At 60.6% G+C, this 57,671-nt stretch carries 41 protein-coding genes and 4 tRNA genes (2 of these 45 cut by a window edge); 38 read left to right on the top strand and 7 right to left on the bottom strand.

Annotation, left to right across the window (positions count from 1 at the left end; translation table 11 throughout):
• The 7 genes from glnA to RQ593_RS04895 all read left to right on the top strand — a co-directional run.
• Positions 1-750: the 3' portion of a type I glutamate--ammonia ligase gene (gene glnA, locus RQ593_RS04925; RefSeq protein WP_049354867.1), read on the top strand. The gene continues 591 nt to the left of window position 1, outside the view; only the last 750 of its 1,341 coding nucleotides appear in the window; its start codon lies off the left edge, out of view; its stop codon occupies positions 748-750.
• 171 nt (positions 751-921) lie between these two features.
• Positions 922-4,278 (top strand): bifunctional [glutamine synthetase] adenylyltransferase/[glutamine synthetase]-adenylyl-L-tyrosine phosphorylase, encoded by a 3,357-nt coding sequence (locus RQ593_RS04920; RefSeq protein ID WP_311449962.1) that lies wholly within the window; start codon positions 922-924, stop codon positions 4,276-4,278.
• A 413-nt stretch (positions 4,279-4,691) separates the two neighbouring features.
• Positions 4,692-4,764 (top strand) — tRNA-Gly (locus tag RQ593_RS04915).
• Between the two features lie 47 nt (positions 4,765-4,811).
• Positions 4,812-4,882 (top strand) — tRNA-Cys (locus tag RQ593_RS04910).
• Positions 4,883-4,906: 24 nt separating this feature from the next.
• Positions 4,907-4,978, top strand: a tRNA-Val gene (locus tag RQ593_RS04905).
• A gap of 546 nt (positions 4,979-5,524) precedes the next feature.
• The gene (locus RQ593_RS04900) at positions 5,525-6,517 is read left to right on the top strand and encodes an HNH endonuclease signature motif containing protein (RefSeq protein ID WP_311449961.1); all 993 of its coding nucleotides are present in this window, start codon (positions 5,525-5,527) and stop codon (positions 6,515-6,517) included.
• Positions 6,518-6,822: 305 nt separating this feature from the next.
• The gene (locus tag RQ593_RS04895; protein ID WP_311449960.1) at positions 6,823-8,184 is read left to right on the top strand and encodes a hypothetical protein; all 1,362 of its coding nucleotides are present in this window, start codon (positions 6,823-6,825) and stop codon (positions 8,182-8,184) included.
• Between the two features lie 377 nt (positions 8,185-8,561).
• Here the strand turns inward: RQ593_RS04895 and hrpA are convergent, their stop codons facing one another.
• On the bottom strand, positions 8,562-13,097 hold the full coding sequence (hrpA, locus tag RQ593_RS04890) for an ATP-dependent RNA helicase HrpA (protein WP_311449959.1): 4,536 nt from the start codon (positions 13,095-13,097) through the stop codon (positions 8,562-8,564).
• Between the two features lie 285 nt (positions 13,098-13,382).
• Between hrpA and RQ593_RS04885 the strand changes: the two genes are divergently transcribed.
• On the top strand, positions 13,383-13,844 hold the full coding sequence (locus RQ593_RS04885) for a helix-turn-helix domain-containing protein (protein ID WP_060823654.1): 462 nt from the start codon (positions 13,383-13,385) through the stop codon (positions 13,842-13,844).
• Positions 13,845-13,891: 47 nt separating this feature from the next.
• On the opposite strand, the gene RQ593_RS04880 is transcribed toward RQ593_RS04885, so the two are convergent.
• The 3 genes from RQ593_RS04880 to RQ593_RS04870 form a co-directional block, all read right to left on the bottom strand.
• Positions 13,892-15,124 carry an alpha/beta hydrolase gene (locus tag RQ593_RS04880; RefSeq protein WP_311449958.1) on the bottom strand — a complete coding sequence of 411 codons (1,233 nt, stop codon included), beginning with the start codon at positions 15,122-15,124 and terminating at the stop codon, positions 13,892-13,894.
• 14 nt (positions 15,125-15,138) lie between these two features.
• Complete coding sequence (locus RQ593_RS04875) at positions 15,139-16,077, bottom strand: NADP-dependent oxidoreductase (protein ID WP_311449992.1); 939 nt, start codon at positions 16,075-16,077, stop codon at positions 15,139-15,141.
• A gap of 230 nt (positions 16,078-16,307) precedes the next feature.
• Positions 16,308-16,381, bottom strand: a tRNA-Arg gene (locus tag RQ593_RS04870).
• A 74-nt stretch (positions 16,382-16,455) separates the two neighbouring features.
• Here RQ593_RS04870 and argS point away from each other — a divergent pair.
• From argS to RQ593_RS04825, 9 genes are all read left to right on the top strand, one after another.
• Complete coding sequence (gene argS, locus RQ593_RS04865) at positions 16,456-18,120, top strand: arginine--tRNA ligase (RefSeq protein ID WP_311449957.1); 1,665 nt, start codon at positions 16,456-16,458, stop codon at positions 18,118-18,120.
• A gap of 98 nt (positions 18,121-18,218) precedes the next feature.
• A complete protein-coding gene (locus RQ593_RS04860) occupies positions 18,219-19,739 on the top strand; it encodes a diaminopimelate decarboxylase (protein WP_311449956.1) in 1,521 nt (506 codons plus the stop codon).
• 315 nt (positions 19,740-20,054) lie between these two features.
• The gene (locus tag RQ593_RS04855; RefSeq protein ID WP_311449955.1) at positions 20,055-21,344 is read left to right on the top strand and encodes a homoserine dehydrogenase; all 1,290 of its coding nucleotides are present in this window, start codon (positions 20,055-20,057) and stop codon (positions 21,342-21,344) included.
• 167 nt (positions 21,345-21,511) lie between these two features.
• Positions 21,512-22,612, top strand: a complete 1,101-nt coding sequence (thrC, locus tag RQ593_RS04850) for a threonine synthase (RefSeq protein ID WP_044150573.1) — start codon at positions 21,512-21,514, stop codon at positions 22,610-22,612.
• A 123-nt stretch (positions 22,613-22,735) separates the two neighbouring features.
• Positions 22,736-23,704 (top strand): homoserine kinase, encoded by a 969-nt coding sequence (thrB, locus tag RQ593_RS04845; protein WP_311449954.1) that lies wholly within the window; start codon positions 22,736-22,738, stop codon positions 23,702-23,704.
• A gap of 514 nt (positions 23,705-24,218) precedes the next feature.
• Positions 24,219-26,375, top strand: a complete 2,157-nt coding sequence (gene rho, locus RQ593_RS04840) for a transcription termination factor Rho (protein WP_311449953.1) — start codon at positions 24,219-24,221, stop codon at positions 26,373-26,375.
• A 143-nt stretch (positions 26,376-26,518) separates the two neighbouring features.
• A complete protein-coding gene (prfA, locus tag RQ593_RS04835; RefSeq protein ID WP_049337341.1) occupies positions 26,519-27,601 on the top strand; it encodes a peptide chain release factor 1 in 1,083 nt (360 codons plus the stop codon).
• Positions 27,602-27,737: 136 nt separating this feature from the next.
• Entirely contained in the window at positions 27,738-28,664 is a 927-nt protein-coding gene (gene prmC, locus RQ593_RS04830) for a peptide chain release factor N(5)-glutamine methyltransferase (RefSeq protein WP_311449952.1), read from the top strand.
• 169 nt (positions 28,665-28,833) lie between these two features.
• On the top strand, positions 28,834-30,051 hold the full coding sequence (locus RQ593_RS04825) for an L-threonylcarbamoyladenylate synthase (protein ID WP_311449951.1): 1,218 nt from the start codon (positions 28,834-28,836) through the stop codon (positions 30,049-30,051).
• A 192-nt stretch (positions 30,052-30,243) separates the two neighbouring features.
• Here the strand turns inward: RQ593_RS04825 and RQ593_RS04820 are convergent, their stop codons facing one another.
• Positions 30,244-31,245, bottom strand: coding sequence for an NAD-dependent epimerase/dehydratase family protein (locus RQ593_RS04820; protein WP_311449950.1), 1,002 nt, complete (start codon positions 31,243-31,245; stop codon positions 30,244-30,246).
• Between the two features lie 429 nt (positions 31,246-31,674).
• On the opposite strand from RQ593_RS04820, the gene RQ593_RS04815 reads away from it, so the two are divergent.
• From RQ593_RS04815 to RQ593_RS04755, 13 genes are all read left to right on the top strand, one after another.
• On the top strand, positions 31,675-33,654 hold the full coding sequence (locus RQ593_RS04815; RefSeq protein ID WP_311449949.1) for a glycosyltransferase: 1,980 nt from the start codon (positions 31,675-31,677) through the stop codon (positions 33,652-33,654).
• Positions 33,654-35,612 carry a polysaccharide biosynthesis protein gene (locus tag RQ593_RS04810; protein WP_311449948.1) on the top strand — a complete coding sequence of 653 codons (1,959 nt, stop codon included), beginning with the start codon at positions 33,654-33,656 and terminating at the stop codon, positions 35,610-35,612. Before RQ593_RS04815 ends, RQ593_RS04810 begins: the two co-directional genes overlap by 1 nt.
• Before the next feature lie 254 nt (positions 35,613-35,866).
• On the top strand, positions 35,867-37,171 hold the full coding sequence (locus RQ593_RS04805; protein WP_311449947.1) for a glycosyltransferase family 4 protein: 1,305 nt from the start codon (positions 35,867-35,869) through the stop codon (positions 37,169-37,171).
• Positions 37,171-37,743 carry a hypothetical protein gene (locus RQ593_RS04800; protein ID WP_060823640.1) on the top strand — a complete coding sequence of 191 codons (573 nt, stop codon included), beginning with the start codon at positions 37,171-37,173 and terminating at the stop codon, positions 37,741-37,743. Before RQ593_RS04805 ends, RQ593_RS04800 begins: the two co-directional genes overlap by 1 nt.
• Positions 37,744-37,771: 28 nt before the next feature.
• Positions 37,772-38,032: a hypothetical protein gene (locus RQ593_RS04795; protein ID WP_311449946.1), complete on the top strand. Its 261-nt coding sequence runs from the start codon at positions 37,772-37,774 to the stop codon at positions 38,030-38,032.
• A gap of 112 nt (positions 38,033-38,144) precedes the next feature.
• Entirely contained in the window at positions 38,145-38,936 is a 792-nt protein-coding gene (gene atpB, locus RQ593_RS04790) for a F0F1 ATP synthase subunit A (RefSeq protein ID WP_005507804.1), read from the top strand.
• A 143-nt stretch (positions 38,937-39,079) separates the two neighbouring features.
• Positions 39,080-39,283: an ATP synthase F0 subunit C gene (gene atpE, locus RQ593_RS04785; protein ID WP_005506461.1), complete on the top strand. Its 204-nt coding sequence runs from the start codon at positions 39,080-39,082 to the stop codon at positions 39,281-39,283.
• 51 nt (positions 39,284-39,334) lie between these two features.
• A complete protein-coding gene (locus tag RQ593_RS04780; protein WP_049326923.1) occupies positions 39,335-39,892 on the top strand; it encodes a F0F1 ATP synthase subunit B in 558 nt (185 codons plus the stop codon).
• Positions 39,892-40,704: a F0F1 ATP synthase subunit delta gene (locus RQ593_RS04775; protein WP_311449945.1), complete on the top strand. Its 813-nt coding sequence runs from the start codon at positions 39,892-39,894 to the stop codon at positions 40,702-40,704. The genes RQ593_RS04780 and RQ593_RS04775 overlap by 1 nt, the downstream gene beginning before the upstream one ends.
• A 187-nt stretch (positions 40,705-40,891) precedes the next feature.
• On the top strand, positions 40,892-42,517 hold the full coding sequence (atpA, locus tag RQ593_RS04770) for a F0F1 ATP synthase subunit alpha (RefSeq protein WP_060823639.1): 1,626 nt from the start codon (positions 40,892-40,894) through the stop codon (positions 42,515-42,517).
• A gap of 75 nt (positions 42,518-42,592) precedes the next feature.
• Positions 42,593-43,534: a F0F1 ATP synthase subunit gamma gene (locus RQ593_RS04765; RefSeq protein WP_005506457.1), complete on the top strand. Its 942-nt coding sequence runs from the start codon at positions 42,593-42,595 to the stop codon at positions 43,532-43,534.
• A gap of 56 nt (positions 43,535-43,590) precedes the next feature.
• The gene (gene atpD, locus RQ593_RS04760) at positions 43,591-45,054 is read left to right on the top strand and encodes a F0F1 ATP synthase subunit beta (protein ID WP_005507810.1); all 1,464 of its coding nucleotides are present in this window, start codon (positions 43,591-43,593) and stop codon (positions 45,052-45,054) included.
• A 2-nt stretch (positions 45,055-45,056) separates the two neighbouring features.
• Entirely contained in the window at positions 45,057-45,314 is a 258-nt protein-coding gene (locus tag RQ593_RS04755; protein ID WP_070830509.1) for a F0F1 ATP synthase subunit epsilon, read from the top strand.
• Between the two features lie 243 nt (positions 45,315-45,557).
• On the opposite strand, the gene nucS is transcribed toward RQ593_RS04755, so the two are convergent.
• Positions 45,558-46,271 carry an endonuclease NucS gene (nucS, locus tag RQ593_RS04750; RefSeq protein ID WP_311449944.1) on the bottom strand — a complete coding sequence of 238 codons (714 nt, stop codon included), beginning with the start codon at positions 46,269-46,271 and terminating at the stop codon, positions 45,558-45,560.
• Positions 46,272-46,445: 174 nt separating this feature from the next.
• On the opposite strand from nucS, the gene RQ593_RS04745 reads away from it, so the two are divergent.
• Positions 46,446-46,772: an ATP/GTP-binding protein gene (locus RQ593_RS04745; RefSeq protein ID WP_080562540.1), complete on the top strand. Its 327-nt coding sequence runs from the start codon at positions 46,446-46,448 to the stop codon at positions 46,770-46,772.
• 87 nt (positions 46,773-46,859) lie between these two features.
• A complete protein-coding gene (locus RQ593_RS04740; protein ID WP_311449943.1) occupies positions 46,860-47,678 on the top strand; it encodes an alpha/beta fold hydrolase in 819 nt (272 codons plus the stop codon).
• A 123-nt stretch (positions 47,679-47,801) separates the two neighbouring features.
• On the opposite strand, the gene RQ593_RS04735 is transcribed toward RQ593_RS04740, so the two are convergent.
• Positions 47,802-49,088 carry an AI-2E family transporter gene (locus tag RQ593_RS04735; RefSeq protein ID WP_311449942.1) on the bottom strand — a complete coding sequence of 429 codons (1,287 nt, stop codon included), beginning with the start codon at positions 49,086-49,088 and terminating at the stop codon, positions 47,802-47,804.
• Between the two features lie 294 nt (positions 49,089-49,382).
• Between RQ593_RS04735 and RQ593_RS04730 the strand changes: the two genes are divergently transcribed.
• The 6 genes from RQ593_RS04730 to RQ593_RS04705 form a co-directional block, all read left to right on the top strand.
• Positions 49,383-50,381, top strand: a complete 999-nt coding sequence (locus RQ593_RS04730) for a tetratricopeptide repeat protein (protein WP_311449941.1) — start codon at positions 49,383-49,385, stop codon at positions 50,379-50,381.
• 293 nt (positions 50,382-50,674) lie between these two features.
• Positions 50,675-51,673 carry an ABC transporter ATP-binding protein gene (locus RQ593_RS04725; protein WP_311449940.1) on the top strand — a complete coding sequence of 333 codons (999 nt, stop codon included), beginning with the start codon at positions 50,675-50,677 and terminating at the stop codon, positions 51,671-51,673.
• Complete coding sequence (locus tag RQ593_RS04720) at positions 51,649-53,325, top strand: transporter (RefSeq protein ID WP_311449939.1); 1,677 nt, start codon at positions 51,649-51,651, stop codon at positions 53,323-53,325. The genes RQ593_RS04725 and RQ593_RS04720 overlap by 25 nt, the downstream gene beginning before the upstream one ends.
• Positions 53,326-53,620: 295 nt before the next feature.
• Positions 53,621-53,920, top strand: coding sequence for a DUF3039 domain-containing protein (locus RQ593_RS04715; protein ID WP_005506434.1), 300 nt, complete (start codon positions 53,621-53,623; stop codon positions 53,918-53,920).
• Between the two features lie 264 nt (positions 53,921-54,184).
• On the top strand, positions 54,185-55,972 hold the full coding sequence (locus RQ593_RS04710; RefSeq protein WP_311449938.1) for a DEAD/DEAH box helicase: 1,788 nt from the start codon (positions 54,185-54,187) through the stop codon (positions 55,970-55,972).
• 596 nt (positions 55,973-56,568) lie between these two features.
• A protein-coding gene (locus RQ593_RS04705) for a hypothetical protein (RefSeq protein WP_294626317.1) crosses the window boundary here: on the top strand, positions 56,569-57,671 show its 5' portion. The gene runs 253 nt beyond the window's last position; the window shows 1,103 of its 1,356 coding nt (coding positions 1-1,103); it begins with the start codon at positions 56,569-56,571; its stop codon lies off the right edge, out of view.

Here is a 57,671-nt window from a genome sequence, read left to right as displayed (position 1 = left end):
CTGCGCCACGCCGACGCCCTGCAGACCGCCGACAACGTCATGACCTTCCGCACCGTCATCAAGGAAGTCGCTTACTCGCTCGGCATGTACGCAACCTTCATGCCCAAGCCCTTCACCAAGTACGCCGGCAGCGGCATGCACACCCACTTCTCCCTCTTCGAAGGCGACACCAACGCATTCTTCGAAGCCGGCGCCGAATACCAGCTGTCCAAGACCGCACGCCACTTCATCGCCGGTGTGCTCAAGCACGCCCCCGAATTCACCTCGGTCACCAACCAGTTCATCAACTCCTACAAGCGCCTCTGGGGCGGCGGCGAGGCGCCCTCCTACGTCTCCTGGGGCCACAACAACCGCTCCGCACTCGTGCGCGTGCCCCTGTACAAGCCCAACAAGATGCAGTCCGCCCGCATCGAGTACCGCGGCCTGGACTCGGCATCGAACCCCTACCTTGCCTACGCGGTGATTCTTGCCGCCGGTCTGAAGGGCATCGAAAACGAGTACCCGCTCATGCCCGCCGTGACCGAGGACCTCGCCGCCATGACCAACGCCGAACGCCGCGCGATGGGCTACAACCCGCTACCCGCATCCCTGCGTGAAGCTATTAACATCACCGAGGAATCCGAGTTCATGGCGGAGGTTCTGGGCGAGCAGGTCTTCGAGCAGTTCCTGCGCAATAAGCGCGCCGACTGGGACCAGTATCAGGCTCAGGTGACCCCCTACGAGCTCAAGCACAACCTCGGAATCCTCTAATCGCTGGATTCTCTAGCCTCCTCGCATGATGAGTGACCGTTGACAGCCTCAGGGCGGTACCCGCAACCGGTAACACGCCGGCGGGTACCGCCCACAGGTGTATCAGCATCGCTTTTATCCCGCCGAAATTTATACTCTCCACCCCACGGTTCTACCCACAGTTCTCACGCTATGACTGACAGCTCTCACTACCCGGCCACCGGGCTCATCCGCATTGTTGACCCCGCCAAAGAACCCAAGCCACTGACCGACATCGCCCCCGATGCGCTCGACGACGAACAGCGCGCCGAAGCCGAACGCAAAGCACAGCTGCGCCTGCACACCCGCATGATTGCCACCGGTTTTCACGACCCGTCCAAGGCGGAACGCTGGCTTAATGCGCCCGAACTGCAGCCTGTCTCGCAGGATGCGCTCTTTGCCGGGCTGCGCCTCGCACCCTCACCGGACATTGCCCTACCCGCCCTCGTGCGCCTCATCGAGAAGCACCCCGCAGTCGCCGAGCGCGCCAACCGAGGCACGGAAGAATTCGGCATGTACCGACTGCTCGGTGCATCCCAGGCGATTGGTGATTTCCTCTACCGCCGCCCCGAGCTCATCGATCCGCTTTTCGACACGCAGGTGTACCCCGCCGAGAGCGCGCTGATCCGCTCCCAGCACCCGGCGTCGATTCTGCCGGAGACCGACGGGGAATTCCTGACCCCCATCGCACCGTTGGACACCCCCTACCGCCGCGATATCCTCACCGCCCTCGGCGCGGACCCCCACGCGGAGCGTCCGCGCGCTGCCGCCGAGCAGACCGGCAAGGACGGCTACGTGACCCTGCGTGTCGCCTACCGCGCCGCCCTGGCGCGCATCGCCCTGCTCGACGTGTGCTGCGAAGACCCGGTCGAAATGATGCCCACTATCGGTCGTCACCTCGCCGATTTGGCTGCCGCCGCGCTGGAGGGTGCGCTCGCCATTGCCCGCACCGAAGTTGCGGAGGGGCTGGGCCCCGGCCTGGCGGCCCCTCGCCGCGGCGAGGCTGTAGACGCCCTGGACTTGGCGATTATCGGCATGGGTAAGTGCGGTGCCCGCGAGCTGAACTACATCTCTGACGTTGACGTGGTGTACGTGGTCGCGCCGGTCGAACCCGCGCCCAGCACCGGGGCAGAGGGGGAGACCACCCCGCTCAAGCTCACCGAGAACGAATGTTCCACCATCGGCACGGAACTCGTGCACGCCCTCACCCGCGCCATTATGGGCCCCGCACCCGAACCCGCTCTCTGGGAGGTTGACGCGAACCTGCGCCCCGAGGGTAAGGACGGCCCGCTCGTGCGCACCGTCGAATCCTACGTTCAGTACTACAAGCGCTGGGCAGAAAACTGGGAGTTCCAGGCGCTGCTCAAGGCGCGCCCCATCGCCGGTTCGGCGCAGCTGGGTGCCCGCTACGCCCGCGCCATTGACCCCTTCGTGTGGGAGTCCGCCGCCCGTGAATCCTTTGTGGAATCCGTGCAGGCGATGCGCGCCCGAGTGACCGACAATATTCCCTCGAACCAGGTGGACCGCCAGATTAAGCTGGGCCCGGGTGGCCTGCGCGATATTGAGTTCACCGTGCAGCTGCTGCAGCTCGTGCACGGTCGAACCGACCCTGCAGTGCACACCAAATCCACCGTGGACTCCCTGGCGGCGCTGACCGCCGTCAGCTACATTAGTCGTACCGACGCCGAAGCGTTCAGCCGCGACTACAAGAAGCTGCGCGTGCTCGAGCACCGCATCCAGCTGCAGCAGCTGCGCCGCACCCACCTGATGCCCGAGAAGGATGCCGAACAGCGCGCCCTCGCCCGCTCGATCCTGTCCCCGGAACGCAACGGCACGCTCTCCGCCAAGCAGATGCTCAAGGCATGGCAGAAAATTAAACGGAACGTCCGTTCACTGCATGAGCGGATTTTCTTCCGCCCGCTGCTCGCTGCCGTCTCCACGCTCAGCCGCGACGAAGTGGTGCTCAGCGAACAGGCGGCACAGGACCGTCTTGCAGCCCTCGGCTACCGCGATCCGCGCGGTGCCATGCGCCACATCAAGGCACTCACCACGGGACTTTCCCGCAGTGCAGACATTCAGCGGCACCTCATGCCCGTGCTGCTGGGCTGGTTCGCCCGCGGCGTGGATGCGGACGCCGGCCTGCTTGGATTCCGCATCGTCTCCGAATCGCTCGGCAGCACCAGCTGGTACCTGCGCATGCTCCGCGACTCACCCGCAGCCGCAGAACGCCTCAGCCAGCTACTCTCCAGCTCGCGCCCCATGACCGACCTGCTCGAGGACGCATCCGCCTCCATCGCCTGGCTGGACAAGGTCGCCGACCTCAAACCGCTGGGGGAAGAAGCGCTCGCTTCCGAGATTTCCTCCCTGCTGGTACGCCACGCGGACGCCGCCGAGGCGATGCGTGCCGTGCGCTACCTGCGCCGCCGCGAAACCCTGCGCACCGCCATGGGCTGGACCCTGGGCATCGTCGACATTGAGGACACCTGCGCCGGTCTTGCCGCCATCGACGAGTGCACGATCGGTGCGGCGCTGCAGATTGCCCTGCGTGAACTCCAAGCGGCACCGGAAGGCGCTGAACCCGCCGAAGTAGCCGAGCCCGCCGAAGCTGAGGCGGTAGCGGGGGAGAAGCTGCTCACCCGCATCGCCGTCATCGGCATGGGCCGCCTCGGCGGCGCCGAGAACGGCTTCGGCTCCGACGCGGACGTCATGTTCGTCCACGAACCCCTCGACGGGGCCGACGAAGACGCCGCACAGGAACAGGCGGCACGCATCGTCAACCGCACCCTGGCGCTCCTCAAACAGCCCGTCAAACCCGCCATTCGCGCCGAACGGCCCCTCGAAGTGGACGCCGACCTGCGCCCCGAAGGCAAGCAGGGCGCTATCGTGCGCTCGCTGGACTCCTACCGCTCCTACTACGAACGCTGGGCGGAAACCTGGGAGTTCCAAGCGCTCACACGCGCTCGCCCCATCGCCGGCGACGAGGCGCTCGGCGAGGCTTTCGGGGAGCTCATCGACCCGTACCGCTACCCGGCAACTTTCACGCCCGAACAGGTGCAGCAGATTCGCCGCATGAAGGCGCGCGTTGAAAACGAACGCATGCCGCACGGTGCCGACCGCACCCGCCAGCTCAAGCTCGGCCGCGGCGGCCTCTCCGACGTGGAATGGCTAGTCCAGCTCGTACAGCTACGCCACGCGCACGCCGTGCCCGGGCTGCGCACCACCTCCACCCTGAAGGCGCTAAACGCCGCGGTTGAGGCGGGGCTGGTCGAAGCTGCGGACGCTGAAATCCTCAGTGGCGCCTGGCTACTCGCCACGAAGATCCGCGGCGGCAACGTACTGCGCGGCGTGCGCCAATCCGACACCCTACCCTCGGGACGCGCCGACTTGGAAGCAATCGCCCGCTGGTGCGGATACCCCGCCGGCAGCGCACGCGCCCTCGAAGAGGACTACCTGCGCCAAACCCGCAACGCCCGCAAGGTCTACGAACGCCTCTTCTTCGAAGAACTCTAGAAAGATTCCAGAAAAATATGAGCCTGGCGTTTTTGCCAGTGCGGATTTCTGATGCGGATTTCATAGGGGAGGGGCGGGGAACCAGGTTCCCCACCCCTCCTTTTCGTGTCCTTGCGAAAAATTTTGCGGACGTTCTGCAGACATCGTGGAGGACATCGTGTGCCCGCCGCTGCCCTCACGGGAACAGTAACCACCCCAAAACCCCAAAAATGTGACCGGCACCATGAAAATAAATTTTGCTCGTGCATCTCAAAAACGAGCCCAAATACCCCGTTCTGCCCCGGAAACACGCGGAACACAAGGTGTTCTGCAAAGGATTTGGCAAACACTCAAAAACCCCGTATAGTATTTACCTGTCAGCACGACGGAGCGAAAAACTCCAACGGAATGATTCAAATTGAATACGCTGATATGCGGTTGTAGCTCAGTTGGTAGAGCACCACCTTGCCAAGGTGGATGTCGCGAGTTCAAGTCTCGTCAACCGCTCGTAAGGACTCCAAGAGTTCGAACGCGTTCCCTTGTGGAGCGTATGCGGTGAGGTGGTCGAGTGGTTAGGCAGCGGCCTGCAAAGCCGTGTACGCGGGTTCGAATCCCGTCCTCACCTCGCAACAAAACAACTGTTTTGTGAGCGCGATTGGCGCAGCGGTAGCGCGCTTCCCTGACACGGAAGAGGTCACTGGTTCGATCCCAGTATCGCGCACAAAGGAAAACCCCTTAGCTTTACGGCTAAGGGGTTTTGTGTTTAAATTTTTATTTTCTTGGTTTGTGGAGGGAAGGTGCCCTCCTTGTTCCTACAGGGGACCCGCCCTCGCTTCGCTTCGGGCACCCTGATGTCACTGCGGAGGACACCATCCCTCTGCCCCGTAGGTAAAACACTCGACCCCGGTTCAGTAAGCGCAGGGCTTGTGCGCGCGATACCGGCATAACGAACTTAAGGGGGAGGGGCTGTCGCCCTCTCAATCTTTTGCTGGCTCCGCCAAATAGGTGGGTTGAAATTGCGGCTCAGCGCCGCACCTTCCGGAAGCGACATCAGGGTGCCCGCACGGGCGCTCTCCGCAGCGAAGCAAGGAAGAGCGGAGCGTCCGGGTGCGGCGGGTTCCCCTGCAGGAGCGCAGGAAGGGAGCGGTGCGGAAGCCTATACACCTCCAACGTGACCAAACGCTTTGCACGCCGCGAATACCTCCGATACCCTAATGGAGGAAATCTATCACTCACAGATACACCGCCGTATCACAAAGGAACACCCATGAAATTCCTCAAAGGGCTCGGCATCTTCTTCGCCGTATGCCTCGCCTTCTCCCTCTGGTACGTCATCCTCGGCGCCGCCATCATCGTGCTCATCGTGGGCATCATCCTGACCATCCGCAAAAACCGGTACTTCGCATCCCCCGAATTCCAGACGCACCGGCAACGCACCGCCACACTCGCCAGCGAATACAACGAAGTCGCCAGCTACGTGCACGACATCTACACCCACGGAATCTTCGAACTCGGCACCTCCACCAACGGCATGTATGGCCACCTCGCCACCGTCGAAGTTCAACAACCCAAAACCTGGCAGACGCTACTGCGGAAGAAACCCGAAGAACGCCACCCGCACGTCTATAACTCCTCCCAACAGGTCGTTCTCGAAGCCGAACGGGACCCCATCGGCAGCCTCACCAAATACTTCCACATCGAAGCCGACCTGCAAACCCTCAAAGACGTACAGCGCCTCTCCGACGATATCGCGCGCCTCGAAACCGCAATCGACAACGTGCGACGCCGCGAAGAGGACATGATTGCACATATCAGCCCGCCCCAATTTATCACCAAGAACTACGCCGACGAGTTCTGGAACAAACTCAACGTCTGCCACGTGGGGCTGACCGTGCCGTACCCCGTCTACCGCTTCGAATACACCTCGATCGGAGGCAAAGAAAACCGCGCTGTCACCGTCACCCTCGACACCCCAACCCTCGACGCGCTTTCCGAAACCCTCGAACGCAAAATACGCTGGGCATGGCCCGAAGGCGGCGAACGCACCCTCCTGACCGCGCAGCTACGCCAACGCATCAAAGAACGCGACAACTACACCTGCCAAAACCCCGGATGCAGCAACTCCATCATGCGTGAACGAATCCTCATCCTAGAGGTCGTCCACAAGGTGCCGCTCTCCGAAGGCGGCAACAACGAGTCCGAGAACTTGCAGACCCTCTGCTGGCGTTGCGTGCGCGGACGGAACCTGCGGCTCGCATAAAGCCGCACCTTCTGAAAGCGACATCAGGGTGCCACCCCGGGCGCTCTCCGCAGCGAAGCAAGGAAGAGCGGAGCGTCCGGGTGCGGCGGGTTCCCCTGCAGGAGCGAAGGAAGGAAGTGGCGCGAGGCAGCCAAGAGCTCCCATACCGTGCTCAAGCCAGGGATTTATGTTAAGGCTGAAGTTAAGGGTATTCTTTTGAGCGGCGCCGAATTTCTTTCCGCAGCAAGCAATTCGAGGCTTGCATGGATTCAGATACCGTCGCGCCGCACACCACCTAATATTTTCCTCATCCTAAAGGGCATACCATGTCTTCATCCCTGACCCGCCGCAAGCTTGTCGCGGGCGTAGCCTGGGCGGCACCGGTCGTCGCGGCATCGGCAACCATCCCCTCCTACGCAGCATCCGTCGCCGCAGACTGTACCCTGGCGGCCAGCCCTGCCTACAGCATCTCCGGCACCGACGAGGGCGCCAAGACCGTCAAGACATTCACCGTCCCCAACAACGTCTACAAGCTCCGCTTCGAACTGGTCGGCGGCGCGGGCGGCACCAACAACCGCATGACCCCCGCCGGCTCCGGCGCGAAGGTCACCGGCGTTGTTGCGGTTACCCCCGGATCCACCGTGCAAATCGTGGCCGCCGCGGGCGGTATCGGTGACGGCTCCCTTACCCCCACGGCCGGCGGTGAAGGCTACGGCAACGGCGGCTCCGTGCCCGCCTACACCATCCCCGCCAGCGTCACCGCGCAGGTGGACGCCAAGTACGCTAATCCGGCGAACTCCAAGAGCCAGGTCTACGCCGCATCCGGCGGCGGCTCCTCAGCACTGCTCATCGATGGCGTTGTTGTAGCTGTAGCAGGCGGCGGTGGCGGCGCGGGTATGACCAGCTCCGGCGTGTCCTACGCGGACCCCTGGTACTCCAACCTCGACGGCCAGATCGATGCCGGCGTGGCGGCCCTCGGCTCGGACGCATCCCCGCAGTTCGGCGCGGCGGGTAGCGCCTCCGCTGCGGCGGGCTCCAACGGCACCCCCGGCTACGAAATCTACAAGGCTGAACGTTCCAAGGTCCTGAGCTACAACTCCGGTTTCGGCGGCGCGGCGGGCGTGGGCGGTGCAGGCGGCGCGGCGGGCACCCTGCCGGTTAGCGGCCCCGTCATCGGCTTTGAAAGCACCAACAACCAGGTGCTGTTCAGCCAGTTCGTCGCAGGTAACGCGGGCACGAGCGGCTTCGCGGGCAACGGTGGCGACGGCGCGGGCGCGTACTCCTACCAGCTCGACGAGAACCCCGCCAGCGTGCACGAGAAGGGCACCTACGAGGACCGCAGCTGGGACCTGGACGTCTACAACGACGAGGGCGCATATGCGCAGAACTTCAACGGCTACCAGTCCGTGGTGTCCGGCGGCGGCGGCGCGGGCTACGGCGGTGGCGGTTCCGGAGCGGCCCAGTCCGTCTCCTCGATTGTGCTGACCCAGAAGTGGCTGAACAGCCCGACCGGCGTACGTCAGGGCCTGGGCTACACGATGCAGGGCGGCGCCGGTGGCGCGGGCGGCTCGTACCTCGCCCCGTCGGTGAGCGACGGCTCCATCGCCTCGGCCGAGAACGCGCCGCAGTGGATGCACGACCGCGGTAACGGCTCCGTGACGGTGACCTTCTGCGAGGCGGCAGCCTAACCTGTCTTGGTCGCTCTTGCCAATTCGCGGGTGGAGGCGGCTATGCCTTCCGGAAGCGACATCAGGGTGCCGCCCCGGGCGCTCTCCGCAGCGAAGCAAGGAAGAGCGGAGCGTCCGGGTGCGGCGGGTTCCCCTGCAGGAGCGGAGGAAGTGCATAGCTTGCCGACCCAACCGGGCACTGAAAAACCACAGATACGAAAGAGCCCCACACGAGGTAATCGTGTGGGGCTCTTTGCCGTTCACAGCACAAGCCGAGACGGGAACCTAGCGCGGGAAGGCGGTGTCGTCCGTAGCGACATCAGGGTGCCCGAGCTCTGCGAGGGCGGGTGCCCCTGTAGGAGCGAGGACGAACACCGCCGTCCGCACAACCTCACAAGCTAGCGCTTGATAGCGTCCAGCGCCTCACGCTGAGCCTTCGCAATGCGCTTCTCAGACACCGTGTAGGCGGTACCAAGCTCCTGGGCGAAGAAGCTGACGCGCAGCTCCTCAATCATCCAGTTCACGCGGCGGAGCGCATCCGGAACGATGGTGCCTGCAGGGAGCGACTTGACCGCGTTATCGTAGGAATCCTCAAGATCCTGCACGGTGAGCATGAGCTGGTTGTCGCGGTGCAGGTTCGGGCCGAGCTTCGTCAGGCGCACCTGGGCTGCCTTGAGGTAGCGCGGGATGTGAACCAGCTGGTCGTAGCCGGTCTGCGCCACGAACCCGGGGTAGACGAGGTTCTCCATCTGTGCCTTCACGTCGGAGACGGCGTGCATGGTCGTCAGCGAGGTGGCCTTCTTGATAGCCTTCTTCAGCGCGGTGGCTTCGGAGAGGATTTCGGCGACGAGCTTGGTCACGTCAAAGACCGTCTCGATGAGTTCGGCGCGCACGTGCTCGTAGAGTTCGCTGTATTCGGCGTACGTGAAGATGGGGGTGTGCGGCACGAGGTGGTCGAGCGCCGCGACGGTGCAGTCGCGAATGAGCTCGTCGATGGAGCCGTGCGGGTTCTGCGTGAAGACGATTTTCTCCTTGTGGGAGAGGTGTTCGCTCACGTAGCGTACGGGCGAGGGTACCTGCAGCTGGAGCAGACGGATGATGCCGCGACGCTGCGCGTGCAGCTGCTCTGCTTCGGTGGGGAAGATGCGCAGACCCACGCTAGAGCCTTCGTCCACGAGAGCGGGGTAGCCGTTAACCGCCTGGGTCGCGATGACACGCTGTACCTTGCGGGGGATTTCTCCGTTGGGGAAGAGGTCGGCGGGGAAGGCAGTGAGGCCGGTGACCTCGCGTACTCCGCCGGATGCACCCGCCTCGGCCTGGGCGCCCTTCGCCGGGCTCTTCGCGCCCTTCTTAGCAGAAGCCGCGGGGCCACTCGCGTTGCCAGAGCCGCCTGAGTTGCCTGATCCGCCCTGGGCGAGCGCCACCATTTTTGCCATGGTGTCGTCGGATGCGCCGAGCGAGTCGGCGAGGGCGCTGCGAATCTCCTTGTGGAGCTGCTGCTGCAGGGCGCGCAGGTCCTTGCCTTCGCCCAGGATTTTGTTGCGTGCGTTGCGCACCTGGAATCCCATTTTCAGGTGTTCGGGCACGGCGTCCCAGTTGAAGGCTTCGGGCTCGACAACGACGCCGCGCAGGCGGCGTAGTACGAGTGCCAGGGAGGGGATGAGTTCGTCGGTGGCGGGGGAGTAGTCCTCTTCCAGGGCGGCGCAGGCGGCGCGTGCTACGTCGGGTGCGGGCACGAAGTTGCGTCGAATCGCCTTGGGGAGCGATTTGATGAGTGCGGTGACGAGTTCGTGGCGCAGGCCGGGGATCTGCCAGCGGAACGGTTCGGGGCTCAGCTGGTTGAGGAACAGGATGGGTACCTGGACTGCTACGCCGTCGCGCTTGGCGGCGTCGGTGCGGGCGCCTCCGATGCCGGCGGTGGGGGCGTATTCGTAGCGCAGGTCGAGGGTCAGTTCGCCGCTGTCGGTGCGCTGCACCCACTGGCGCGGGAACTGGGAGTCGTCGTAGTCGGCGGCTTCCTCGTTGATGAGCTTTTCGGGGTTGAAGTCCAGGAAGTTGTCGTCTTCGAGACGTGCCTGCTTCCACCACTTGTCGAAGGCGCGCACATCCGTCACGTGGGCGGGGATGCGTGCGTCGTAGAAGGCGAAGAGTACGGAGTCGTCTACGCGCAGGTCGCGGCGGCGTAGGCGTGCTTCGAGTTCTTCGACTTCGGCGAGGGCGCGCTGGTTGCGCAGGTAGAACTTGTGCTGGGTGTGCCATTGGCCTTCGACGAGGGCGGACTGGATGAACAGTTCGCGGGCTGCGGCGGCGTCTACGCGGGCGTATTGCACGGGGCGGTCGGCGTAGATGGTCAGGCCGAAGAGGGTGCCCTTGGCGTAGGCGACTGCCGCGCCGGAGCTGAGCGACCAGTGCGGTTCGGAGTATTGCACGCTGATGAGGTGCTTGCCGATTTCTTCGATCCACTGCGGGTCGATGGAGGCGTTGGTGCGCGCCCACAGGCGGGAGGTTTCGACGAGTTCGGCGGAGAGCACCCAGTCGGGGCTCTTTTTGAACAGGCCGGAGCCGGGGAAGATCGCGAATTTGGTGCCGCGTGCGCCGAGGTATTCGCGGGGGCCGCGGTTGCGTCCCTTGGAGTCCTTTTCGCGTTCTTCCTTGACGCCCACGTGCGAGAGCAGGCCGGAGAGCAGGCTCTTGTGGATGTCGATTTCGTGGGCGGAGGCGTTGATGTCCCTGCCGCCGCTGGCGTGAATGTTGGCGGTGCGTCCCATTTCGCGTAGCTGGGCGAAGAGGTCCTGCCATTCGCGGATGCGCAGGTAGTTGATGTATTCGCGGTGGCACATTTTGCGCAGCTGCGAGGAGGACAGCGCCGCCTGCTGCTCGTTGATGTAGTCCCAGAGTCGCAGGAAGGAGGAGAAGTCGGAGGTGTCGTCGACGAAGCGGGCGTGCATGGCGTCTGCTTCGGCGCGCACGTCGGCGGGGCGTTCGCGCGGGTCCTGGATGGTCAGGGCGGCGGCGAGCACCATCATTTCCTTGGCGCAGTTGCGACGGCCGCCTTCGATGATCATGCGGGCGAGGCGCGGGTCCACGGGGAATGCCGCCATGGCTCGGCCGATGGCGGTGAGGGTTGCGCTGTTGCCGCGGCCCTTGCGGGGGCTGCGGGGGCGTTCGGTGAGCGCGCCGAGTTCGCGCAGCAGGTTCACGCCGTCGTTGATGGCGCGGGATGCGGGCGGCTGCACGAACGGGAAGCGGGAGATGTCGCCGGGTTCGCGGACCACGCCGATTGCGATCATCTGCAGGATGACGGCTGCGAGGTTGGTGCGCAGAATTTCGGGGTCGGTGAACTCGGGGCGTGAGTTGAAGTCTTCTTCGGAGTAGAGGCGGATTGCGATGCCGTCGCTGACGCGGCCGCATCGGCCGGAACGCTGGTTGGCGCTTGCCTGCGAGATGCGTTCGATGGGCAGGCGCTGAACCTTGGTGCGTGCCGAGTAGCGGGAGATGCGGGCGGTGCCGGTGTCGATGACGTACTTGATGCCGGGCACGGTCAGCGAGGTTTCGGCAACGTTCGTGGCGAGCACGATGCGCGGGCGGGTTCCGGGGGAGAACACGCGGTGCTGCTCGGCGAGCGAGAGGCGCGCGTACAGGGGCAGCACTTCGTAGTTCAGGCGCGGCGACTTGGCGACCATCGCCTCGATAGCGTCCTTGGCGTCGCGGATTTCGCGTTCACCGGAGAAGAAGATGAGGATGTCGCCGGGCGCTTCCTTGGAGAGCTCCTTGATGGCGTCGAGGATGCCGTCGGTGGGGTCGTGGTCGTCCTCGATTTCGTCGTCGCTGAGGTAGTCTTCCTCGTCGAGCGGGCGGTAACGGATTTCCACGGGGTAGGTTCGGCCGGACACCTCAATGATGGGCGGCGCGTCGTCGGGCAGGATCGCTTCGGCGATTTCGCGTTCTTCGGCGCTGAGGTTTTCGTCGACGATGCCCTTGCCCGGCACGTAGCTGGGGGAGAAGTGGCGCGCGAAACGCTCCGGGTCGATGGTTGCGGAGGTGATGATGACCTTCAAATCCGGGCGCTGCGGCAGGATGCGCTTGAGGTAGCCGAGGATGAAGTCAATGTTCAGGCTGCGTTCGTGCGCCTCGTCAATGATGAGGGTGGAGTAGCGGCGCAGCAGCTTGTCGTTCTGAATTTCGGCGAGCAGAATGCCGTCGGTCATGAGTTTGATGGCGCTGTGTTCGCCAACTTCGGAGGTGAATCGCACCTGGTAGCCGACGGTTTCGCCAATTTTCTGTCCGAGTTCTTCGGCGATGCGTTCGGCGACGGAGCGTGCGGCGAGTCGGCGCGGCTGGGTGTGGCCGATGAGGCCCTTAGCACCCAGGCCCAGGTCGAGGCACATTTTGGGGATCTGGGTGGTTTTACCGGAGCCGGTTTCACCCGCGATGATGACGACCTGGTTGTCGCGGATCGCGTTCATGATGTCTTCACGGCGTTCGCTGACGGGCAGCTCTTCGGGGTAGGTGATGACCTCGGGGATGAGCGGCTCGTAGCGGCGCGGTGCCGGGCGGTTCTGCTGGTTGCCCTGGTTGCTTTGGTTGCCACCCTGCTGGTTGCCCTGCTTAGGGGCGCGGTTGTTACCGCCTCCGTGTCGGGTAGAGCGGGAGGCGTTGGAGTTGCGTTCGGAGGCGCCGCGGGAGGAGTTCTTGCGGTCTGCGCTATTCTTCTGGGCGCTGTTCTTCTGTGTACCCTTCTTCGGGGCGCCGTTATTTACCGCGTTGTTCTCGGTAGTTTTATCTGCGGTCTTTTCGCCGGTTTTTGCACCGGTTTTTTCGGAGGATCGTACCTTTGCCGCGTGGATTGCGGCTGCCATGCTCGCCATGGTGGGGGCGGTGCGGGGGGCCTTAGAAGTATCTGCGTGTTTCTTCGTGGATTTCTGCTCAGACATATCCTATCCAGTGTACTCGCCTTGCCCGCGGTGGGCTTGGGGTGTGCTTTGTTTGTCATATTTGGGTTTGTTCGCGGGAACCCTGTGTGGGTAGCGGCGGAATGATGGCCCTCAAAAGGACAGTTAAGATACAATAAATGACATTAAATACTATCTATATAGCTAATAAATATTCATCTGAATTATATGCACTACAGATGCGAATTAACTGCGCCTCTTAACTTTCTTTCGATAGTTTCGTTCAACTGCTACAGTGGTGAATAACACAGTAACGAAGGAGTGACTATGCCATCACCAAAGACGTACCCGGCAACACGTGCTGCAGTGTTGGATTGCTGCGAAGATGGGCAGCAGGAAGAAATTCACCACCGCTGCGAAGAGCTCTTCCAAGCCCTCGTTCACGCGAGTCTGCGCACCCACTTCGACCGCCTCAGCGCCGAAGAAACCCTCTACCTGGTCACCGGCGACGGCGAGCGCGTACAGATTTCCCCCGAAATGTACGGACCCCTCACCTCCGTAGCGCGCGCATTCGCCGACCGCAAGGATGTCTGCGTGGTACGCCAGGACCGCCTGATGACCACGCAGGAGGCGGCAGACTACCTGGGCGTATCCCGCCCGACCGTTGTTCGCCTGCTGGAGCGCGGAGATATTCCGTTCGAGCGCATTAACACGCACCGTCGCGTTGCTTTTGATGACCTCGAACGGTACCGCCTTGAGCACGAATACGTGAACCGCCGCGTTCGCTAAACCCGCATCTGGTCAATCACCGTCTGAATCATTCACCGTCTGATCAATCACTCTGATGAGACAGTGCGGTTCAGAAATTGCAGCATCTGCTGAACAATCTCGGGGCTAAAACAGCGTGAATCCCCGTGTTCGGCATCCGGAACCAGCACCAAATCGGTAGGCACCTGCCGCGTGCGCAGCGCCTGATACACCCGCACCGATTGCTGGTACGGCACACACGAATCACTAATACCGTGCACGAGCATGAGGGGCGTGGCACCGCCGCTTGCACCCTGTGCTAAGGCACTTTCGAACTTATTCACTCGTTTCAGGTTCACTCTTTTCTGGGGGCGTACCGCATCAATAGGATGCGCACGCTCCCAGTTCTTTTGGGCACGCTCGATGCAGACACCCGGAACCACCCGCTCACCTTTGGAGATGTCGATAGTAGACGCGTCTGCGGGCACCGGGTAGGTGCTTCCCAGCAGTCGCCATTCGGCGCCATCGTCCTCGGGATGATTGAGGGCGTAGCCGGCCAGGGGACGATCGGTGAAGATGGTCCTCAAATCGCTGACCCCGTAAAACGAAGCCGCCGCCGCCACCTGCGAACTATGGGACGGGTAGGCGCTTGCCGCCCTGCCTTCAAAGTATTCCTCGTGCTCTGGTGCGCCCGCAGAGTCCCCATATGCAGGGTCCTCAAATGCAGGGTCACTGGCGGCGGAATCTCCCGTATGCGCAACCATCATGCTTAGGTGCCCGCCGGCGCTTCCGCCCGCTACCGCAATGCGCTGCGGGTCGATGCCGAACTCGTGCGCGTTGGCGCGGAAGAAACGCACCGCCTCCTTCACATCGTGCAGGGCACCCGGGAAGAGTGCCTGATGCGAATACCGGTAGTTGATGGACGCGACCGCCCAGCCTGCCTGCTGAAAAGCGGCGCGCATGAGCGCCTGGGTATTGGGCTGCTCCCCGTCAGGGGTGCGCAGGATGGTGTCGCGTAGGGCCTGGTTGGTGCCGAAGCGCCAGGCGCCACCGTGAACCCACACCAGCAGAGGCGCGGGAGAAGAATCAGCAGCCGCGGGGAAGAAATCGTAGGCGAACGCCTCGCGAGTTACGGGCGACTGCGCACCGTAGTCGGGTAGCGAGTGGGCATCGTAAAAGCCCGCCTCGCGGTAAAAACCGGAGCGGTACTCGGTACTCTCAATGGTCGGCACGCCCTCAGCGTGCGGTGCGCCCTTAACCTTCGGCACGCCCTCAGCGTTCAGTGCGCCCTCAATCTTCGGCGCGCTCTCAGAAGTCTGCATGAATCAGCACCTCGTTAGGGAACCAGTACGATCTTGCCGCGGGTGCGCCCGGCCGCCACCAGGGCGTGAGCCTGCGCAGCCTGCGAAAAATCAAGCACCTGATCCACGTGCACCTTCAACAGGCCCAGGGACATGAGGCGGGCAATCTCCTGCATCTGCACACGGTCCGGGTGAACCGTCAGCCACTGCGCCTGGAAGCCGCGCTCACGCGCCACATCCAGCGGGTCGGGGCTGGTCAGGGTGACAATACGACCGCCGGGAACCAGCACCTCCAGCGAATCGAGGAAGGTCTGCTGACCGGTGGAATTGAGCACCACATCCATGGTCTGACCCAGTACCGAACGGAAATCCTCGGTGCGGTAATCAATGGGCTGGGCGCCCAGCGAGCGCACAAACTCGTGGTTTGCCGCGGAGGCGGTCGCAAAAACCTGAGCTCCAGCCTGAGCCGCCAGCTGAACGGCGAGGTGACCGACGCCTCCGGCACCGGCGTGAATGAGCACGCGCTCGCCTTCCTTCAGCTGCGCCACCTCAAAGAGTGCCTGGTATGCGGTCAGTGCCGCCAGGGGAGCGCCGCCCAACTGGGCGCAGGGAACATCGGCGGGCACCTTCACCAGCTGATGCGCCGGGGCAAGCACATACTCGGCGTACGCACCTGCGGGGGAGGGGAAAGAAACCAGACCAAATACACCGTCGCCCACCTTGAAACCCGTGTAGTCGCCAGCGGTGGCAACCACGGTGCCGGCAACATCCCAACCGGGAACGAACGGCTTGTAGGAGGGATCGGCAAGCTGAGCGGCGGGGCCCAGACCCTTGCGGGTGGTCAGGTCGATGGGGTTCACGCCGGCGGCAACCGTCTTGATGAGCACGTGACCGCGCACCGGCGAGGGGATGGGCACGTTTGCTTCGTGCAGAACGCTTTCGTCGCCCCACTCGGTGAGCTGAATCTGGCGCATGGTGGTCACGGTTTACCTCCGCTGTCGTGGCTTAAAGTTCGGGTTGAGTTGAACAGTGTGCGCGTTCCCCATTCTCTCAAGGGTGCGAGCGTTGCCACAACAGGGCGGCAGGTAGTGTCCACGCTCTGACGTTGAAAAGTGGGCGGGGCAGCATGGCAGTTAAATAAAAAGGAGCCGACACCCGCTGTGCGAGTATCGGCTCCCATGTTCCCTCTCGAATAAGAACATCGTGCCCCTGAAAGGATTCGAACCTTCGACCCCCAGTACCGGAAACTGGTGCTCTAATCCGCTGAGCTACAGAGGCAACCCCACCATGGTATCAGATAAGCGCTAGATAAACGGTCAGTCGCCTGCCAATGCTTGCTAGAATAGTTTGTTATGACTCCTGAAGAACTCTCTGAAGCCATTGCGCTTGCCCTTGAAGAAACCATTTCCTCCGGCCAGCTGACCCTCGTGGAGGGCGCTGAACTGCCCGCCGTCCGAGTAGAGCGCCCCAAGTCCCGCGAACACGGTGACTGGGCAACCAACGTCGCTCTGCAGCTCGCCAAGAAGGTGGGCAAGAACCCGCGTGAGGCAGCAGCTCTTCTGGCAGAGAAGATTGGCGCCATCCCCGGTGTCGCATCCGTAGATATTGCTGGTCCCGGCTTCCTGAACATCACCCTGGACGCCGCAGCTGCTGGTGAGCTTGCCGCCACCATCGTTGAGGCTGGCGAAGCATACGGCCGCAGCGACAAGTTCGCCGGTAAGACCATCAACCTTGAGTTCGTCTCCGCGAACCCCACCGGCCCCATCCACCTGGGCGGCACCCGCTGGGCTGCCGTCGGTGATGCGCTCGCCCGCGTCCTTGAGGCTGAGGGCGCTAACGTCGTGCGCGAATACTACTTCAACGACCACGGCACCCAGATTGACCGTTTCGTGCGCTCCCTGATTGCCGCTGCCCGCGGTGAGGACACCCCCGAGGACGGCTACGCTGGCGCGTACATTGTGGACATTAAGGATCAGATTCTGGCTCAGCGCCCCGACGCGCTTGAGGCTGAGAACCCCGAAGAGATTTTCCGCGAAATCGGTACTCACCTGATGTTCGATCAGATTAAGGAGTCCCTGGCGGCATTCGGTACCTACTTTGACGTGTTCTTCCACGAGAACTCCGTGTTCGAGGGCGGCAAGGTGGATGCCCTGCTCGAGACCATGCGTGAGAACGGTCAGCTCTTCGAAGCTGACGGCGCATGGTGGATGCGCACCACCGACTACGGCGACGACAAGGACCGCGTGGTCATCAAGTCTGACGGCAACCACGCCTACGTGGCGGGCGATATCGCCTACTACCAGGACAAGATGACCCGTGCCGAGAACCCCGCCGACGTGGCGATTTACATGCTCGGTGCTGACCACAACGGCTACGTGGGCCGCCTGAAGGCTATCGCCCAGATTCTTGGCTACCGCGCCGACCAGATTGAGGTCATGATCGGTCAGCTGGTGAACCTGGTCAAGGACGGCAAGCCCGTCCGCATGTCCAAGCGCGCCGGCACCGTGGTCACCCTTGAGGACCTGGTTGAGGCCGTTGGTGTTGACGCGGCACGCTACGAGCTGACCCGCTACTCGGTGGACACCCCCATCGACATTGACCTGGGCCTGCTGACCTCCAAGAGCAACGAGAACCCGGTCTACTACGTGCAGTACGCTCACGCACGTACCGCCGCTGTGGCACGCAACGCCGCGGAGGCTGGCGTGAAGGTCGAGGACGGCGTGGACACCTCCCTGCTCGACTCCGCTGCTGACGGCGAGTTGCTGGCTGTGCTCGGTCAGTTCCCCGCTGCTGTGCGTGACGCCGCGAAGTTCTACGAGCCGCACCGAGTGAACCGCTACCTGGAGCAGCTCGCTTCGGCGTACCACAGCTGGTACGGCGTTTCCCGCGTCGCCCCCAAGGCGGATGAGGAGGTCACCGACCTGCACCGTACCCGCCTGCTGCTGAATAACGCGGCGCAGCAGGTGCTGGCTAACGGCCTGAACCTGCTGGGTGTGAGCGCACCCGAGCGCATGTAATACCCTTTTCGATTCAACCCCCGACCCGGTGCTACCGGGGCGGGGGTTGAACGCATTGCCCTCAAAGATACTCAACGATAGTTAACGAAAGAGACACGATGAGCGAAGCCCGCGCCCTCTATGCCCCCGAATGGCTCACCTACCCCGAGCATCCCGAAGCCCTGTCGCGCACCATCTGGACCGATTCCTTTACCCGCAATGAGCAGGGTGAGCTCTGCATTGACGGCGTGACCGTCAGCGACCTGGCGGCTGAGCACGGCACCCCGCAGTACGTCTTCTCCGAGACCACTTTCCGCGCCCGCGCCCGCGCCTACCGCACCGCTTTTGAGCAGGCTTTTGCCGCGCACGGTGCGAAGGTGAGCGTCTACTACGCCGGCAAGTCCTTCCTGTCCACCGCGGTGGCACGCTGGGCGACCGAGGAGGGCCTGTGCCTGGATACTGCCTCCGGTGGTGAGCTGGCGTTGGCTCTGCGCGCGCAGGTTCCGGGCGCGAATATCGCGCTGCACGGCAACAACAAGTCTGAGGCTGAGATTGCCCGTGCGATTCGTAACGGTCTGGGCCGCGTGGTGGCTGACTCGGTGGATGAGCTCAAGCTGATTGAGCGCGTGTACGCCGAGCTGGCTGCCGAGCGCGTGGCTGAAGGTGAGGAGCCCTACCCGCCCGTCCCGGTGCTGATTCGCATCACCCCGGGCGTGCACGCGTCCACCCACGAGTCCATTGCGACCGCGCACGAGGACCAGAAGTTTGGCATGTCCCTGCAGCCCGGCACCGCCGCGCTCGCCGGTCTGGAAGAGGAAGAGCTGGAGCACTGGGGTGTTGAGGCTACCGACTCTTACGCGGCTCTGGCCGCCGCGATTTTGAACGCGACCGATTCCCTGGATTTCCGCGGTATTCACTGCCATATTGGTTCGCAGATTTTTGAGGCGGAGGGCTTCGAGCAGGCGGCTACTACCGCCCTGGAGTTCATGAACCGCCTCAACCGCGACCTGGGCGTGACCCTGCCGGAGCTGGATTTGGGTGGTGGCTACGGCATCGGCTACACCGAGGCGGATCACCCCCGCTCCATTACCGAGGTGACCGAGTCGATTGCCGCTTCCGTCGCGGCGACCTGCGAGCGCCTGGGCATGGCGATTCCGCACATGTCGTTCGAGCCGGGCCGTTCCATTTCCGGTCCTTCGGGTGCGACCCTGTACACGGTCGGCACCATTAAGAACGTGAGCATTGAGGATGAGAACGGCGAGATTCGCGTGCGCCGCTACGTTTCGGTGGACGGCGGTATGAGCGATAACGCCCGCCCGGTGCTGTACGAATCGGATTATTCGGTGACCCTGGCGAATCGTGCCCCGGCGGGGGAGCAGGTGCTCTCGCGCGTGGTGGGTAAGCACTGCGAGTCTGGCGATGTGGTGGTGCGCTACTGCTACCTGCCCGCTGACCTGCAGGCTGGCGATATTCTGGCGGTTCCAGCGACCGGCGCGTACTGCTATGTGCTGGGTTCGAACTATAATTTCTTGACTCGCCCGCCGGTGATTGCGACCGCGCAGGGTCAGCCTTCTCGCGTGATGATTCGTCGTCAGCGCGAGGAGGATATGCTGGCGCTGGATATGGGTTCGGATATCTAAGAACGGATATCTAAGAACCCATTCTGACATCATGAAAAGCCGTGAAGTTCCCGTTTCTGCACTGCACACTGCGAGGTGGCGGTTGCGGGCGGGGCTTCACGGTTTTGCGTGTTCAAAACTTCGCAGAAAATAAGGTTCACCTCATAACTGTGAGGGATACCTCATCTCAGAGAGTAAAAGTCGCAGCTTGAGGCTGCTGAGCCGTCCCCGCCTCTTGATAAAGTGGTTGTTGAGTGCGTGCTCTGCGCCGCATCCGTGCCTTAGCCCGAAGAGATACCGGGGCGAACCCGGAACAGACCGTAGAAAGAGACTATCGTGGCTGAAAAGATCAAAGTAGCACTGCTTGGTGCCGGTAATGTCGGTTCCCAGGCTGCTCGCATCCTGGTGGAGGATAACGCCGTCCTTGAAAAGCGCATTGGCGCGCCCGTGGAGTTGATCGGTATTGCCGTGCGCGATACTAATGCATCCCGCCACTGGAATGCGGATCCCTCGCTGTACACCACCGACGCTGACGCTCTCATTGACGCAGCGGATGTGGTCATCGAGCTGACCGGCGGTATTGAGCCGGCTCGCACTCGCATTCTGCGTGCTTTGAAGGCGGGTAAGTCTGTGGTCTCCGGTAACAAGGCGCTGCTGGCTAAGCACGGTGTGGAGCTGCAGGCTGCCGCTGATGAGTCCGGCGCCCAGCTCTCCTACGAGGCTGCTGTTGCGGGTGCTATCCCGATTCTGCGCCCCCTGCGTGACTCCCTGGCTGGTGACCGTGTGACCCGCGTTCTGGGCATCATGAACGGCACCACCAACTACATTCTTGACCAGATGGACACCACCGGCGCATCCTTCTCGGACGCACTGGCTGAGGCTCAGAAGCTCGGCTACGCGGAGGCAGACCCGACTGCTGACGTTGAGGGCCACGACGCTGCGTCGAAGGCTGCGATTGTTGCTTCGCTGGCGTTCCACTCGACTTTCACTATTGATGATGTGCACACCGAGGGCATTACTTCCGTCACCGCTGATGATGTTGCTGCCGCGGATGCTGATGGTTACGTCATCAAGCTGCTGGCTATTTGCGAGCGCGAGGGTGAGAACGGCGCGAACATTCGCGTGAACCCGACCCTGATTCCTCGTCAGCACCCGCTGGCGGGCGTGCACGGTGCGTTCAACGCTGTGTTCGTTGAGGCGGAGAACGCTGGCGAGCTGATGTTCTACGGTCCCGGCGCGGGTGGCGCTCCGACTGCTTCGGCTGTTCTGGGTGACTTCGTGTCCCTGGCTCGTCGTCTGGTGCTGGGTGGTCCCGGTGTTCCGGAGACTTCTCACGCGCAGCTGCACGCAACCAGCCTGGATAACGTGGTGTCTCGCTACTCGGTGGGTGTTGTGGCGGAGGATCGCTTGGGCGTTCTGGCGAACATTACCCGCATCCTGACTGAGCACGGTATCTCTATTGATTCTCTGCGTCAGTCCGCCCCGAAGGAGGGTGCGGCTCAGATTCGTATGGTCACGCATTCGGCTAAGGATTCCGATTTGCGCCGTGCGATTGCTGTGATTGACGCTCTGGACACTGTGCGTGAGGTGAACTCGGTCATCCGCGTGGAGTCTGAGAAGCACTAAGCGCTGAGAATTACTGGGCGCGAAAGCGTCGTGCGGCACGCGCCGCTTACTAAACGTGCGATGCTCGCGTGTAGAAGCATCGCTCACGAACGAACCCGCGTCCCCGCTACCGCGTCGAACCTATGGAAGGTCCGGCGGGCGGGGCGCCAAGATTGAAGGAGAAGCCAATGGCACACGTGTGGCAGGGCGTTATCAATGAGTACCGTGACCGTCTGCCCTTCGCAGACGATGTGAAGGCTGTGACCCTGGGCGAGGGCGGTACCCCGCTGATTCACGCGCCGGCACTGTCTGCTGAGACCGGTAACACCGTTTACCTGAAGTTTGAGGGTATGAACCCGACCGGTTCGTTCAAGGACCGCGGTATGACCAGCGCGATGACCGCCGCTAAGCGTGACGGCGCGAAGGCTGTTGTGTGTGCTTCGACCGGTAACACGTCCGCTTCGGCTGCTGCGTACGCTCTGCAGGCTGGTATGCGCTGTGCAGTGCTGGTTCCGGACGGCAAGATTTCCATGGGTAAGCTGTCTCAGGCGATTGCTCACGGTGCTGACATCATTCAGATTGACGGCAACTTCGATAACTGCCTGGAGATTGCTCGCAAGCTCAGCGAGAACTACCCGGTGTTCCTGGTGAACTCGGTCAACCCTTACCGCATTGAGGGCCAGAAGACCGGTTCGTTTGAGGTTGTTGACACCCTGGGGGATGCTCCCGATTACCACCTGCTGCCGGTTGGCAACGCGGGTAACATCACCGCGTACTGGAAGGGCTACAAGGAGTACTCGGAGCCTTACACCAACCGTGACGGTAAGGTTCTGGAGCCGGTTGCGACCAAGCGTCCGATCATGTGGGGTTTCCAGGCTGCTGGTGCTGCACCGATCGTTGCGGGTCACCCGATTGAGGCTCCTGAGACCATTGCGACCGCGATTCGTATCGGTAACCCCGCGTCGTGGGAGAAGGCTGAAGCTGCTCGTGACGAGTCTGGCGGCGTGATTGAGGCTGTCACCGATGAGGAGATTCTGGAGGCGCACCGCTGGCTGTCTGCCCGCGAGGGCGTCTTCGTGGAGCCGGCTTCGGCTGCTGGCGTTGCGGGTCTGCTGAAGAAGCACCGCGCAGGTGAAGCTCCCGAGGGTAAGACCATCGTGATTACCGTGACCGGTCACGGTCTGAAGGACCCGCAGTGGGCTCTTGAGGCTGTTAACGGTGTGAAGGTTGAGCCGACTAAGGCTCCTTTCGACGTGGTTGCTGTGGCAGATATTCTTGATTTGAACTAGTCTGTTCATACTACGATGTGCACTCCGTCCCGTGTTTGCGGGGCGGGGTGCACCTGCATGACAGCCCCTTTTTGTATCTTTCACCTATTCACTCATTACGTCACCGATCGCGAGGTTCTTCTCATGTCTTCCCTGCATATTTCTGATATTCCGGTGGGCGCGTCCGTTAAGGTTCGCGTTCCCGCTACGAGCGCTAACCTGGGTCCCGGCTATGACAGCATGGGTTTGGGTCTTGGCTTCTATGATGAGCTGGTTGTTGAGCGTATTGAGTCCGGTCTGGAGTTTGAGCTCAGCGGTGAGGGTAGCGCGGATGTTCCTCGCGATGAGAGCCACCTGGTGTTGCAGGCGATGAAGGCTGGTTTTGCGGCGGCTGGTTTGGATGAGCTGCCGCCGGTGAAGCTGATTGCTGATAATAAGATTCCGCATTCTCGCGGTATGGGTTCTTCGGCGTCGGCTATTGTGGCGGGTGTAGCTGCGGCGAGCGGTCTGCTGCCGGAAGAGCACCGTCTGAGCCGTGAGCAGATGCTGCAGGTCGCCTCCGATATGGAGGGCCACCCGGATAACGTGGCTCCGGCGATTTACGGCAACCTGTCGGTGTCCTGGGGCGAGATGGGGGACTGGAAGTCCCTGATTATTCCGGTGCATCCTGACGTTCGCCCCGTGGTGGCTGTGCCCGATTATGAGGTGTCGACGAAGCTTGCTCGTTCGCTGATTCCTGCGCAGATGCCCCACGTTGAGGCTGTGGCGAACTCGGCTCGTGCGGCGCTGCTGGTGCGCACTCTCTCTGATGCTCCCGAGTACCTGATGGATGCGACCGTGGATTACCTGCATCAGGGTTACCGCGTGACCGCGATGGAGCCGTCGGCTGCGCTGGTGGCGTACCTGCGCGGTCAGGGTTTTGCGGCGGTAATTTCTGGTGCTGGCCCGACCGTTTTGACCTTTGCGCACGGCGATGAGCAGGTGCGACAGGTCCAGGAAGCGATTGCCGAGTTTGAGGCGACCCATCCGTGTAGCGCTATTGTGGATCGCCGCCTGAACTGGCGGGTTCTTCCCCTTGAAATTGATACTGAAGGTGTTATAGTTACTCAGTAGGACGTTATTAGTTCGTCCTACGTTGAGGTTCGCCCGTCGTTCAATGTAGACCGTCGATACTATCCTTCGTAACGTATTTCCGTTTCCCCTAATACCTCAGATGCTTTTGTATCTGGGCGGGAACCGGCAAGGTTCGGAGGAGTGCCTTTAGGATTCATGTCTTTCTTTATTTCTGACGCATAGGGGAAGACTTTTCTTAGAGGTTCGGTTTCGCGGCGGGTGCCCTTTCAAAGTGACCAATCCATCCTCTTCATCTCGCGTAGATGGTTTGTATAGATGATGGTTTGGGCTTACCCACATTTGTGATAGAGCGCCTTATCTTCCGTGTGTGCTCGCTGTGTCTGAATCAGCGGGTACGGTAAGAGACGCGAATCGCCTCCAGTGCGGTTCGAGGGAGTCGAAGGTGCAGACTGCTGTTTTCTTTCGGCAGTGTCTAAACCTTTGACCGCGCTATAGCGCCCGCCCGATCTTTATTCTGAAGATTTTTCAGGGCTTATAACCAAAGGAATTGTAGTTGGCAAAGAATATTGTTGTCACCGATGAGTACGGTACGGCAGCTGCCGCACCGGAACTTGCAAACTTGAAGGTCGCGCAGTTGCGTGTCCTCGCCCAGCAGCTTGGTATCCGAGGCTATCTGAAGTTGAAGAAGGCTGAGCTGGTTCAGGCTCTTGAGGAGCATCAGCGTGGTGGCGCCGTAGCCGCTCCTGCTGCGCCCAAGTCTGAAGCATCCAAGGCTGAAGCATCTAAGTCTGAAGCGCCCGCTGAGGTTGCTGAAGCCCCCGCTGAGGGCGCTGAGAAGGCTGAAGAGTCTAAGCCGCGCCGTACTCGCCGCACTCGCGCCCAGAAGGACGCCGAGGCTAAGGCTGAGAAGACCGAAAATGCTGAGGCTGCTGAAGCCCCCGCTGAGGGCGTTGAGAAGGCTGAAAAGTCTGAGAAGCGTACCCGCTCCTCCCGTTACGAGACTCCCGCTCAGAAGCGTGCGCGCGCTCGCCGTGCCGCTGAGGGTGAGGACGCATCGGCTGAGATGAACGAGAAGCCGGAGAAGCGTACCCGCCGCACCCGTAAGGACGAGAATCCCGCTGAGCTTCCTCCGCTGGATGTGCGCGCTGAGCTGGCCGCTGAGCGTATTGGCGAGCGTTCGGAGCAGATTGACCTGCCCGGTAACTCTGCTGAGCTGAAGGCTGCTACCGCTGACGGCACCGCGAGCCTGGACAGCCTGAACGCTGCCCTAGACATGACTTTTGGCACCCCCGACGGTGAGAAGAGCTCCAAGCGTACCCGCACTCGTGAGCGTCGCCGTGATCAGGATGGTGAGCGTACCGAGCGCCGCACTAAGCGTGAACGTAACGCGGAGCGTGCAGAGCGCAGCACTGAGCGTAGTGAACGTGCCGAGCGTAAGGCTGCTGAGCGTGCAGAACGCGCAGAGCGTGCCGAGCGTACTGAGCGCCGTTCCAAACGTGACCGCCAGGCTGAGCGTGCTGAGAAGCAGGCTCGCCGCCGCGAGGAGAACGAGCCTCGCCTGAGCGAAGACGATGTGCTGGCACCGATTTCGGGTGTTCTGGACATTCTCGATAACTACGCTTTCGTGCGTACCACCGGCTACCTGCCCGGCACCAACGACGTGTACGTCTCCCTGGCTCAGGTGAAGAAGTACAACCTGCGTAAGGGCGACCACGTGCTCGGCGCGATCCGTGTGCCGCGCGAGGGTGAGTCGAACAACCGCCAGCGTTTCAACGCGCTGGTTCAGGTTGAGGCGATTAACGGTCAGAGCGTTGAGGAAGCAGCGAACCGCCGCGTCTTCTCGAAGCTGACCCCGCTGTACCCCAAGGAGCGTCTGCGCCTGGAGACCACCCCGAAGAAGCTGGGCACCCGCGTGGTGGACCTGGTGTCCCCGATTGGTAAGGGTCAGCGTGGTCTGATTGTGTCCCCGCCGAAGGCGGGTAAGACCCTCATGCTGCAGTCCATTGCGAACGCGATTACCGTGAACAACCCGGACGTATACCTGATGATGGTCCTGGTGGATGAGCGTCCTGAAGAAGTGACCGACATGCAGCGCACCGTCAAGGGTGAGGTTATTGCCTCGACCTTCGACCGCCCCGCTGAGGATCACACCACTGTGGCTGAGCTGGCTATTGAGCGTGCGAAGCGTATGGTGGAGCTCGGCTACGATGTGGTCGTGCTGCTGGACTCCATGACCCGCCTGGGCCGCGCATACAACCTGGCGGCTCCCGCATCCGGTCGTATCCTGTCCGGTGGTGTGGATTCTGCCGCACTGTACCCGCCGAAGAAGTTCTTCGGTGCAGCCCGCAACATTGAAGAGGGCGGCTCGCTGACCATCCTGGCTACCGCCCTGGTTGAGACCGGCTCGAAGATGGATGAAGTGATCTTCGAAGAGTTCAAGGGCACCGGTAACATGGAGCTGCGCCTGTCCCGTCAGCTGGCGGATAAGCGTATCTTCCCTGCGGTTGATATTAACGCTTCTGGTACTCGCCGTGAGGAGAACCTGCTCTCCCCGGATGAGATTAAGATTATGTGGGGTCTGCGCCGTGCCCTGGCGGGTATGGAGCCCGAGCAGGCTCTGGGTGTTCTGACTAACCAGCTGCGTAAGACTGAAAGCAACGTGGAGTTCCTTCTGACGGTTCAGAAGAACGGTCTGCGTCTGGTCGACTAAGGCTCGTATCTCACGCGCCCCACCTCCTGATTGTGGGTGGGGCGCGTGAGCCGTTCGTTTTGTGCATCCCCGTTGTGAGGGGTGTGAGATGTCTAGTGCCTGCCCGTGCGGCGTAAAGTGCGGGAGATGGAAGAGAGAACAGAATGTTTGAATCTATTCAGGTTCTGCTGGATGAGCACGCTGACCTGCAGAATCAGCTGGCCGACCCCGCTGTGCAGGCGAACCAGGGTAAGGCACGCCGTGTGGGCCGCCGTTACGCGGAGCTGACCGGTATTGTGACTGCGTACAACAAGTACACTTCGCTGAAGGATGACCTTGAGGCTGCTCGCGAGATGGCTGATGAGGATCCGGATTTCGCGGCGGAGATTCCCGGCCTGGAGGAGGAGCTGGAGGTCGCTCAGGAGAAGCTGCGCCGCCTGCTGATTCCGCGTGACCCGGATGATGGCCGTAACGTCATTCTTGAGGTGAAGGCTGGTGCCGGTGGTGACGAGGCGGCTCTGTTCGCTGGTGACCTGCTGCGCATGTACATGCGTTACGCCGAGAACAAGGGCTGGAAGACTGAGATTATTTCTTCGACCAGCACCGATGTTGGCGGTTACAAGGATGCCCAGATTGCTATTAAGGGCTCCTCGAATGAGCCTGCTGAGGGCGTGTGGGCGCACCTGAAGTATGAGGGTGGCGTGCACCGTGTGCAGCGTGTTCCGGCGACTGAGTCTCAGGGCCGTATCCACACTTCTGCTGCTGGTGTTCTGGTGTTCCCCGAAGTGGACGAGCCGGAAGAAATCGAGATTAACCAGAATGACCTGAAGATTGACGTGTACCGTTCTTCGGGCCCCGGTGGTCAGTCGGTGAACACCACTGACTCGGCGGTGCGTATTACTCACCTTCCGACCGGTATTGTGGTGGCAATGCAGAATGAGAAGTCTCAGCTGCAGAACCGTGAAGCTGCGATGCGCGTTCTGCGTGCGCGCCTGTTGGCTCACCAGCAGGAGCAGATTGACGCTGAGAACGCGGCACACCGTGCTTCGCAGGTGCGTACCATGGACCGTTCGGAGCGTATCCGTACGTACAACTTCCCGGAGAACCGCATTGCGGATCACCGTACCGGCTACAAGGCGTACAACCTGGACGCTGTGCTCAATGGTGACCTGGAGCCTGTGGTTCAGTCCGCTATTGAGATGGACGAGGCGCACCGCCTCGCTCAGGTGGGCCAGGAACAGAAGTAGTTTCTGTATATAGACTCTTGCCGATTCGCTGAATCGACGTGAGATGTTGGTGAGGGGCTCGCCGCTACGGCGGTGGAGCCCCTCAGCCATATGCTGTGACAGGTTTTGAGTCGTTGAGAGACGAGGAGGAGAGCTCATGAAGGTGAATGTGCACGACCCGCGCGGGGAAGAACTCGCGCAGGTACTCACGCGCGCCACCGCGGCACTAGCGCAGGTGCCCAGCCCCCGCGTCGATGCCGAGCTACTCGCCGCGCACCTGCTCTACGACGGCTCACGCTCGCGCCTCCAGCACGCCGCGTTGATGGGGGAACGGCTCACCCCCGACCAGGTCGCAGAGTACGAGGCGCTGGTCGCCCGCCGCGCCCGCCGCGAACCGCTGCAACACATCACCGGCTCCGCTCCCTTCTACCGCCTAGAACTGGCAGTCGGGCCGGGCGTGTTCGTACCCCGCCCCGAGACCGAACTACTCGTCGAAGAAGCCCTCAAAGTGCTGAACGCACGCGCCAAATCGGCAACCGGTACCGCTTCGGCAACCGGTGCGCTACGCATCGTCGACCTGTGCAGCGGCTCCGGGGCTATCGCCGCGGCAATCAAGAGCGAACTACCGAACGCCCAGGTGTTCGCGGTGGAACTCTCCGAAGAGGCCATCCCCTACACCCGTAAAAACCTGGAGCCGCTCGGCGTACACCTGGTGCAGGGAGACGCCCTCACCGCCCTGCCCGAGCTTGCCGGAACCTTTGATGCGGTGCTCTCGAACCCTCCGTACATTCCGTCGGCGAACGTGCCCGCCGACCCGGAAGCCGCCCTGCACGACCCGGACATGGCGCTGTACGGCGGGGGAGAGGACGGCATGCAGATGCCCTCCGCGATTGCCGCCCGCGCCTTCGAACTTCTTTCCCCCGGCGGTCTGTTCATCATGGAGCACGACGACACCCAGGAAGAAGCCGTCGCCGAGCTCCTGGCACGCATTGGCTTCGAGAGTTGCTACCCGGTGCGTGACCTGAATAATCGTCCCCGCCATAGCGTCGGTTATAAACCGCGCCCACTAGAGCCTTTAGACTAGTAAATGCACCACCTAGCCCGTGCCGGGCTGCGTGAAGGCAACGCGTCCGCCCCAGTAACCAGCCCAGAGCCGGTGAAATACGGCGAACCCCCGGAAGAGCGCTTCCACATGGCGCGTTGTGGGTGCCGGTGTCTCGCCGCATCCAGAAAAACATGAGAGAATAAGACCCGTGACTGCAAAGCTGTACCCCGTAACGACTGAAACTGAGACCCGCGAGGCCATCGAAGCTGCCCGCGAGGCGCTGAAGGCGCACGACACGATTGTGATGCCCACCGATACCGTCTACGGTATTGCCGCCGATGCTTTCTCGCATCAGGGCGTTGCCAAGCTGCTGGCAGATAAGGGCCGCGACCGCACCATGCCGCCGCCCGTACTGATCTTTGATCTTGCTGCGCTCGCTGGCGTGGTCGACGACGTTCCGGATGATATTTACGACCTGGGTGGTCGCTTCTGGCCCGGCGCGCTGACTATTATTCTTCACGCGTACCCGTCGCTGAGCTGGGATTTGGGCGAGACCCGCGGTACCGTTGCCGTGCGTGTTCCCGATGATGAGTTCGCTCTGAAGCTGCTGACTGAGCACGGTCCGCTGGCGGTTTCGAGCGCGAACAAGACCGGTCAGGAAGCCGCACTGGACGCGCAGACCGCCATGGAGTCCCTGGGCGAGGACGTTGCCGTGATCATTGACGGTGGCGCTCGTCCTAAGCCGCTTGAGTCTGAGCCGAATGAGGACGGCGTGGTTGTGGTGACTGAGCGTGAGCCGGCACCGTCCACGATTCTGGATTGCACCTCCTTCCCCTACGTGGTGGTTCGTGAGGGCGCAATTTCGGTGGAGGAGCTGCGCGAGGTTGTTCCGACTATCCTGACTCGTGCGGAGGCTGACGAGCAGGCCGCTCGTAAGGTTGAGGAAGCTGAGTCCGCTTCTTCCACGTCGTCTGAGTCGACTCCTTCTGAGCGTGCCCTGGACGATCAGGCTGACCTGGATGAGGCGTACGAGCAGTGGGACAGCACCCATACTGTGAGCGGTGAGCCTGCTCGTCGCGCTTCGGCGCCGGCTGCCGGCTCTGTCGCGGCGTCCCTGCTGGGCGCTGGTTCGGCGCTGTCTTCCGCATTCAGCACCGGCGTGGATCAGGAGCGTGCGCGCGGCTACCGTGACAACACTCCGAAGCCGGTTCGTGCGGATGAGCCGCAGACTCTGCCGGTTCCTGCTGATACTGCGCGTGCGCTGGTCTTTGGCGAGTCGAAGATTGAGATTGCCGCTAAGAGTGCCCCCGCTCAGAGCGAGGCTAAGCCGGCAGAAGCTAAGGCTGAAGACGCTAAGGCTGAGGCTGTTACGACCGAGGCTGAGGCAAAGACTGAGCAGAAGGATGCCCCGGAGGATCACCTCTAAACCTCTGCGCGTTATAGAGCCTGGAGCGTAAGATTTCGGAGCATAAAAACGTATAGGGAACCCCCGATATATCGTTCAGATATATCGAGGGTTCCCTTTCGTTATGAGTCCTCTAGGCTATGTGCCCATAGTCGGCGTGCCTCAGGCTGTGCACCTCTAGGAGAGCACGCGCGCTACCTAGTTCTGCACCACCTAGTTCTTGTCGAAGCGGCGGTCCTTCTTCTTGCCCAGCGCGGTGTGGGCGTTGCGCAGTACTTCACGCACGCGCGGGGTGGGCAGCAGGCCGTTTTCGCGTGCCCAGGAATCGTCGATGCCCTGGCCGAACCACATGACCTCGACCTTGCGCACGGAACCGGAGAACCTATCGTTCATCAGCTCGGAGACAGTGTAGCCCGCCTTCACTGCTGCACGGCAGAGCCATTCGGGCAGGTGCAGCGGCTTGCGGCGGCCTGCATCCAACGTTGCGGAGGCGACGGTTGCGCCTTCCCAAGGCTGCAACACGATGGCGGGTAGCTCGCCGGGGAAAGTGCCGAGCATGACCACGAATTCTGCGAGAGCGTGCACGCTGGAAACCGGGGACTTGCCGGTGCCTGCACCCGCAACGGAGGCGAAGGGGGAGGACGCCATCTTGGCGAAGAGCTCGGTGGTGCGTCGGCCGCGGCCCTGCACGCTGGTTGCGCGTAGGATGCACAGTTCGGGTGCGCAGTCGGGGTGCTCTTCGAGGAAGTAATCCTGCAAGTCGAGCAGTGCTTCTTCGCCGAGCGCCTTGGAGAAGGAGTAAGCGCTGAACGGGTTGGTCTCCGCGGAATCATCCAGCACGAGACGCGGGCCCTGTACGGCTGCGGAGGAGAGGTGGATGACGCGGCGCACGCCGGTGCGCTGTGCGGCGATTGCGATCACGGCGGGAAGCAGGGCGTTTGCGCCGACGAGCGGGGGCAGGTCCTGCATGTTGGGTGCTGCGAGGCCCGCTGCGTTGACGACGACCTGCGCGCCCGCGAAGGCTTCTGCGAGGGAGTCGATGATGCCTTCAAGCTGGTCTGCTTCGTCGATGATGCTGTCTACGTCAAGGGCTCGGGTTGCGAGTCGAGGTGCCTCAATGGGGTCAACGCTGATACCTTCTGCGTTCAGACGCGCGACGATGGAGGAACCAACGAAGCCGCTGGCGCCAATGACTTTCCACTTGGATTCGGACATCTCTTTTACCTCTCACGAGCCCGCGTACGTTGCGGGGAAAAATGGGGTCATTTCAACTTTCCCATATTTGAACAGTTTATGGGGAATTTGTGGGGTTTTATTCGGTCTCTGGTCGTTTTTTCGCACGGGGTGCACAGCGCAAACACAGGCTGTGAAGCTGATAGCTTGATAGACACCCAAAAGTGGGTGTGCGGGTACGTCCGCTATGCGGATAAATCAACTGAATTCGGTTGTTTATTTGTCATATAGCGCGTCTTTTGGGGTGATGGTTCACTCTCTAGTGGAGACCGCGGGTAAAATGTTTTCTTTGAGTGATATATCCACACGGTTGAGTACCGAGGGCGCGAGAAACACCAGAAGCGCCCGGCACGGTATGGGTGTATCGCGTACCGGCTGATTCAGGCGCATCGCGCCGCGGAGGGAGAACTTATGGCAGAAAAGTACAGCGACGTGACCGCTTTTGCCCAGCCTTCTTCCGAACAGCCTTCTTCCGAACAGTCTTCTTCTCGCAATTCTTTGAACGAGTACCCCCGCACGGTCGCTGTGGTGGTGACCTATAACCGTGAGGATCTGCTGCCGAAGACCCTTGCTGGTATCGCTTCTGGTGAGCGCGTGCCTGCGGCGGTGGTGATTGTTGATAACGCCTCCACGGACGGTACCGCCGAGTATCTGCGTACCCTGGACTATGAGCTGCCGGTGGACCATATCCGCTTGGAGAGCAATATGGGTGGCGCTGGCGGTTTCGCGGTGGGTATTGACCGTGCTCTGGAACGCCATAACCCGGACCTGGTGTGGGTGATGGACGATGACACCGAGCCGACCGAGAACACCCTGTCGGAGGCGGTTGCCGCCTGGCTGAACTATTCGCCGGTGCCTTCGCAGCGCCCCGCGGTGGTGGCATCTCGTGTGGTGTGGACGAACGGCGAGGACCACCCGATGAATACTCCGCGCACCATGTTTGCGGCGGGGGAGCAGCGTCATGCTCGTGCACAGGCGGTGGGTGCCCGCCCGATTCGTAGCGCCTCGTTCGTATCGATTCTGATGGATGCGCAGGCCATTCGCCGTAACGGTGGTTTGCCGATTGCTGAGTTCTTCATTTGGAATGATGACTTCGAGTTTTCGACTCGTCTGATTCATCATCGTGACGGTATTGCGGTGCCTTCCTCGGTGGCTAAGCACCACACGAAGACTTTTGGTACAACGAATGCCGACCCGGGTCCGCGTTTCTATAACGATGTGCGTAATAAGCTGTGGGTCTTTACCCGTTCGCGTACCCTGAACCCGCTGGAGAAGCTGCTCTACGGTGGCTCGTCGGCGCGCCTGTGGATTTCTACTGTTCTGCGTACTGATGACCGCCGCACCTACCTGGGGTATTTCCTCGATGGTGTGCGTGATGGTTTGCGTGCGCCTCGCCCGAATGCGCAGGTGCTTGAGGGCGTTTACCCGCTGACTTTCCCCGGCCGCTACGGCGTGCCGGCTGCAGCTAGCACGGTTGATGCTGAGAAGGCGCACGGTTGCGTGAGCTCTGTACCCGATTTCTCGGTGCTGATGAGCGTGTACGCGAAGGAGAACCCCGCCTATCTGGATCAGGCGTTGGAGTCGAATCTTCTGAACCAGACGGTGCGTCCTTCCGAGCTGGTTTTGGTGAAGGATGGTCCGCTGACCCCCGAGCTGGATGCCGTGGTGGACCGCTGGGTTCAGCGCGCCGAGAATCTGGATTGCCCGCCGATTCAGGTGGTGGAGCTGGCTCAGAATGTTGGTTTGGCGGAGGCGCTGAATGCCGGTCTGCAGGCGTGTTCGTATGAGCTGGTGGCTCGTGCTGATTCTGATGATCTGTCTGAGCCGACTCGTTTTGCGCGTCTGATTCCTGCCCTGGTGCAGGGCGGCTACACGGTGCTGGGCTCTGCCATGCTTGAGGTGAATGAGAGCAATACTGCGGTGGAGTCGACCCGCGAGGCGATTGTTGATTCTGCGCGTCTGCTCAGCGCGATGGATTCGCGCAACCCGATTTATCACCCGTCCGTGGCGTTCGTGAAGAGCGCCGTGCAGCAGCTGGGCGGTTACGAGTTCGTGCCCGGCGCTGAGGATTGGTGGCTGTGGATGCGTCTGCGCGATGCCGGCTACCGTCTCGGCAATATCCCAGAGGCGCTGGTGCGTTACCGCGTGGGTGCGGGCGCGTACACGAAGCGCGGGGGAGTGGACGCCTGGTTGCAGGATGTGGCGATTCAGCGTCGACTGTACACCGGTCACGGTATTTCTAAGCTTCAGTGGGCTCAGAATATGGCGGTGCGTAGTGTGTACCGTTTTGTTCCTGAGCAGGCGCGCCGTTCGGCGTTTCGTGCGTTGTCGTCGTTGACGGCTCGTGCTTCTTCTCGTTCTTCTGGTACCGCATCTGAAGGAGGCATGTAGTGGCTCAGTTGAAACCTCACGCTCATGTGGTGATGCAGAAGGCAGCTCAGCGCGGCACGATGGTGACGGAGGGTGACTCCGGCACGATGCTGGTGAACCGCCTGTATGAGCGTAAGCCGTGGTGGTTGATTGCGCAGGCGCTGATTGATTCGAGCGCCTGGGTTCTGGCGGTTTTGTTCGCGTACATGCTCCGCTATAGTGTGCTGCTCAGTAACGGTTCGGTGTTCGATATTATTCACCCGGCGTCGTTGACGATGACCGCTACGTTGGCTGTGGTGTTGCACCTGGTCATTGGTCTGGCGGGTGTGAAGATTTATAACGGCGTGTATTCGTACGGTTCGTTTGACGAGTCGTGGCGTGCCGGCGCGGCTGCTTTGAGCGCGGGTGCGGCGTTGACTGCTTTCTCCTTTGTGGATGAGCTGTTGGGTCTGCCGCATATGCCGCATAGTGTGCCTGCAATCGCGGCGGCATTTAGCCTGATTATGATGGCGGGCGCCCGCATGGCGAAGCGCGTCTACACTGAGCGTGGTGCGGTGCGTGAGCTGACCGGTGAGCCGGTGATTGTGTACGGTGCCGGTTTTATTGGCGGCATGGTCATGGATTCGATGCTGCACGATGAGGATGCGAAGCTTCGCCCGGTTGCGGTCTTCGATGATGACCAGCTGAAGGCTGGTACGAAGTTCCACGGCATTTCGGTGATTACGACTTACCGCGAGCTGGAGCAGGTGATTCGTGAGTCGGGCACCCGTAAGATTCTGGTGACGATTTCGGATATGCCGGAGGATTACTTCGAGTCCTTCTGTAACCGCATGCGTAAGCTCAAGGTTGAGGTTCAGCGTATTAGTAGTGCGAATGCTCGCCTGATGGGTGAGCGTCTGATTACTGCGAGCGATAACGACCTGATGCGTGTGATTCGTGGCGAGATTAACTACGATATTGACCGCGATATTCTGCGTTCGTACCTGCACGGTAAGCGTGTGCTGGTCACGGGTGCGGGCGGTTCGATTGGTTCTGAGCTGTGCCGTCAGATTAGCGAGTTTGAGCCTGAGACTCTCATGATGCTTGATCATGATGAGACTCTGCTGATGGAGACGAAGGTTTCGATTACTCACGAGTCGAGCCTGGATGATGACCGCATTATTCTGGCTGATATTCGTGAGGGCGATAATCTGCTGGAGATTTTCCGTGAACGTCGCCCCGAGGTGGTCTTCCATGCTGCGGCTTTGAAGCATGTGTCAGCGCTGGAGGCGTACCCACAGGAGGCGTGGAAGACGAACGCCCTGGGCACTCTGAACGTGTTGCGTGCCGCGGAGGCTGTGGGCGTGAAGACCTTCGTGAACGTTTCGACCGATAAAGCTGCGGACCCGAAGACTGCGCTGGGCCAGTCCAAGCGTGTGGCGGAGCGTCTGACCGCGTACTTTGGCGAGAAGACCGGCAACACCTACGTGTCGGTTCGTTTCGGTAACGTGTTTGGTTCGCGCGGTTCGATTAAGCCGCTCTTTACGAAGCAGATCCTTTCGGGTGGTCCGATTACCCTGACGGATAAGCGCGCGACCCGTTACTTTATGCTGATTACCGATGCCTGCCTGCTGGTGATGCTTGCCGGTGCGATTGGTCGCCCGGGCGAGGTCATGGTGCTGGATATGGGTCAGCCGGTCAAGATTCTGGACGTTGCGAAGGCGATGCGCCAGGCGTATGAGCGGTATGACGTGGAGATCAAGGAGATTGGTCTTCGCAAGGGTGAGAAGCTGGATGAGACTCTCTTCGGTGGTACCGAGAAGCTGGTACCTAGCGAGGAGAACCGGTATATTTCCCGGTCGAGTGCCCCGGCGCTTGACCCTGATGAGCTCGATTATGAGCGCTGGATTCAGAACTATCGGGAGCACAGCGGCTATGAGCGTCATGGCCTGGAGCGTGCCCCTGATCCGCGTACTCTGGCGGATGCACAGACGTTCTGATCTTTACGGAATGACACCGGATGCTGCACTTGCGTGGCGGGTGTGGTATCCGGTGTTTTTCTCTTTCTCGGGTGCAGAACATTTCAGGACGCAGAATATGCGGAGCGTATGGAGAGATTCTGTAACGTTTAGCCCCGGGCTTCAGAAGAGTTCTATAGAATACGAAGTAAACACACACTACACACATATCGTCCCTTAGCCGCGATTCTGGAGTTTGGTTCCAGCTTCGACGGTGCCAATGCCTTGGAGCTGGTATGACCTCCTTTTCTGAGCTGTTGAGTATTTTTGCTCTTGCTTTTGTTTTGGGTGCCCTTTTGCCGTTTGCGGTGCGCCCGATTTTGCACCGCAACAATATGGTGGATGTTCCTAATGAGCGTTCTTCGCATACTGCTCCGACCTACCGCGGTATGGGTTTGGCGACTGCTGCGGCGACTTTGCTGGCGTTTGTAGTGGCTACTTTGTTTGGCTGGACGTACCGTTCTTCTGAGTCTTTGCAGCTGGCGGTGACGATTGCCGCGGCGATTTTGTGCGCTCTTGCCCTGGGCTGGCTGGAGGATATTCGCGGCGTGAGCATTGTGCGTCGTGCGGGCCTGCAGTTGGTCATTGGTCTTTTGGTGAGCGTAAGCTTTGCGACGGTGCAGGGTACGAACATTCTGCTGCTGGTTTTGGGTGCGATTTTTATTGCTGGATACATTAATGTGGCGAACTTTATGGACGGCATTAACGGCATTTCTGGTGCTCACGGTCTGGTGGCTGGTTTGGCGTATGCGCTGACCGGCTGGATGGTGAACCTGCCGTGGCTGGCGTTGGCCGGTGTGGCTGTTGCTGGTGCTTTTGCGGCGTTCCTGCCGTGGAATGTGCGCCCCGGTAAGAACGTGTTTTTGGGCGATGCGGGTTCTTATGTTTTGGGTGCGGCGCTGGGCACGATGGCTGTGGGTGCGTGGTTTGCGGATGTTCCGTTCCTGCTGTCTTTTGCTCCGCTGGTGACCTACCTTGCGGATGCTGGTACGACTCTGTTCCGTCGTTTTATGGCGGGGGAGCAGTGGTATAAGCCGCACCGTACTCACACGTATCAGCGTCTGACGGATGTTGGTTTCAGCCACCTTGGTTCGACCGCCGTAGTGACGGGTACGACCATTTTGGTGTGGGTGCTGTTGGCGTTTGCCTCTGACCTGTACACTGCGGGATCTGTGGTGGCGACCGTGGGTGTTGTGCTGGTGGCTCTTGCCGTGTTGGTCGTGTATCTGCGTATGCCGCAGCTCTTTGGCGGCGAGGCTCCTACTTCTGCGATTGATTTGTCGAAGCGTTTTGCCTCGGCTCCTAAGACGACAGCTCCTGAGGCGAAGAAGACTGCTTCGGAGCCTGCTACCGGTTCGTTGACTTCTGCAACCGGTGTTCCGGCGACTCCTGAGAATGTGGAGCCGACCTCGCTGCATCCGGAGCCGATTATGCCGGATTCCGTGAAAGACCGTGCAGACGGCTCTTCTACTGCTCGCTCCTCTGCTGCTCATTCCTCTATTCAGCCGTCTTCTCATCGAAACCGTGGGGAGAAACACTAATGACTTCTGAACACTCTAAACCTTCGGCTGAGGTTCCTGCTGAGCCTCTCTGGAGGCGCGTGGTGGACGTTCTGTGGTATCCGCCGGCGGAACGTAGGCGGCAGCAGAAACGCCGCCGAGAGCGCGCTCAAGCAGGTTTGAAGGCCTCTTCTTTCGAGAGCCAGGAGCTTTCCTGGAAATTTTTGTTCTACAGGGTATCGGCTTACTCTCTGCTGGCTTGGTTGGGCGGTATGATGAGTGCGTACCTGTTTGCGGGCCCTGTGGGCGCGCTAGGAATAACATTGGGCTTTCTGATAATCTATATATGCTTCACTCTGGGCGTATTAGTTATGTTGGTTGCTCCCATTTTCGACTGGGGTGTACCCAAATCGCTGGTGGTGAGCTACCTCGTGAAGATTGCCCTACTCGGTCTGGTATTGATGTTCGTGCCATTCCCCGAGAATCTGAGGCACGGTTGGACTCTCGCGGGCGCATGTACCGGCGTGATTCTGTGGATTGTTATTGAAACAGTCAGCATCGCACGACTGAGAATTCTATACTTCGACACCGATCTAGAAGACCATGGTCGGTAACGCGATCGGTGTTTGAAAGGAAATACGTTTGGCCGAAGAGAAGAAATGGTGGGACGGAGATAAAAAGCTCCGCACTACCGGAGAATTGGTGTCTGACGGAGGTCTCTCCGGCGCAGTCATGTCGATTCTCTATCTGATCATCGGTATAGCAGTGTGGGGCGGCATCGGTTACCTCGGTGACCTGGTCTTCTCCACCACCTGGCTGGTGTGGGTTGGCGTCTTGATTGGCGCTGTCGGAGGTTTGACCCTCGTCTTTACCCACATGACCAGGCAGAATAAAGACCGCTAGGTCATTGAACGCGGACCGTTAGGTCACACATTCATCCATGTAGTTAGCATGTCAGTCGCTTAGAGGCAGACATGGGCTCTTGATAGCCACTAGTAGCAAGAAAGGACTTGCTTTGATCGAGAACGGGTTGATCCTCGCGGAAGCCTATGTGCCGCCGACCCCCGAAGACATGCATCTGCCCCCCTTCTTCACCATTGGTGATTTCGCTTTCGGTAAGCAGAACGTACTGATTCTGCTGTCCGTGGTGATTATTGCGGTCTTCTTCCTCACCGCAGCACGTAAGCGCGCCATGGTTCCCGGCAAGACTCAGTTCATCGCTGAGTCTGGCTACATGTTTGCTCGTAACTCCCTCGGCAAGGAAACCCTGGGCGTGCAGCACTACAAGCCTTTCGTGCCGATTCTGTTCGCCTCCTTCTTCTTCGTTCTGGTGAACAACCTCTTCGGTTCGATTCCGTTTGTTCAGCTGCCCTCCTTCTCCCACCCCGGTAGCGCCTACGCACTGGCTGGCGTCGCGTACCTGACCTGGGTTGGCGTTGGTATCAAGCGCAAGGGCCTGGGCGGCTTCTTCAAGGACATCACCATGCCTTCGGGTCTGCCGGTGTGGATTTACCCCATCCTGATCCCGATCGAGTTCTTCTCGAACCTGCTGATTCGTCCCGCAACTCACGCGCTGCGTCTCTTCGCGACCATGTTCGGTGGTCACCTGGCGCTGATGGTTGCATCCAGCATGGTGACCTACATGGTTGAGACTCTGGGCGGCATCGGCTACCTGGCCGCTATTGCTCCCGGTGCTCTGGGCATGTTCCTGTACTTCCTGGAATTCATGATTCAGTGCATCCAGGCTTATGTGTTCGCTCTGCTGCTGGCAGTGTACCTGCAGGGCTCGGTTTCCGAGGGACACTAAACTCTCTAGTTTTTTAGGTTTTCGCGTTCGTCATTGGGCGTGAATAAAGCAACCCACACGTTCACTGTGCGGGCTATTAACTCAAATCAAACTCTGTTCGGTCCGGGTATGTTCCCGGTCGAACACTGTTGAAAGGAAAAATAATGGTTGGTTCCATCACTGCGGTTGGCTACGGTCTGGCAGCTATTGGCGGCGGCATCGGCGTGGGTCTGATCTTCGCGGCATACATGACCAGCGTTGCTCGTCAGCCCGAGTCCCAGAAGACCCTGCAGCCCATGCTGTTCCTGGGCTTCGCACTGGTCGAGGCACTGGCAATTCTGGGCCTGGTTCTCGTCTTCATCAAGTAACCGGCTCTGCCACATCCTAAACGACCCATCCCATAGAACAGGATTCCCTCCATGATTTATCTGGCAAGCGAAGGGGGAGCGGAGGCAACTTCGAACCCCCTGATTCCCGACGTCGGGGAAATTGTCATTACCCTCATCGGATTCCTGATCCTCTACTACATCGTTGCTAAGTACGTTGTCCCGGCGTTCGAGAAGATCTACCAGGACCGTAAGGAAGCAATCGAAGGTGGCCTTGCCAAGGCCGAGAAGGCACAGGCAGAGGCTGCAGCGGCTCGCGATGAGTACACCCAGCAGCTCGAAAGCGCTCGACTGGAGGCTCAGAAGATTCGTGAAGAGGCACGCGCAGAGGGCGAGGCAATCATTGCCGATGCTCGCGAGCGTGCAACCGCTGAGGCTCAGCGCATTAGCGATAATGCAGCAAAGGCTATCGAGGCAGAGCGTGCGGCAGCAGCAGTGTCCCTCCGTTCCGAGGTTGGCACTCTTGCTACGACCCTTGCCGGCAAGATTGTGGGCGAAGCCCTCAACGATGATGAGCGATCGGCCCGTGTGGTAGATCGTTTTCTTGCTGACCTTGAAACCGAGAAGCAGAACGCAGGTGCGGCTCGGTAATGGCAGGAGTATCTACTGAATCACTGAGCAAGGTGGAAGAGGTGCTGGAAGCTCACGCTTCCCTGCAGCCCCTGAACCTGGCGAGCGAGCTTTTCGCTGTGGTTGATGTTCTCGACCACAACGGCACCCTGCGCCGTGCTGTCACCGATTCTTCGCGTGATGCAGCAGCACGTCAGGGTATCGCTAACACCGTCTTCGGCGGCAAGATCTCTTCTCAGGCTATGGCTGTGTTCACCAGTGCGGTGGCTCAGCGCTGGTCTGATGATGCTGATCTGGCGAATGCCCTGGAGCGTGCAGCAGTGCTCGCCGTGACCGCATCGGCTCAGTCTCGCGGTGGCGTGGACGCCCTGGACGAGGTACTCAACGAACTACTCACCTTTGTGCGTACCGTTGATTCCAACGCTCAGGCGCAGGAAGCGCTGTCCGACCATCAGGCAAGCAAAGAAGCAAAGAAGAAGCTCGCCGTGGCGCTCGGTGGCCCCGCCACCACCGCCGAAGGTGTGCTTCTGCTCGAACGAGTTGGCTCCAACCCCCGCGGCCGTCACGCTGCACGGGTAGCCGATGAGTTCGCAGAAATCATCGTCACGCGACAGAACCGTTACATTGCGCGAGTAACTAGCGCGATTGCGCTGTCGCAGGCACAGCTTGAACGTCTCGGTCGCGCGCTCAACGCCGTGTACGGCCGTGAGCTGAAGCTCGACGTTTCGGTGGACCCCGCCGTTCTGGGCGGTCTGCGTGTTCAGGTGGGCGACGAGGTGATCGACGGTACCGTCGAGACCCGCATGTCCGACCTGGCTCGTTCCATCGGCTAGCGGCTCAAGCTAGCGACGCTGAACCGTTCGTCGCAACGGTGATTTAGAAGATACCTCGGGTAGCGGGTGCGTGGCAGATGCCTCCTTCGCAGAAGCAGTGGCATTGCCCGCCCGTTCAACCCGAATTGCAAGTTTCGGTTGGTTCCGTTGACGGAACGCAACCACAATGAGAGAGCAGGGACACAAGATGGCCGAACTGACCATCAATGCCGAAGATGTCCGTAATGCGCTGAACGAGTTTGCAGCGTCTTACGAACCCGGCAATGCAGAACGTGTTGAGGTGGGTCGAGTTGTATCGGCCTCCGACGGTATCGCTCGTGTCGAGGGTCTTCCCTCGGTTATGGCGAATGAGCTGCTTCGTTTCGAAGACGGCACCCTCGGCCTCGCACAGAACCTGGATACCCGCAATATTGGTGTGATCGTCCTGGGTGACTTCACCGGTATTGAAGAGGGCCAGGTCGTACACCGCACCGGTGAGGTCCTCTCGGTGCCCGTTGGCGACGCGTACCTCGGTCGCGTTGTTGACCCCCTCGGTAACCCGATCGATGACCTGGGCCCCATTGAGGCTGAAGGTCGCCGCGCACTGGAGCTGCAGGCTCCCGGCGTGACCCAGCGTAAGTCGGTCCACGAGCCGCTGCAGACCGGTCTGAAGGCAATCGACTCGATGATTCCGATTGGTCGCGGTCAGCGTCAGCTGATTATTGGTGACCGCCAGACCGGTAAGACCGCTATTGCGATCGACACCATTCTGAACCAGAAGGACAACTGGGCTTCGGGTGACCCCAACAAGCAGGTTCGATGCATCTACGTGGCTGTTGGCCAGAAGGCATCCACCATTGCAGCTGTCCGCCACACCCTTGAGACTCGCGGCGCGCTGGAGTACACCACCATCGTGGCATCTCCCGCATCCGACGCAGCAGGCTTCAAGTACCTGGCACCCTACACCGGTTCGGCTATCGGCCAGCACTGGATGTACGGTGGCAAGCACGTCCTCATCATCTTCGACGACCTGTCGAAGCAGGCAGAAGCATACCGCGCTGTGTCCCTGCTGCTGCGCCGCCCGCCGGGACGTGAAGCATACCCCGGTGACGTCTTCTACCTGCACTCCCGCCTGCTGGAGCGTTGCGCTAAGCTCTCCGACGACCTGGGCGCAGGCTCGATGACCGGCTTCCCGATCATTGAGACCAAGGCAAACGACGTTTCCGCCTTCATTCCGACCAACGTCATCTCCATTACTGACGGCCAGATCTTCCTGCAGTCCGACCTGTTCAACGCTAACCAGCGTCCGGCAGTCGACGTCGGTATCTCCGTCTCCCGTGTTGGTGGTGCCGCACAGACCAAGGCTATGAAGAAGGTCTCCGGTACCCTGAAGCTGGAGCTGGCACAGTACCGTGCTATGGAAGCGTTCGCAATGTTCGCATCCGACCTGGACGACGCAACCAAGGCACAGCTGACCCGCGGTTCTCGCCTGACCGAGCTGTTGCGTCAGCCGCAGTACACCCCGTACGCAGTTGAAGAGCAGGTTGTCTCCATTTGGGCTGGTACCTCCGGTCACCTCGACGACATTGAGGTTTCCGACGTGCTGCGCTTCGAGGAAGGCTTCATCGAGTACCTGCGTCACAAGACCTCGGTACTGACCGATATCGCTTCCTCCGGCAAGCTTGAGGATGACACCGTTGCCGCGCTGAAGACCGCAGTTGCTGACTTCAAGCAGGGTTTCAAGTCTGAGGGCAGCAGCCACCTCGTCGACGCAGGTCACGAGGAGCACAAGGCAGCTCGCGATAGCGACATCACTCAGGAAACCATCGGTTAGCGATTAGTCCTCGCCTTCTCCCCGCCTCAGCTATGAGGCTGGGGCGGGGCAGAAAGCAAGGAGAAAGGAAGCTCTATGGGAGCCCAGATTAGGGTTTACCGACAGAAGATTGCTTCGACGTCGTCTATGAAGAAGATCTTCAAGGCGATGGAGATGATCGCGACCTCCCGCATTAACAAGGCTCGTAACGCTGCTCAGGCAGCCGGCCCCTACGCGAACGCTCTGACCCGCGTGGTGACTGCGGTTGCGACTCAGCATGGCATCAAGCACCCGCTGATTCACAAGCCGCACGAGTTCGGAACCTACGAACACCGCCGCTCCGCAATCCTGGTTGTCACCAGCGACCGCGGCCTGGCAGGTTCGTACTCCTCCGCTATCCTGCGTCGTACCGAATCTCTGATTGAGAGGCTGCGCTCTAACGGCCAGGAGGTACAGCTGTACCTGGTTGGCCGTAAGGCAAAGGCTTACTTCGAGTTCCGTGAGCGCCCCTACGCCCGTGCGTGGGAAGGCCACACCGATGCACCTCGCGTTGAAACCGCCGTCGAGATCCGTGACGCGTTGCTCGAAGCCTACGATCTGCCCTTCGAAGAGGGCGGCGTGGACGAACTGCACATCGTGTACACCGAGTTCAAGTCGATGGTTGTTCAGGAACCCAAGATCCTGCGCCTGCTGCCCATCCACGTGGGTGACGCAAAGGCTATGGGCGAGGAAATCGTTCCCGACCAGGAACTGACCAAGGCCGAGTACGAGCAGGCGGCATCCTTCGAGTTCGAGCCCTCCGCTGAGGAAGTGCTCAACGAACTGCTGCCGCGCTACGTTGCATCCCGTATCTTCTCCTGCCTCCTGCAGGCAGCGGCAAGTGAGCTGGCATCCCGTCAGCGCGCAATGAAGACCGCAGGTGACAACGCTGAGACGCTGATTACCAAGTACACCCGTTTGATGAATAACGCACGTCAGGCGGAAATTACTCAGGAGCTCTCCGAAATCGTGGGCGGCGCAGACGCCCTCGGCTCCTAGTATTGGTACGCCAACGAAGCCATCAACTGTCCAAACTTTCTAAGTAAGTGAGAAATATGACTGCCACCTACAACGAATCGGTCTCCGCACCGACTCAGGGCGCAACGGGTCGTATTGCCCGCGTCATCGGCCCCGTGGTCGACGTCGAGTTCCCCGCCGGTCAGGTCCCCGAGATTTACAACGCTCTGACCACCGAGCTGACCCTCGACGGCCGCACCCGCACCATCACCTTCGAGACCGCACAGCACCTGGGCGACTCGATCGTTCGCGCTATCTCCCTGCAGCAGACTGACGGCCTGGTCCGCGGTCAGGCTGTAGTCGACACCGGCGCACCGATCTCCGTCCCCGTTGGTGACGGCGTGAAGGGCCACATCTTCAACGTTCTCGGTGACGCACTCGACGTGCCGAACTCCGAGATCAAGGCTGACACCTACTGGCCGATCCACCGTGCCGCTCCCGGCTTCGCAGAGCTGGAAGGCTCCACCGAAATGCTGGAGACCGGTATTAAGTCCATCGACCTTCTGACCCCCTACATCAAGGGCGGTAAGATCGGTCTGTTCGGTGGTGCAGGCGTGGGTAAGACCGTGCTGATCCAGGAAATGATTACCCGTGTGGCTCGTAACTTCGGTGGTACCTCCGTGTTCACCGGTGTGGGCGAGCGTACCCGTGAGGGTAACGACCTGTGGGTCGAAATGGAAGAAGCAGGCGTTCTGAAGGACACCGCTCTTGTGTTCGGCCAGATGGATGAGCCCCCGGGAACCCGTCTGCGCGTGGCACTGACCGGTCTGACCATGGCGGAGTACTTCCGCGATGTTCAGAACCAGGACGTGCTGCTGTTCATCGACAACATCTTCCGTTTCACTCAGGCAGGTTCTGAGGTTTCCACCCTGCTGGGCCGCATGCCCTCCGCAGTGGGTTACCAGCCGAACCTGGCGGACGAAATGGGTCTGCTGCAGGAGCGTATTACCTCCACCCGCGGTCACTCCATCACCTCCATGCAGGCAATTTACGTGCCTGCGGATGACTACACCGACCCGGCGCCGGCAACCACCTTCGCGCACCTGGATGCGACCACCGAGCTCTCTCGTGAAATCGCATCGCGCGGTCTGTACCCGGCAATTGACCCGCTGTCCTCCACCTCCCGAATTCTGGACGCACAGTACATCGGTCAGGAGCACTACGACACCGCAATTCGCGTGAAGGCTATTCTGCAGGAAAACAAGGAACTGCAGGACATCATCGCGATTCTGGGTGTGGACGAGCTCTCCGAGGAGCAGAAGATCGTCGTGGCACGTGCACGTCGTATCGAGCAGTTCCTCTCCCAGAACACCTACACTGCAAAGCAGTTCACCGGTGTCGAGGGTTCGACCGTTCCGCTGAAGGACACCATCGAGTCCTTCCAGATGATCTGCAACGGCGATGTGGACCACATCCCCGAGCAGGCGTTCTACAACATTGGTGGTATGGACGACGTTATGCGCCGCTACGAGGAAATCAAGGCACAGACTGGAGCTAAGTAATCATGGCTCTGAAAGTTGAAGTTGTTTCCCGCGAACGCGTCGTGTGGACTGGTGAAGCGAAGTACGTTCGTGCACGCTCCGTCAGCGGTGACCTCGGCATCCTGCCGGGCATGATCCCCACCTGCACGCTGCTGGCACAGGACGGCGAGCTGCTCATTGAACCTGTTGAGGGTGAGACCATTAAGACCATCCTCAACGCAGGTTTCTTGACCGTCTCGAACGATCACGTGACCATCGCCGCAAAGCACGCACAGATCTAAAGCCGGTTCCCCACAAGGGGAATTAGCCACTGTGTACACCTCGCCGGTGTTCTTCCCTGAAAGGGGAGGGGCACCGGCGTTTGGTGTATCTGGGGCGGTGTACCTGGGGTAGCTCGTGTGCGCAGAAAGATTGTGTGCAGAGACCGACAGCGAGCATAGAATAAGGGGCGCCTCCCAAGTTGTGGGAGGCGCCCCTCAAGCTATGTGTTGCCGCCTAGCTAGAGCCGGTTTATCTAGAGTCGTTTAGAACAGGCGGTCAGCCGAGTCGTCCACGCCGCGCATCGCGTCGTAGTCCAGGCTCACGCAGCGGATGCCGCGGTCCTCTGCCAGGGTACGAGCCTGCGGCTTAATCGTCTGCGCCGCAAACACGCCGCGCACCGGTGCCAGCAGCGGGTCACGGTTGAGCAGCTCCAGATAACGGGTCAGCTGCTCCACGCCGTCGATATCGCCCACACGTTTGAGCTCGACCGCCACGGAGACGCCGTGCGCGTCCTTCGCCATGAGGTCGACCGGACCGATAGCGGTCGGGTACTCACGGCGCACCAGTGAATAGCCCTCGCCGAGAGTGTGAATCTGCTCGGCGAGCAGGCGCTGCAGGTCAGCCTCCACACCGTCCTTAATGAGGCCGGGGTCAATACCCAGGTCGGTGGCGTGCTCGTGCTCAATCTTGTAGATGCGAATCATGAGGCGGTCGTCGCTCTTCGCCGCCTGAACGGTCCACAGCTGCTGAACATCGGATTCCAGGTCCTCACGGATGCTCTGCGGAACGTCCTCACGATTAGCCACCAGCAGGGAGCAGGGAGGGCTCATCCAGTTCAGAGGCTTGTAGGAACCGCCGTCGGAGTGAATGAGGACGGAACCGTCATTCTTGACCATCAGCAGGCGGGTAGCGCGGGGCAGGTGGGCGCGGAGGCGGCCCTCATAATCTACGGAGCATTCAGCAATGACAATACGCATCCGTCCACTCTAGCAGGTACAAGTGTTAGGCTCTAGCAGGTGAGGGTATGAGCTAGGGAACCAGCGCAGGATGTAAAGCGGGGGAGAAGCGGCGTGAGAACTCAGAGAGCGCAGAGCGAACAGTGACAGGGCTGGTAGGTAGAGAAGGTTACGGGGCGCGGTAGAATAGGGCTCATGGCACGTAAGAATCATCCCGGCAGGCGAGCATCCGGCACCACCAGCGATAAGTGGCACCGTCAAGCACCCGCAGGGCGTGATATCAGCAGGATCCTGGACCCTGCGCCCCGACTGGAACGTGACCGATACGGCGACTGGCTGGTGCAATACATTCCCGCCGTCAACGCCCAAAAAACCTACACCTGCCCCGAATGCTACCGCCCGATTCCGCCCAGAACCGCGCACCTGGTGGTGTGGCAGGAGAGCCACACGATGGGCCGTAGCCGCGCGATTGATGAGCGCAGGCACTGGCATCAGCACTGCTGGCGCACCCGCCGCAAATAGGCTAAACACTGCACTTTAGGTGCAGCCAAAGACCAAAGACCAAAGACCCTAGTCCACATTCTCGAATCCAATTCTTGAAGGAACGCAATGAGCAACACCGCCGATATTACCCGCGAGCAGGAATTCGACCCCGCCCGCTACGTTTTCAGCACCGCTGCTGAGCCCACCCCCATTAAGGCACGCACCGTTCTGCCGGCACGCCGCGAGAACTTCACCGTCACTACCGCGGACGGCAAGCGCCTCGTTGGTGAACTCGCCCTACCCGAAGGCGAAGTCAAGGCAACCCTGGTGACCTTCCACCCGCTGCCCACCCACGGTGGCTACATGGACTCGCACGTGTACAAGAAGGCGTCCTTCCGTCTGCCGGCGCTGTCGAACATTGCGGTACTGCGTTTTAACACCCGCGGTACCTCCTCGATTCGTGGCACCAGCGAAGGCGTCTTTGACGGCGGCTTTGCCGAGAAGAAGGACTTCGACGCAATCCTGAAGTTCGTGCGCGTGCGCGCCCTGCCGAACCCCTGGCTGGTCGGCTGGTCCTTCGGTACCGAGCTGGTACTCAAGTACGCGCCCGAATACGCGAACGAGTTCACCGGCGCTATTCTGCTCTCCCCGCCGCTGCACCGCGTACACCCGGCTGAGCTGGACGAGTGGAACAAGATCTCGAACCCGCTGTATGCGCTGGTGCCCGAGCACGACGACTATCTGCAGCCTCCGGCGGCGCGTGAGCGTTTTGCGGCGGTACCGCGTACCCAGGTTCTTCCCTTTGAGGGTTGTAAGCACCTGTGGGTGGGCGAGAAGTCCGTGCAGCAGGTCCTGAACACTATTGTCAGCATCGTGACCGGTGTGCCCACCGAACTGCCCACCGAGTACAACGGTCCGGTGGCAGAAGAAATTACTGAGCTCTAAAGGCTCGGCACATAAGCATAAAGGCGGCGGCTTTGGATAGAATATCCAAAGCCGCCGCCTTCGTATCTAAGCTCGATGCCTGCCCTAGGGGAGAGCAACGAGCGCGTAGAGAAATCTAGAGTATTACAGCTGGTCCTGGCGAGGAATGAACACCTCACGCACCAGAATCAGCATGGAAGCTGCCACAGGAATAGCAATCAGAGCACCCAGCACGCCCCAGAGAGCGCCACCGGCAGCCACCGAAATAATCGCAACACCGGCAGGAACCGACACCGCACGAGCCATAATACGCGGAGAAATCAGGTACGCCTCCACCTGCAAGTACAGGAAGTACGCCACCGCAAACCACAGCGCCATACTCCAGCCCTGAGTCAGCAGAATCAGCGAGGTCAAGATCAGCGCAATCACGCCACCAACCAGCGGAATGAACGCCAGAATCATGACCACCAAAGCCATCAACTGCGGGAAGCTGAAGCCCAGAAACAGCATAATAAAGAACGCCACAAAAGCATTCAGAACAGCAACCAGAGCCTGACCCATCACGTAGTTACCCACCGACTCAGTAATCTTGTCGGTAATGTACTTGACGCGCACACGCTTAGAAGCCGGCGCCAGACGAACACCCCACGCTTTGATGGTGTCCATCGAAGTGAGGAAGTACAGGGACAGGAACAAGACAATAATTACGCCGGTCACGCTCTGCGCCAGAGTAGAACCCGCAGAAACCAGGCTCGACATGAAGCTATTGACCTGCGAAGAGGAGAACGTCGACTCCAAGAACTTCGGGACGTTCTCATTCACCCAGCTGCTAATGCTAAAGCGCTGATCAAGCTCGTGGTACCAATCAGAATCGATCGTGTTCTGATAGATACCCGGCGCGTACTGAACAAACTTAGAAGCCTGCTCGCTAATAATCGGGCCAATGGTCATGACCAGACCGGTCACGGCGCCAGCAAAACCAGCAAGCACAGCAATCACACCGATACCGCGCTTAATGCCCCACGACTCCAGACGGCGCACAATCGGGTCCAGACCCAGAGCAATGAAAATAGCACCGGTCACCCAACCCACCAGAGCGCCCACATTATTGAAAATGTAGTAGGCGAAAAGCGCCAAACCCACGCCAACGGTCATGAGGAAGCCGAACGCAACCGGGTTGTGCATCATGGAGGTCTTGCCGTTGCCGACAACCTTCGGCGCCGGGGGAGCATCCTCAGAAGCGGCGGGAACCACCGGAATAGTATCCGTAGGAGGCATGGACGCACGGCGGCGGTTAGAACGCACCTGACTGATGCTTTCGGTCAGCTCACTGAAGGTCTCCGTAATCTGGTCGGTGAGGGATTCCTTCTTACGCGGCTCGTCAGACGATGACGTCTCTTCGGGAGCTGCTGAGGATTTCTTCTCGCTCATGCTCTTCCTTTCCGGATCATTCCGGGTATTTTTTCTCTACTGTGCCATTCTACCGGCTGGTTTACTTTGTTACGGCGTCCACGGTGAATCCCAAGGACAGGGGAGCGCATGTGGGAGAGATATTAGCGGGGCGGATCGGGCAATAGCCCAAACGCTATCCCCGGCATGAGCTCAGAGCGTAGGCGACAGAGAACGCGCGCTCGCAACGGTGCGTTGTGGGGATAATAGAGGAAGGAACGCGTGAAGGATCTAGCCCGCACGCAACAATAGATACAGAACGTAAAGGAGCCCAGGATGAGCATTATTTTTGATCCGGCAGACCGCGGCGCATCCCAGAACGCGGCACAGGGTAACGTTGCCCAGGGTGGTGCAGCGCAGGAGATTCCCGCCTCCGTACGCAACGCCATGGAACTGAACCCCAACGCCGGGGCACAGAACACTGGGTCACAGGGCAATGCCCAGACCGGTGAGCAGACCCCCTCCGCTCCCACCTGGCGCTACGAGGTCAACACCCCCGAAGAGTTCCAGAAGTTCGTGCAGCTCTCCAGCCAGGGTGCCGTAATTTTTGCGCTCTACGCGCCGCACTCGCCCTCCTCCCTGCAGATGCTCGAAGGCGTGCAGAAGCTCGTTGACTCCGCCGCAGGCACCATGATTTGCGCCGCCGTGGACGTCACCAAGCTCCCCGAAGCTGCCCAGGCATTCGGCGTGAGCGGCGTGCCCGCGGGCGTTGCCGTTCTGGCGGGCCGCCCGGCACCGATTTACACCGGCCCGGTCAGCGCAGAAGACCTCGGCGATGTGCTCTCCCAGGTTCTGCAGCTCGCGGCACAGTACCAGCTGCCCGGCGGCTTCGACCCGGTCGTTCCCGACGACGAAAAGCCCCTGCCGCCCCTGCACGCAGAAGCTGTCGCCGCCCTCGACCGCGGCGACCTGGAGGGCGCCCGCGCCGCATACCGCAAGGCAATCACCGAGAACCCCGGCGATAAGGAAGCGAAGCTCGGCCTGGAACAGGTTGAACTGCTCGCCCGCGTGAAGGACCTGGACCTGGCAACCGAACGCGCGGCGGCCGCGGCAGACCCCCTGAACATTGATGCCGCCTTCAACGTAGCCGACCTGGACCTGGTGGGCGGTCACGTGGAGGATGCCTACAACCGTCTGCTGCGCCTGTTCAGCGCGGTCGGCCCCGACGATAAGGCACGCGTGCGCGAGCGCCTCGTGCAGCTCTTCGATGTGGTGGGTGCATCTGACCCGCGCACCGTGAAGGCACGTGCGGCGCTGACCATGGCGCTGTTCTAAAAACAGCTCGCGAAGAGAGCTGAGCCGGTCTAGCCGGCTGAAACTTTGAATACGGACGGGCTATCGTCTACCCCCACACTCGGGCTGTGGGGTAGGCGGTAGCCCGTTCTGCGTTCGCGGGTTTGAAGTGGTTTTGAGATGGGGGAGAGCCAGCGATTCAACCTGTCTGATAGTGCGGTTTGATGGCATCTATAGCACCCCGGAATGTCCATATTATGCATTGTGAGTACTTAATAATGCAGGTTTCATCACCAAACCTGCTAGACCTCATGGGGGGGTGGTAGGGTAAAAATATGAACACTAGTCACTTTTCCCAGGACCCGAATCCGCAAGAACCAGGTTCACCGCAGAACCCGGTACAAGAGACCGCAGTAGAGGCAGCACCCGCCGCGGCAGTACCTCAAGCTATAGTCCCCGAATCTGCAGCGCCGGAAGCTGTAAACCCTGAGCTTGCAGCTCCGGAAGCTGTAGTTCCCGCATCGGTAGCACCTCAGCTACCCGTCACCCCGCAGACCGCACCGGCGGCAGGCGCTCGACCCGCCATCGAAATTCGCGGCCTCACCAAGGCATTCGGCCAGAAGGTCGCCGTCGACCGCATCAACCTGGATATCCCCTCCGGATCCTTCTACGGGCTGGTCGGCCGCAACGGTGCCGGTAAAACCACCACCATCTCCATGGTCACCGGCATGCTCATGCCCAGCGAAGGCACCGCATACGTGCGAGGCATCGACATGTGGGCCGACCCGCTCAAGGCCAAAGCACACCTGGGTGTGCTGCCCGACGGCGTGCACCTCTTCGACAAGCTCACCGGCGAGCAGCTCATCACCTACTCCGGCTACCTGCACGGAATCGATAAGGAAACTGTCGCATCCCGCGTCAAGGACCTGCTCACCGCAATGGACCTGACCGACGCTGCGGGCCGTGCCGTTGCCGACTACTCCGCCGGTATGACCAAGAAGATTGCGCTCGCCGCCGCGCTCGTCCACGCACCCTCCGTGCTGATTCTGGACGAGCCCTTCGAGGCAGTCGACCCGGTTTCTGCCGCTAATATTCAGGACATTCTGCGCGGCTTCGTTGCCTCCGGCGGAACTGTCATTATCTCCTCGCACGTGATGGACCTCGTTCAGCGCCTGTGCGACCACGTAGCCGTCATGGACTCCGGCCGTATTCTCGCCGCCGGAACGGTCGATGAAGTACGCGCCGGCATGAGCCTTGAAGAACGATTCGTGCAGCTGGTCGGCGGCCGCACCTCCTCGGAAGGATTGTCATGGTTGGGCACCTCGTCTCACTAAAGTGGCAGTATGTGCTCGCTTCCTTCCGCCGCAGCATCTGGGCACTGATCGGCCTGATTTTTGCGGCGCTCTACGCGGGCGGTATGCTCTTCGGCCTCGGCTCCGCATACTTTATCGCTAACTCGGAGGTACCCGAATACGGTCAGCTCGGAACCCTCCTGGTAGGCGCGGTTATTGCGCTCGCCTGGGCTATTGTCCCCATTTTCTTTAGCGGACTGGACGGCACCCTGGACGAGAGCCGATTCGTGCTCTTCCCCATCAAGCCCTCCACCCTGCAGAAGGGCCAGTTCCTCGGCGGGTTCGTGGGTATCCCCGGCATTGCCAGCATCATTGCCGTGCTGCTGGGTGCGATCGCGTTTATATCGCAACCGCTCGCGCTGGTCGTGTACCTCATCTGCTGCGTGCTCGGCCTTGCGAACCTCATGGTGTGGGCTCGTCTCACCAACCGCCTGGGCATGGCGCTGAATGATAACCCGCGCATCGCCAACACCCTGATGATCGTTGCCATGCTACTGATGATGAGCGCCGGCTTTATCTTCGGTGGAACGATAACCTACCTGACCAAGCACTGGGAAGAGGTGCTGCCCTACCTGCCGTGGCTCAGCGTGACACCCTTCGGGTCGGCATTTGCGGTGCCCTACTTTATGGCGACCGGCAATATGGGTACCGCCCTTGGTTGCCTGGCTCTGACCCTCGTCTACCTGGCTGGCGGATGGTGGCTGTGGGGTAAGAACCTGGCACGCTCCATGGCGAATGTGGGCGGTAGCGCGCACCACGCCAGCGCTGCCGAAGTCGCCGCAGGTGATTTGGGTCTGTTGGCACGGTTCCCCGCAACCCCGCGTGGCGCCGTGGCGGCACGAACCCTGCACTCATTTCTGAAAGACAACCGTCTGCAGCTGCTGACCGCAAGCACCGCCATGCTTTACCTGATACTGACGGTGGCTATGCCCCTGTTCCTGAGCTCTGTAGGCTCCTTCGAAAGTCGGGCCAGTTTTAACGGCGTCAACGCGGCTGAAGCTAACCAGATCATCAATAGCGGCGTGATGCAGCTCTTCGGATTCTGGATGTACTTCTGCACCGTCTTCACCGGCTACTACATGTGCTATCTCGTCTCCTACGACAACACCGCATTCAGCCTGCACGTGCTCTCCCCGCTACGCGGTATTGACGATCGTCTCGGCCGTCTTTGGGGTTACAGCATCCTGATGGTTCCGATCGTGGTGGTGATGGTGTTCGTCGCCTCAGCGGCAAATGGACACCTGGAGCTTTTCCCCATCGTGCTGATGCACCAGCTGGGCGTGCTCGCCGCAGCGGCTGGTATGGGCAGCGTGATGGACACCTTCATTAGCCCGCCCGTGGCGCCTCCGGGTGCTAACCCGTTCAAGAACCCGAAGAACAATGAGGGCTTCGCTAATCAGTTGCTGCTCATGCTCACCGTAATTCTGGTGATGCTCAGCGCGCTACCCGGCGGTATCTCGGTTGTTGTGTACATTTTCGTGACCCAAGATCTACTAACCCTCGTCTTCGGTGGCTTGATTCAGCTCCTGATTGGTGCCGCACTGCTCGTGGGTGGCGTGGCGTGGGGCGGTCACCGCTACGACAAGGTCAGCTCCAAGATGCTGGAGCGCGTGGCACGCTTCCAGGCGAACTAACAAGAGTCGAAGCTCCAGCACATCAGGAATAAAAGAGAAGGGTTCCGTGTTAGGTACTAAGCCTGGCGCGGAACCCCTTTTCTGTGCCGCACGAATTTCTAGCCCCGAACTTCTAGCGGAAAGAAGCTCACCGCAATACCTAAGAGTCTATGGTTGAGCTGTGGCATGCCTCCATATTGACCGCCCGGGGGCTCGGCACCTCCCAACTGCTACTAAAATAGAGAAGGCGCCGATCACCCAACCGTGCAGCGGCGCCCCTCACCCTATGTATCCCACCTCATCATCAAGGAGAAACATGAGCTCGATCGAAGGCATCGAAGACCCCTTTGGCCCCGGAACCGCAGGCGGCACCGCCCTGCTCGAACGTGAAGAAACCCAGCTTTCTGAGCCCGGCGACCACGAGCGCTTCTCCCACTACGTACGCAAGGAAAAGATCCTCGAATCGGCGCTGACCGGTGAACCCGTACGCGCCCTCTGCGGCAAAATGTGGGTACCCGGCCGCGACCCGCAGAAGTTCCCCGTCTGCCCCCAGTGCAAGGAAATCTACGAAGGCCTCGCACCCGGCAACGACGGCGACAACGGCTCCGGCGAATAATACGCGCCAGACGGCACGCCCCAGACAACACAACCTGGGCGATACGCCTGAATAAATACGAATAAATAACACGCAGCAGCAACAAGACTCAACGGCCCAACACCGCTCATGAGACTTTGCTGACGAGCACCAAATTCTTGCACCACAGCCCGGCCCAACCCGCGGATGTGGTGCTAGAATTTAACCTCGCTGTGCCCGGCGGGCATCAGCCGTCCCGAGCCTAACCCGCCGCAACAGCAGATGCAGACGAGGAAGAAGGAGAGAATGAGCGTACCCGCAGAGGAACCCACACTATTCGACAGTATGGTGAAGCCGAAGCTCTCCCCGGCATACCCCGACCGCGCCCCCTGGGGTACTTCCGTCAGCCTGCGCGCCTGGCAGGCAGAAGCCATGCAGAAGTACTTCGAAACCAACCCCCGCGACTTCATGGCAGTCGCAACCCCCGGCGCGGGTAAAACCACTTTCGCGCTGACCCTCGCCAAGGAACTATTCAACCGCGGCACGGTCCGCCAGCTCATCGTTGTGGCGCCGACCGACCACCTGAAAAAGCAGTGGGCAGACGCCGCCGCGAAGGTCGGTATTCCCATTGACCCGAACTTCAAGAACGCGGATGTGACCATCAGCCGCCACTACAAGGGTGTGGCGCTGACCTACGCGCAGGTGGCGAATAAGCCGCAGCTACACGCCCGCAACACCGAGGAAACGAAAACCCTCGTGATTTTTGACGAGATTCACCACGCTGGTGATTCGCTGTCCTGGGGTGACGGTCTGCGTGAAGCGTTCGACGATGCGACCCGCCGCGTGGCGCTCACCGGTACCCCGTTCCGTTCGGACACCTCCCCGATTCCGTTCGTCACCTACGAAGTCGATAATGACGGTATCCGCCGCTCCAAGGCGGACTACTCCTACGGTTACGGCCCCGCGCTGAAGGACCACGTGGTGCGCCCGGTCATCTTCATGGCGTACTCGGGCCAGATGCGTTGGCGCACCTCCGCGGGTGAGGAGATGGCGGCAAACCTCGGCGAGGGCTTCACGAAGGACATCACCTCCCAGGCGTGGCGAACCGCCCTGGACCCTAACGGCGAGTGGATTCCGACCGTGCTCGCCGCCGCCGATAAGCGCCTGACCGAGGTGCGCCGCACCGTACCCGACGCTGGCGCGCTCGTCATCGCAACCGACCACGCGGACGCCAAAGCCTACGCCGAACAGCTGCAAAAAATCACCAGCGAATACCCCGCCGTGATCCTCTCAGACGACCGCGAAGCCTCCGCGAAAATCGACGAGTTCCGCGAGGGCATGCAGCGCTGGATGGTTGCGGTGCGCATGGTGTCCGAAGGCGTGGACGTGCCCCGCCTCGCCGTGGGTGTGTACGCCACCAGCACCAGCACTCCGCTATTCTTCGCCCAGGCAATTGGCCGTTTCGTGCGTGCTCGCAAGCGCGGCGAAACCGCATCCGTGTTCCTGCCCTCGGTGCCGCAGCTGATGATGCTGGCCAACGATATGGAGGTCGAGCGCGACCACGCCCTCGACCGCGGCGCACCCCAGGAAATCGACCCCATGGTTGAGGGCCTGGACGACCACCTGCTCGAGGAAGCAAACCGCGAGGAGCGCGCCTCCGAGCAGTTGGCACGCGGCAAGTTCGAGGCGCTCGGCTCCGAGGCGTCCTTCCACGGTGTGCTGTTCGACGGCGCCGAGTTTGCCTCCGGCAACCTTGCCGTGGGTAGTGAGGAGGAGCAGGACTTCCTGGGTATTCCGGGCCTGCTGGATGCCGAACAGGTCGGTACGCTGTTGCGAGCGCATCAGCGTGAGCATGCGGCACGCCGCCCGGCGACTGCGGCACCTTCGGTGGTGGATCACCGCCAGTTGAAGGAGTTGCGCAATAAGTTGGCGAAGAATGTGGCGGCGTGGTCGATTCGTTCGGGTCAGCCGCACGGCGTGATTCATAATGAGCTACGTAAGATTTGTGGCGGCCCGGCGGTCGCGCAGGCTTCTGCAGAGCAGATTCAGGCGCGTCTCGATAAGCTGTCGGACTGGTTCGTGGGTCGACGCTAGAACGTGAATAGAACGTAGAGAGAAGTCCCGCGAGTGTGTATGCGCTCGCGGGGCTTCCTGTGTTTGTGGGGCTACTGTGGCTCTTTGAGTGATTTTTACCTGAAGGTTTTTTCAGGTGCTTAAAAGCACATGCGCGGAAAAATAAGGTGACTAGATAGTGGGAATAGGTGGTTCTTAAAAAACTTAATGTTGGTTTTTGCCCCCTAATTTGAGAAAAACATCGCCTGAAGGTTGTTTAAAGGAGATGTGTCAGAGGGATTTAGGGGAGAAATGTGTGTGAATAAAAGTTCAAGTATTGGTTGAATAACGCAGGTCAAAGTGGGTTTATGGAAGATTGTGTGCGTTTTTCGCTTGAAAATTTAATACGGGGGGGGGTATGCTTTCTCCAAGTGTTGGGTTTCCCTGTGCTTTTGAAGCTGACCTTTGCGTTTTGATCTTCTGGCTGTGTAGGGGCTGACGCTTGTATAGAAACATCATGCATTCACTCTCTTCTGCACGCTATGTTCACTTTTGTGCGTGCGTCTGCCCTGCGTGGATTTATCGGCCGCGTTCTTGGTGGGAGTGAATGCCCAAGATATCACTCTCGAAGGACATACATGTCTACTAATATTTCTCGCCGCAAGGTTGTTGCTGGCGCAGCATGGGCTGCTCCGGTTGTTGCGGCTTCCGCTGTTGTTCCCGCTTTCGCATCTTCCACCGAGTGTGAAGATAAGAAGACTCCGGCATACTCCATCGAAGGTACCTCCACAGGTGCTAAGACTGTCCAGAAGTTCAAGGTTCCCGCTAACGTTGACAAGATTAACTTCGTCGCTATCGGTGGCCCCGGTGGTACTCAGTACCCCGCAGTCCCCGGTGGTGCTTCGGCACAGATTTCCGGCACTATTGCTGTGAAGGAAGGCCAGCTCGTTGAGATCGTGGCAGCAGCTGGTGGTGTCGGTAACTTCCCGCTGGACCCGTCTGAGGGTGGCGAGGGCTACGGTAACGGTGGTTCCTCTAAGGGCACCGACGCAATTCCTGCGAGCGTTGTCTCCAAGGTTGACGCAGTGTGGCCCAAGGACTCTCAGCTGAAGCGTCGCCTCTTCTCCTCCTCGGGTGGCGGCTCCTCTGCTGTTCTTATTGACGGTGTTCCCGTTGCTGTTGCCGGTGGTGGCGGTGGCGTTGGTGTTATTAACGCTGGTGGCTCCAACAACGAGCGTTACGTTTACAGTGGTGCAATTGACGCTGGTTGGTGGAAGTCTAACGGTAACCGTGCCGAGTACCCCTACATGGCTTCTAAGGCAGGTAGCGCATCCGGTCTGACCGGTGGTGCTGGTGAGCAGGGTTACGGTTACTACACTGAGGACCACAGCCAGCAGATTGCTGTTGAAGCTGGTAAGGGTGGCGCAGGTGGTATCGGCGGTACCGGTGGTACCAAGACCGCCCTGCCCACTGGCAAGTCCCCCAACGGTGTTATTGGCTTTAGCAACACCAACAACCAGGAACTCTACGCTTCTTCCAACTCCGGTAACGCAGGTGGCGACGGCTTCGCTGGCGCCGGTGCAGACGGCGTGCCTTCCTACTCCTACGAGGTCGATAACAACGACCGCACCAAGAAGGAAGAGGGCGTTCTTAATGGCAAGCCTTGGGGTCTTGAGTACGACTCTGCTGGCCACAACTTCAACGGTTACCAGTCTGTATACTCCGCTGGTGGTGGCGCAGG

This window comes from uncultured Rothia sp. (genome assembly GCF_963507905.1).
Classification (GTDB): Bacteria; Actinomycetota; Actinomycetes; order Actinomycetales; family Micrococcaceae; genus Rothia.
Note: the sequence above shows the minus strand (reverse complement) of the source record. Positions and strands in the feature narration are given on the sequence as shown.

What these genes read in the sequence shown, in the direction of transcription:
- RQ593_RS04920 (WP_311449962.1), top strand. Translation starts at nt 922, where the DNA reads ATGACTGACAGCTCTCACTACCCGGCCACCGGGCTCATCCGCATTGTT.
- RQ593_RS04900 (WP_311449961.1), top strand. Translation starts at nt 5,525, where the DNA reads ATGAAATTCCTCAAAGGGCTCGGCATCTTCTTCGCCGTATGCCTCGCC.
- RQ593_RS04895 (WP_311449960.1), top strand. Translation starts at nt 6,823, where the DNA reads ATGTCTTCATCCCTGACCCGCCGCAAGCTTGTCGCGGGCGTAGCCTGG.
- hrpA (WP_311449959.1), bottom strand. Translation starts at nt 13,097, where the DNA reads ATGTCTGAGCAGAAATCCACGAAGAAACACGCAGATACTTCTAAGGCC.
- RQ593_RS04885 (WP_060823654.1), top strand. Translation starts at nt 13,383, where the DNA reads ATGCCATCACCAAAGACGTACCCGGCAACACGTGCTGCAGTGTTGGAT.
- RQ593_RS04880 (WP_311449958.1), bottom strand. Translation starts at nt 15,124, where the DNA reads ATGCAGACTTCTGAGAGCGCGCCGAAGATTGAGGGCGCACTGAACGCT.
- RQ593_RS04875 (WP_311449992.1), bottom strand. Translation starts at nt 16,077, where the DNA reads ATGCGCCAGATTCAGCTCACCGAGTGGGGCGACGAAAGCGTTCTGCAC.
- argS (WP_311449957.1), top strand. Translation starts at nt 16,456, where the DNA reads ATGACTCCTGAAGAACTCTCTGAAGCCATTGCGCTTGCCCTTGAAGAA.
- RQ593_RS04860 (WP_311449956.1), top strand. Translation starts at nt 18,219, where the DNA reads ATGAGCGAAGCCCGCGCCCTCTATGCCCCCGAATGGCTCACCTACCCC.
- thrC (WP_044150573.1), top strand. Translation starts at nt 21,512, where the DNA reads ATGGCACACGTGTGGCAGGGCGTTATCAATGAGTACCGTGACCGTCTG.
- thrB (WP_311449954.1), top strand. Translation starts at nt 22,736, where the DNA reads ATGTCTTCCCTGCATATTTCTGATATTCCGGTGGGCGCGTCCGTTAAG.
- prfA (WP_049337341.1), top strand. Translation starts at nt 26,519, where the DNA reads ATGTTTGAATCTATTCAGGTTCTGCTGGATGAGCACGCTGACCTGCAG.
- prmC (WP_311449952.1), top strand. Translation starts at nt 27,738, where the DNA reads ATGAAGGTGAATGTGCACGACCCGCGCGGGGAAGAACTCGCGCAGGTA.
- RQ593_RS04820 (WP_311449950.1), bottom strand. Translation starts at nt 31,245, where the DNA reads ATGTCCGAATCCAAGTGGAAAGTCATTGGCGCCAGCGGCTTCGTTGGT.
- RQ593_RS04815 (WP_311449949.1), top strand. Translation starts at nt 31,675, where the DNA reads ATGGCAGAAAAGTACAGCGACGTGACCGCTTTTGCCCAGCCTTCTTCC.
- RQ593_RS04805 (WP_311449947.1), top strand. Translation starts at nt 35,867, where the DNA reads ATGACCTCCTTTTCTGAGCTGTTGAGTATTTTTGCTCTTGCTTTTGTT.
- RQ593_RS04800 (WP_060823640.1), top strand. Translation starts at nt 37,171, where the DNA reads ATGACTTCTGAACACTCTAAACCTTCGGCTGAGGTTCCTGCTGAGCCT.
- atpE (WP_005506461.1), top strand. Translation starts at nt 39,080, where the DNA reads ATGGTTGGTTCCATCACTGCGGTTGGCTACGGTCTGGCAGCTATTGGC.
- RQ593_RS04780 (WP_049326923.1), top strand. Translation starts at nt 39,335, where the DNA reads ATGATTTATCTGGCAAGCGAAGGGGGAGCGGAGGCAACTTCGAACCCC.
- RQ593_RS04775 (WP_311449945.1), top strand. Translation starts at nt 39,892, where the DNA reads ATGGCAGGAGTATCTACTGAATCACTGAGCAAGGTGGAAGAGGTGCTG.
- atpA (WP_060823639.1), top strand. Translation starts at nt 40,892, where the DNA reads ATGGCCGAACTGACCATCAATGCCGAAGATGTCCGTAATGCGCTGAAC.
- RQ593_RS04765 (WP_005506457.1), top strand. Translation starts at nt 42,593, where the DNA reads ATGGGAGCCCAGATTAGGGTTTACCGACAGAAGATTGCTTCGACGTCG.
- atpD (WP_005507810.1), top strand. Translation starts at nt 43,591, where the DNA reads ATGACTGCCACCTACAACGAATCGGTCTCCGCACCGACTCAGGGCGCA.
- RQ593_RS04755 (WP_070830509.1), top strand. Translation starts at nt 45,057, where the DNA reads ATGGCTCTGAAAGTTGAAGTTGTTTCCCGCGAACGCGTCGTGTGGACT.
- nucS (WP_311449944.1), bottom strand. Translation starts at nt 46,271, where the DNA reads ATGCGTATTGTCATTGCTGAATGCTCCGTAGATTATGAGGGCCGCCTC.
- RQ593_RS04745 (WP_080562540.1), top strand. Translation starts at nt 46,446, where the DNA reads ATGGCACGTAAGAATCATCCCGGCAGGCGAGCATCCGGCACCACCAGC.
- RQ593_RS04740 (WP_311449943.1), top strand. Translation starts at nt 46,860, where the DNA reads ATGAGCAACACCGCCGATATTACCCGCGAGCAGGAATTCGACCCCGCC.
- RQ593_RS04735 (WP_311449942.1), bottom strand. Translation starts at nt 49,088, where the DNA reads ATGAGCGAGAAGAAATCCTCAGCAGCTCCCGAAGAGACGTCATCGTCT.
- RQ593_RS04730 (WP_311449941.1), top strand. Translation starts at nt 49,383, where the DNA reads ATGAGCATTATTTTTGATCCGGCAGACCGCGGCGCATCCCAGAACGCG.
- RQ593_RS04725 (WP_311449940.1), top strand. Translation starts at nt 50,675, where the DNA reads ATGAACACTAGTCACTTTTCCCAGGACCCGAATCCGCAAGAACCAGGT.
- RQ593_RS04720 (WP_311449939.1), top strand. Translation starts at nt 51,649, where the DNA reads ATGGTTGGGCACCTCGTCTCACTAAAGTGGCAGTATGTGCTCGCTTCC.
- RQ593_RS04715 (WP_005506434.1), top strand. Translation starts at nt 53,621, where the DNA reads ATGAGCTCGATCGAAGGCATCGAAGACCCCTTTGGCCCCGGAACCGCA.
- RQ593_RS04710 (WP_311449938.1), top strand. Translation starts at nt 54,185, where the DNA reads ATGAGCGTACCCGCAGAGGAACCCACACTATTCGACAGTATGGTGAAG.